The sequence below is a fragment of the Nonomuraea sp. NPDC049129 genome (assembly GCF_040648495.1).
Lineage (GTDB): Bacteria > Actinomycetota > Actinomycetes > Streptosporangiales > Streptosporangiaceae > Nonomuraea.
In genome coordinates this window covers 151,839-207,480 of record NZ_JBEZDU010000011.1, presented here as the reverse complement: position 1 = coordinate 207,480, position 55,642 = coordinate 151,839, and the positions used below count along the sequence as shown (strand labels likewise).

At 67.7% G+C, this 55,642-nt stretch carries 56 protein-coding genes and 2 pseudogenes (1 of these 58 running past the window's edge); 21 read left to right on the top strand and 37 right to left on the bottom strand.

Translation table 11 applies throughout. From position 1 onward, the window contains the following. Positions 1-789: the beginning of a DEAD/DEAH box helicase family protein gene (locus AB0B64_RS32565; protein WP_358181865.1), read on the bottom strand. Its footprint begins 3,924 nt before the window's first position; only the first 789 of its 4,713 coding nucleotides appear in the window; the start codon lies at positions 787-789; its stop codon lies beyond the left edge, outside the window. A gap of 90 nt (positions 790-879) precedes the next feature. Continuing rightward, positions 880-1,578, bottom strand: a complete 699-nt coding sequence (locus tag AB0B64_RS32560) for a hypothetical protein (RefSeq protein WP_358181862.1) — start codon at positions 1,576-1,578, stop codon at positions 880-882. A gap of 1,066 nt (positions 1,579-2,644) precedes the next feature. Here AB0B64_RS32560 and AB0B64_RS32555 point away from each other — a divergent pair. After that, positions 2,645-2,833 (top strand): hypothetical protein, encoded by a 189-nt coding sequence (locus tag AB0B64_RS32555; RefSeq protein ID WP_358181859.1) that lies wholly within the window; start codon positions 2,645-2,647, stop codon positions 2,831-2,833. 142 nt (positions 2,834-2,975) lie between these two features. Here AB0B64_RS32555 and AB0B64_RS32550 read toward each other — a convergent pair whose 3' ends face one another. Next, on the bottom strand, positions 2,976-4,076 hold the full coding sequence (locus tag AB0B64_RS32550) for a DNA cytosine methyltransferase (RefSeq protein ID WP_358181856.1): 1,101 nt from the start codon (positions 4,074-4,076) through the stop codon (positions 2,976-2,978). Positions 4,077-4,451: 375 nt separating this feature from the next. On the opposite strand from AB0B64_RS32550, the gene AB0B64_RS32545 reads away from it, so the two are divergent. After that, the gene (locus AB0B64_RS32545; protein ID WP_358182177.1) at positions 4,452-4,871 is read left to right on the top strand and encodes a very short patch repair endonuclease; all 420 of its coding nucleotides are present in this window, start codon (positions 4,452-4,454) and stop codon (positions 4,869-4,871) included. A gap of 215 nt (positions 4,872-5,086) precedes the next feature. Here the strand turns inward: AB0B64_RS32545 and AB0B64_RS32540 are convergent, their stop codons facing one another. Beyond that, positions 5,087-5,374 carry a DUF4287 domain-containing protein gene (locus AB0B64_RS32540; protein WP_358182174.1) on the bottom strand — a complete coding sequence of 96 codons (288 nt, stop codon included), beginning with the start codon at positions 5,372-5,374 and terminating at the stop codon, positions 5,087-5,089. A 163-nt stretch (positions 5,375-5,537) separates the two neighbouring features. Between AB0B64_RS32540 and AB0B64_RS32535 the strand changes: the two genes are divergently transcribed. Together AB0B64_RS32535 and AB0B64_RS32530 are read left to right on the top strand one after the other, a co-directional pair. Beyond that, positions 5,538-6,140 (top strand): winged helix-turn-helix transcriptional regulator, encoded by a 603-nt coding sequence (locus AB0B64_RS32535; RefSeq protein ID WP_357943166.1) that lies wholly within the window; start codon positions 5,538-5,540, stop codon positions 6,138-6,140. Positions 6,141-6,218: 78 nt separating this feature from the next. Further along, complete coding sequence (locus AB0B64_RS32530) at positions 6,219-6,470, top strand: hypothetical protein (RefSeq protein WP_358181853.1); 252 nt, start codon at positions 6,219-6,221, stop codon at positions 6,468-6,470. Positions 6,471-6,526: 56 nt separating this feature from the next. On the opposite strand, the gene AB0B64_RS32525 is transcribed toward AB0B64_RS32530, so the two are convergent. After that, positions 6,527-7,399 carry a DUF1963 domain-containing protein gene (locus AB0B64_RS32525; protein WP_357943170.1) on the bottom strand — a complete coding sequence of 291 codons (873 nt, stop codon included), beginning with the start codon at positions 7,397-7,399 and terminating at the stop codon, positions 6,527-6,529. Between the two features lie 156 nt (positions 7,400-7,555). On the opposite strand from AB0B64_RS32525, the pseudogene AB0B64_RS32520 reads away from it, so the two are divergent. Further along, positions 7,556-7,717 (top strand): annotated as a pseudogene (locus tag AB0B64_RS32520) (IS1380 family transposase); the annotation flags it as partial. A 155-nt stretch (positions 7,718-7,872) separates the two neighbouring features. Here AB0B64_RS32520 and AB0B64_RS32515 read toward each other — a convergent pair. The 7 genes from AB0B64_RS32515 to AB0B64_RS32485 form a co-directional block, all read right to left on the bottom strand. Next, on the bottom strand, positions 7,873-8,385 hold the full coding sequence (locus tag AB0B64_RS32515) for a signal peptidase II (RefSeq protein ID WP_358181850.1): 513 nt from the start codon (positions 8,383-8,385) through the stop codon (positions 7,873-7,875). A 111-nt stretch (positions 8,386-8,496) separates the two neighbouring features. Beyond that, positions 8,497-9,594: an IS630 family transposase gene (locus tag AB0B64_RS32510; RefSeq protein WP_357943172.1), complete on the bottom strand. Its 1,098-nt coding sequence runs from the start codon at positions 9,592-9,594 to the stop codon at positions 8,497-8,499. A 114-nt stretch (positions 9,595-9,708) separates the two neighbouring features. After that, positions 9,709-10,134, bottom strand: a complete 426-nt coding sequence (locus tag AB0B64_RS32505) for a DUF3592 domain-containing protein (RefSeq protein ID WP_357943174.1) — start codon at positions 10,132-10,134, stop codon at positions 9,709-9,711. A 199-nt stretch (positions 10,135-10,333) separates the two neighbouring features. Continuing rightward, positions 10,334-11,002, bottom strand: a complete 669-nt coding sequence (locus tag AB0B64_RS32500) for a DUF2993 domain-containing protein (RefSeq protein WP_358181847.1) — start codon at positions 11,000-11,002, stop codon at positions 10,334-10,336. Between the two features lie 54 nt (positions 11,003-11,056). Beyond that, entirely contained in the window at positions 11,057-11,923 is an 867-nt protein-coding gene (locus AB0B64_RS32495; protein ID WP_357943178.1) for a hypothetical protein, read from the bottom strand. Then, positions 11,920-12,261, bottom strand: a complete 342-nt coding sequence (locus AB0B64_RS32490) for a helix-turn-helix transcriptional regulator (protein WP_357943180.1) — start codon at positions 12,259-12,261, stop codon at positions 11,920-11,922. The genes AB0B64_RS32495 and AB0B64_RS32490 overlap by 4 nt, the downstream gene beginning before the upstream one ends. 39 nt (positions 12,262-12,300) lie before the next feature. After that, positions 12,301-12,678: a hypothetical protein gene (locus AB0B64_RS32485; RefSeq protein WP_357943182.1), complete on the bottom strand. Its 378-nt coding sequence runs from the start codon at positions 12,676-12,678 to the stop codon at positions 12,301-12,303. Between the two features lie 9 nt (positions 12,679-12,687). On the opposite strand from AB0B64_RS32485, the gene AB0B64_RS32480 reads away from it, so the two are divergent. After that, positions 12,688-12,882 carry a hypothetical protein gene (locus tag AB0B64_RS32480; RefSeq protein WP_358181844.1) on the top strand — a complete coding sequence of 65 codons (195 nt, stop codon included), beginning with the start codon at positions 12,688-12,690 and terminating at the stop codon, positions 12,880-12,882. Between the two features lie 234 nt (positions 12,883-13,116). On the opposite strand, the gene AB0B64_RS32475 is transcribed toward AB0B64_RS32480, so the two are convergent. Then, positions 13,117-13,755, bottom strand: coding sequence for a response regulator transcription factor (locus tag AB0B64_RS32475; RefSeq protein ID WP_358181841.1), 639 nt, complete (start codon positions 13,753-13,755; stop codon positions 13,117-13,119). Beyond that, positions 13,752-15,737 carry a histidine kinase gene (locus AB0B64_RS32470; RefSeq protein WP_358181838.1) on the bottom strand — a complete coding sequence of 662 codons (1,986 nt, stop codon included), beginning with the start codon at positions 15,735-15,737 and terminating at the stop codon, positions 13,752-13,754. The genes AB0B64_RS32475 and AB0B64_RS32470 overlap by 4 nt, the downstream gene beginning before the upstream one ends. A gap of 166 nt (positions 15,738-15,903) precedes the next feature. Between AB0B64_RS32470 and AB0B64_RS32465 the strand changes: the two genes are divergently transcribed. Then, positions 15,904-16,596, top strand: a complete 693-nt coding sequence (locus AB0B64_RS32465; protein ID WP_358181835.1) for a hypothetical protein — start codon at positions 15,904-15,906, stop codon at positions 16,594-16,596. A 371-nt stretch (positions 16,597-16,967) separates the two neighbouring features. Then, positions 16,968-17,390, top strand: a complete 423-nt coding sequence (locus AB0B64_RS32460; protein WP_358181832.1) for a hypothetical protein — start codon at positions 16,968-16,970, stop codon at positions 17,388-17,390. Positions 17,391-17,418: 28 nt separating this feature from the next. Here AB0B64_RS32460 and AB0B64_RS32455 read toward each other — a convergent pair whose 3' ends face one another. After that, positions 17,419-18,297 carry a hypothetical protein gene (locus AB0B64_RS32455; RefSeq protein ID WP_357943196.1) on the bottom strand — a complete coding sequence of 293 codons (879 nt, stop codon included), beginning with the start codon at positions 18,295-18,297 and terminating at the stop codon, positions 17,419-17,421. A gap of 268 nt (positions 18,298-18,565) precedes the next feature. On the opposite strand from AB0B64_RS32455, the gene AB0B64_RS32450 reads away from it, so the two are divergent. Further along, positions 18,566-19,483, top strand: coding sequence for a sulfotransferase domain-containing protein (locus AB0B64_RS32450; RefSeq protein WP_358181829.1), 918 nt, complete (start codon positions 18,566-18,568; stop codon positions 19,481-19,483). A gap of 184 nt (positions 19,484-19,667) precedes the next feature. Here AB0B64_RS32450 and AB0B64_RS32445 read toward each other — a convergent pair whose 3' ends face one another. From AB0B64_RS32445 to AB0B64_RS32435, 3 genes are all read right to left on the bottom strand, one after another. Beyond that, the gene (locus AB0B64_RS32445; protein WP_358181826.1) at positions 19,668-20,423 is read right to left on the bottom strand and encodes a tyrosine-type recombinase/integrase; all 756 of its coding nucleotides are present in this window, start codon (positions 20,421-20,423) and stop codon (positions 19,668-19,670) included. Between the two features lie 238 nt (positions 20,424-20,661). After that, positions 20,662-21,600, bottom strand: a complete 939-nt coding sequence (locus tag AB0B64_RS32440; RefSeq protein ID WP_358181823.1) for a pyridoxamine 5'-phosphate oxidase family protein — start codon at positions 21,598-21,600, stop codon at positions 20,662-20,664. A 383-nt stretch (positions 21,601-21,983) separates the two neighbouring features. Beyond that, positions 21,984-22,526, bottom strand: a complete 543-nt coding sequence (locus tag AB0B64_RS32435; protein ID WP_357943206.1) for a DinB family protein — start codon at positions 22,524-22,526, stop codon at positions 21,984-21,986. A 181-nt stretch (positions 22,527-22,707) separates the two neighbouring features. Here AB0B64_RS32435 and AB0B64_RS32430 point away from each other — a divergent pair, with 181 nt between their 5' ends. Then, the gene (locus tag AB0B64_RS32430) at positions 22,708-24,105 is read left to right on the top strand and encodes a serine/threonine-protein kinase (protein WP_358181820.1); all 1,398 of its coding nucleotides are present in this window, start codon (positions 22,708-22,710) and stop codon (positions 24,103-24,105) included. A 16-nt stretch (positions 24,106-24,121) separates the two neighbouring features. Here AB0B64_RS32430 and AB0B64_RS32425 read toward each other — a convergent pair whose 3' ends face one another. Next, entirely contained in the window at positions 24,122-24,826 is a 705-nt protein-coding gene (locus AB0B64_RS32425) for a TetR family transcriptional regulator (protein ID WP_357943210.1), read from the bottom strand. A 138-nt stretch (positions 24,827-24,964) separates the two neighbouring features. On the opposite strand from AB0B64_RS32425, the gene AB0B64_RS32420 reads away from it, so the two are divergent. Beyond that, on the top strand, positions 24,965-25,318 hold the full coding sequence (locus tag AB0B64_RS32420; protein WP_358181817.1) for an antibiotic biosynthesis monooxygenase family protein: 354 nt from the start codon (positions 24,965-24,967) through the stop codon (positions 25,316-25,318). A 97-nt stretch (positions 25,319-25,415) separates the two neighbouring features. Then, on the top strand, positions 25,416-25,877 hold the full coding sequence (locus tag AB0B64_RS32415) for a hypothetical protein (RefSeq protein WP_358181814.1): 462 nt from the start codon (positions 25,416-25,418) through the stop codon (positions 25,875-25,877). A 53-nt stretch (positions 25,878-25,930) separates the two neighbouring features. Here AB0B64_RS32415 and AB0B64_RS32410 read toward each other — a convergent pair whose 3' ends face one another. After that, positions 25,931-26,689, bottom strand: a complete 759-nt coding sequence (locus AB0B64_RS32410; RefSeq protein ID WP_358182171.1) for an AfsR/SARP family transcriptional regulator — start codon at positions 26,687-26,689, stop codon at positions 25,931-25,933. A gap of 205 nt (positions 26,690-26,894) precedes the next feature. Between AB0B64_RS32410 and AB0B64_RS32405 the strand changes: the two genes are divergently transcribed. Beyond that, positions 26,895-29,786, top strand: coding sequence for a tetratricopeptide repeat protein (locus tag AB0B64_RS32405; protein ID WP_358181811.1), 2,892 nt, complete (start codon positions 26,895-26,897; stop codon positions 29,784-29,786). Here AB0B64_RS32405 and AB0B64_RS32400 read toward each other — a convergent pair. Together AB0B64_RS32400 and AB0B64_RS32395 are read right to left on the bottom strand one after the other, a co-directional pair. Beyond that, positions 29,770-31,212, bottom strand: a complete 1,443-nt coding sequence (locus AB0B64_RS32400; protein WP_358181808.1) for an HEXXH motif-containing putative peptide modification protein — start codon at positions 31,210-31,212, stop codon at positions 29,770-29,772. The genes AB0B64_RS32405 and AB0B64_RS32400 overlap by 17 nt on opposite strands. 69 nt (positions 31,213-31,281) lie before the next feature. Continuing rightward, positions 31,282-31,407, bottom strand: a complete 126-nt coding sequence (locus AB0B64_RS32395; RefSeq protein WP_358181805.1) for a hypothetical protein — start codon at positions 31,405-31,407, stop codon at positions 31,282-31,284. 140 nt (positions 31,408-31,547) lie between these two features. On the opposite strand from AB0B64_RS32395, the gene AB0B64_RS32390 reads away from it, so the two are divergent. From AB0B64_RS32390 to AB0B64_RS32380, 3 genes are all read left to right on the top strand, one after another. Beyond that, the gene (locus tag AB0B64_RS32390; protein ID WP_225300338.1) at positions 31,548-31,937 is read left to right on the top strand and encodes a PPOX class F420-dependent oxidoreductase; all 390 of its coding nucleotides are present in this window, start codon (positions 31,548-31,550) and stop codon (positions 31,935-31,937) included. Then, the gene (locus AB0B64_RS32385) at positions 31,934-32,428 is read left to right on the top strand and encodes a hypothetical protein (protein WP_358181802.1); all 495 of its coding nucleotides are present in this window, start codon (positions 31,934-31,936) and stop codon (positions 32,426-32,428) included. Before AB0B64_RS32390 ends, AB0B64_RS32385 begins: the two co-directional genes overlap by 4 nt. 143 nt (positions 32,429-32,571) lie before the next feature. After that, on the top strand, positions 32,572-34,107 hold the full coding sequence (locus tag AB0B64_RS32380; RefSeq protein WP_358181799.1) for an alpha/beta fold hydrolase: 1,536 nt from the start codon (positions 32,572-32,574) through the stop codon (positions 34,105-34,107). 73 nt (positions 34,108-34,180) lie between these two features. Here AB0B64_RS32380 and AB0B64_RS32375 read toward each other — a convergent pair whose 3' ends face one another. Together AB0B64_RS32375 and AB0B64_RS32370 are read right to left on the bottom strand one after the other, a co-directional pair. Beyond that, complete coding sequence (locus AB0B64_RS32375; protein ID WP_358181796.1) at positions 34,181-34,708, bottom strand: hypothetical protein; 528 nt, start codon at positions 34,706-34,708, stop codon at positions 34,181-34,183. Between the two features lie 398 nt (positions 34,709-35,106). Further along, positions 35,107-36,021: an alpha/beta hydrolase gene (locus AB0B64_RS32370; protein WP_357943228.1), complete on the bottom strand. Its 915-nt coding sequence runs from the start codon at positions 36,019-36,021 to the stop codon at positions 35,107-35,109. Between the two features lie 73 nt (positions 36,022-36,094). On the opposite strand from AB0B64_RS32370, the gene AB0B64_RS32365 reads away from it, so the two are divergent. Next, on the top strand, positions 36,095-36,784 hold the full coding sequence (locus AB0B64_RS32365; protein WP_357943230.1) for a helix-turn-helix domain-containing protein: 690 nt from the start codon (positions 36,095-36,097) through the stop codon (positions 36,782-36,784). 111 nt (positions 36,785-36,895) lie between these two features. Here the strand turns inward: AB0B64_RS32365 and AB0B64_RS32360 are convergent, their stop codons facing one another. Then, a complete protein-coding gene (locus AB0B64_RS32360) occupies positions 36,896-37,456 on the bottom strand; it encodes a cysteine hydrolase (protein WP_357943232.1) in 561 nt (186 codons plus the stop codon). A 222-nt stretch (positions 37,457-37,678) separates the two neighbouring features. Between AB0B64_RS32360 and AB0B64_RS32355 the strand changes: the two genes are divergently transcribed. Next, entirely contained in the window at positions 37,679-39,145 is a 1,467-nt protein-coding gene (locus tag AB0B64_RS32355) for an alpha/beta fold hydrolase (protein WP_358181793.1), read from the top strand. A gap of 161 nt (positions 39,146-39,306) precedes the next feature. Here the strand turns inward: AB0B64_RS32355 and AB0B64_RS32350 are convergent, their stop codons facing one another. The 3 genes from AB0B64_RS32350 to AB0B64_RS32340 all read right to left on the bottom strand — a co-directional run bounded on the left by AB0B64_RS32350 (position 39,307) and on the right by AB0B64_RS32340 (position 42,563). Beyond that, the gene (locus tag AB0B64_RS32350) at positions 39,307-40,272 is read right to left on the bottom strand and encodes a nitronate monooxygenase (protein WP_357943236.1); all 966 of its coding nucleotides are present in this window, start codon (positions 40,270-40,272) and stop codon (positions 39,307-39,309) included. A 162-nt stretch (positions 40,273-40,434) separates the two neighbouring features. Then, positions 40,435-41,652, bottom strand: a complete 1,218-nt coding sequence (locus AB0B64_RS32345) for a hypothetical protein (protein WP_357943238.1) — start codon at positions 41,650-41,652, stop codon at positions 40,435-40,437. A 185-nt stretch (positions 41,653-41,837) separates the two neighbouring features. Then, complete coding sequence (locus AB0B64_RS32340; protein WP_358181790.1) at positions 41,838-42,563, bottom strand: ASCH domain-containing protein; 726 nt, start codon at positions 42,561-42,563, stop codon at positions 41,838-41,840. Between the two features lie 99 nt (positions 42,564-42,662). Between AB0B64_RS32340 and AB0B64_RS32335 the strand changes: the two are divergent. Next, positions 42,663-42,881, top strand: a pseudogene (locus AB0B64_RS32335) (IS21 family transposase); the annotation flags it as partial. Positions 42,882-42,959: 78 nt separating this feature from the next. On the opposite strand, the gene AB0B64_RS32330 reads toward AB0B64_RS32335, so the two are convergent. Together AB0B64_RS32330 and AB0B64_RS32325 are read right to left on the bottom strand one after the other, a co-directional pair. Further along, complete coding sequence (locus AB0B64_RS32330) at positions 42,960-44,399, bottom strand: MFS transporter (protein WP_358181787.1); 1,440 nt, start codon at positions 44,397-44,399, stop codon at positions 42,960-42,962. 34 nt (positions 44,400-44,433) lie between these two features. Continuing rightward, on the bottom strand, positions 44,434-44,568 hold the full coding sequence (locus AB0B64_RS32325; protein WP_357943244.1) for a hypothetical protein: 135 nt from the start codon (positions 44,566-44,568) through the stop codon (positions 44,434-44,436). Between the two features lie 399 nt (positions 44,569-44,967). Between AB0B64_RS32325 and AB0B64_RS32320 the strand changes: the two genes are divergently transcribed. Beyond that, positions 44,968-48,546, top strand: coding sequence for a protein kinase (locus AB0B64_RS32320; protein WP_358181784.1), 3,579 nt, complete (start codon positions 44,968-44,970; stop codon positions 48,544-48,546). Positions 48,547-48,606: 60 nt separating this feature from the next. On the opposite strand, the gene AB0B64_RS32315 is transcribed toward AB0B64_RS32320, so the two are convergent. From AB0B64_RS32315 to AB0B64_RS32305, 3 genes are all read right to left on the bottom strand, one after another. Next, positions 48,607-49,752, bottom strand: a complete 1,146-nt coding sequence (locus tag AB0B64_RS32315; RefSeq protein WP_357943248.1) for an RICIN domain-containing protein — start codon at positions 49,750-49,752, stop codon at positions 48,607-48,609. A gap of 217 nt (positions 49,753-49,969) precedes the next feature. Continuing rightward, on the bottom strand, positions 49,970-50,737 hold the full coding sequence (locus AB0B64_RS32310) for an SDR family oxidoreductase (protein ID WP_357943250.1): 768 nt from the start codon (positions 50,735-50,737) through the stop codon (positions 49,970-49,972). Positions 50,738-50,777: 40 nt separating this feature from the next. Then, positions 50,778-51,533, bottom strand: a complete 756-nt coding sequence (locus tag AB0B64_RS32305; RefSeq protein ID WP_358181781.1) for an SDR family oxidoreductase — start codon at positions 51,531-51,533, stop codon at positions 50,778-50,780. A 94-nt stretch (positions 51,534-51,627) separates the two neighbouring features. On the opposite strand from AB0B64_RS32305, the gene AB0B64_RS32300 reads away from it, so the two are divergent. After that, positions 51,628-52,269 carry a TetR family transcriptional regulator C-terminal domain-containing protein gene (locus AB0B64_RS32300; RefSeq protein WP_358181779.1) on the top strand — a complete coding sequence of 214 codons (642 nt, stop codon included), beginning with the start codon at positions 51,628-51,630 and terminating at the stop codon, positions 52,267-52,269. On the opposite strand, the gene AB0B64_RS32295 is transcribed toward AB0B64_RS32300, so the two are convergent. The 4 genes from AB0B64_RS32295 to AB0B64_RS32280 all read right to left on the bottom strand — a co-directional run bounded on the left by AB0B64_RS32295 (position 52,210) and on the right by AB0B64_RS32280 (position 55,633). Continuing rightward, positions 52,210-52,584: a hypothetical protein gene (locus tag AB0B64_RS32295; protein WP_357943256.1), complete on the bottom strand. Its 375-nt coding sequence runs from the start codon at positions 52,582-52,584 to the stop codon at positions 52,210-52,212. The two genes, AB0B64_RS32300 and AB0B64_RS32295, sit on opposite strands and share 60 nt — an antisense overlap. 427 nt (positions 52,585-53,011) lie before the next feature. Continuing rightward, positions 53,012-53,725: an RloB family protein gene (locus AB0B64_RS32290; protein WP_357943258.1), complete on the bottom strand. Its 714-nt coding sequence runs from the start codon at positions 53,723-53,725 to the stop codon at positions 53,012-53,014. Continuing rightward, positions 53,725-54,978, bottom strand: a complete 1,254-nt coding sequence (locus tag AB0B64_RS32285; protein WP_357943260.1) for an ATP-binding protein — start codon at positions 54,976-54,978, stop codon at positions 53,725-53,727. The genes AB0B64_RS32290 and AB0B64_RS32285 overlap by 1 nt, the downstream gene beginning before the upstream one ends. Positions 54,979-55,054: 76 nt before the next feature. Further along, on the bottom strand, positions 55,055-55,633 hold the full coding sequence (locus AB0B64_RS32280; RefSeq protein WP_357943262.1) for a helix-turn-helix domain-containing protein: 579 nt from the start codon (positions 55,631-55,633) through the stop codon (positions 55,055-55,057). Positions 55,634-55,642 lie beyond the last annotated feature (9 nt).

The following is a 55,642-nucleotide window of genomic DNA, read 5'->3' as shown; positions in this document are numbered from 1 at the left end:
AATGAGCCGGAGCGAGCGGCGAATACCTTCGCCCCCTACGATGATCTCCTTGTGGTAAGGCTCGCCTCTGCGATCTTCCAGGATCACGCGTCCGGCGTGCGGCGAGAACACCGCGAACACCTCCGGGAAGTCCCGCAGCTGCTCGGACAGGTGGTCGGCGACGCCGTCGTTGCGGAGAGGAAGCTTGATCACAGTGGCGGCCCAGGACATCAGTTCGTCCAGTATCACGTCCGACATACGCTCTTGGTCGGCGTCAAGTAGATGAGCGATGCGTAGAACCGGTGTGGGGCCGGACGCGGGAATGTGTTCCAGGATTCGGGCACGAGCGCGGCTCGCAGACCATCCGAAGGAGCCGCTGCGACTGAAAAACTGCGGCTGGTCCGAGACGCTCAAGACGGACTTGAACCCCACGCCGAATCGCCCGATCTCTGCACCACGCTTATGAGATAGGTGCGAGGCCAGAATGGTTCGAGCTCCCTCAGGGGTAACCGGATTGCCACGATTCGCGCAGTACAGCGTTTCCGCCGTCAGAACCACGTGAATCAATCCGTCCGGGGCGGACCGAAGCTCGTCGGCGCCGTTCTGGATCAGCTCGAAGAGCTGCCGGGTTCCATAACCACCCTCCCGAACGGACGTCTCGATGTTCGCGTGTTCCTCGACCAGATCGGTGTTGGCCACGTAGGACTTGAGGCACGCCTCAGATTGGTTCAGGACAACCTGGGCTACCGGGCTGTCCTTGCCCGCCCAATCGGAGGGGCCGGCATGCAGGGCATCGTTGGGACTGACCACGTGGATCTGCTCTCCTCGCAACAACAAGGGACGCTGTTGTAGAGACGTTTATGCCAGAGAGGTACGACAAACTGGGCGGAACTTCGCCAGTCATGCCTCTAGGTTTGCTAGGCGGTAGTGGCCAGGCGGGATCTCCTCGGGGCTGTCGTCATGTGACTGAATCAGCCAGCCTTGGTCGATCAGGTCACGGATCTCCTGTCGCCATGTTGGCGTCTTGGCGACGCGTTCAAGCTGTTGAGGACTCGCCGGCCACGGGCTGATGTGGAGGAGGTATTCGATCAGTCTTTCCACAGAGTTCGTACCGCCGACGGACACGATGGTCGCTTCGCTCGAAGCAACCGACTCCTCCAGATGTGGCGCGTTAAGACGGTACGGTGCCTCAGCGCCCGCGCCGAGGGTGTCGATGTCCCAGCCGACCGCGCGAAGCTCGCGGATGCGTCGGGCCCACGCCCGGATTGCCGCTACACCTTCCAGCTCTTGGGGCGAAACTTTCTCGCCCGAATGACTGCGAAAGTAGAGGAGGAGGGCTGTTCGGGCGCCGCCGATGACGTCTTGACGCACCTCGGCAAGGGCCTCCCGTGATTCGGCGAGGCACACACCGACTGCAGCGGCAGTGTCCAGCCAGTCAATGGGCCTCAAATTCTCGGGCTGTGTGATCTGCCGTTTTTCCTGGACGAGCGTCAGAGCATTCTTGAGCGACTGTTCGAGCTTCTCCAACTGTTCCCTGTGGAGGTGTCGAGCGCCGCCGCTGGAGGAAGGTTCCATCGAGCCCTGAATGCCTTTCATCATCGGGGGAAACACGCTGGCGTATGGCACGCTGACACAGAGCCGCAAATAAAAATGAGACTCTGTCCTGTTCCGAAGGAAAGCATCTAGTTGTGCGGCCCATGTCTTCAGGCTAGAGAGCTCATCCAGACGCAGGCGTCGACTCGAAGCGAGCCGCTGACGAGAGGGTAGGTGCATCGTGGTCTAGATGTCAAGAAGTGGCAAGAGTCACCTTTTGGGTGGCGACAGAAATCGGGGCGAACGCGTGCAAAAAGTGACAAACGGCGCTTTTGGCGTATTGCGCAGCATGTTGCGTTTTAGGTCGTATTTGTAAACTCTGGTTGCGCTAGAGGAGTTTGTGCTGGACTCTCTTCCTTGGAGTTCCGGTGGCCTGGAGGCCGGCGGTCCGGGTCCATGCTGATGCAATTAATGTGCGCGTATTGATGTCTGGTCGGGCGGAAGCCGAAGGTGTCAGAGACGGGCGATGGCGGAAAAGTGAACCGTTGAGGTACCGGCTCATGGAAAGGTGGCGGTGCGATGCAGTGAGGCGTCACGAGAGTGGAGAGTGGGGCGTCGCCTTGACGCTCTGCCCCCACGGATGGCCAAAGGGCTCTTATCCCTTGTCCGCGCCGTTTCGCAGTGCTTCCTGGGTGTTTTACTTGGTCGGCGATCAAGGGGGGTGACGGCGAGTCTGTGCGGTTAGCGATGTGACGCTGTTGAAGTGGAATCGGTCAACTTTATCGAGCGTCTTCCAGGGTTGCGATCTTGGAGGTCCTTGCCATGCATTATCGAGCAAGACGATGGAAGCTGTGCTCCGTCGTCATCTGGTAGAGGCATGGTCGCGGGACTTGGGTTGCGCTACGGACGAGGCTCGCAGTACATGGCACTTTCTGGTGTCCATGCACTATGCGATGCGGCGGATTGAATTGATTCCCTGCACATGCGCAAGGATCGCCAATGCTTAACTCTGGCGGTCCAAGGTAGGCCTTGGTCGAGGGTTCGGTCTTCCTTGTTTCGAAGCCACTTTTCCGATCGATAAAGAATGGTGCCGTCCGAAATGTCGGCATCAAAGCCGAGAACGAGGTTCCCCATGGATGACAACGCCCCCAATGGTTCTACCGGAAACGACAAGCTGCCCTTACGGTGGGTGGTGATCCTGACCATCAGCACCGGCGTGGGCATCGGCGTTGGTCTCGTCGGTGGGCTCGTCGCCGGCGTGGGCCTGGGCTTTGTGTGCGCGGGATTTCTGCACGCGGTGCTGCCCGGCGACAAGCGCTGACGTTATCTTTGACGGTCCGCCGTGCCAGGAGTTCTCGATGGACCCGTTTGCTGGCACGGCAACCGTGGGTTCTGCGCTTGCCGGAAAGGCAGCCGTAACTCAAGCCGTTGGTTTCAAGTCTCCGGAGAGCGCCGGAGTGATATCAGACGTACTCCACGTCTGTCTCGACGGCGCGTTCAAGGGATGCAAACTCTGGATCTCTTACGGATCTCCACGTCGTGAGACTCTCCAACAACATATCCTCGGGAGGCTTCCAGCCGAATGCAGCGCAAAGGATGTGCATGGCCAGCCGCGGGGGGACAGCATTTCCGATCTGCTGACCCACATCTCGTCCCGACCAGGGATAGTCGGCAGGGAAGGTCTGAAGGCGGCCCGCTTCTGCGAGAGAGAAGCGTTCCAACTCGACGCCGTCCAGAGAAAAGACACGGTTGCGGCGGATCTTTCCGGTTACCGTGGCCGATGGTTCCTGAGAGGAGCGACGGCCGCGAGCCTTGGGGTCCCCCCCGGTACCGTAGTTCGAGATCACGAGGAACGGCGACCGTCGATCAAGCACATCCGCCATGGTCGCCCATTCCAGGAGCCCCTGGTCGCCAGCTTCGCGCGGGACACCCTTCCGGTAGGGCCGGTGCGTAGGTTTAGGCAGGGCTACCTTTTCATCGCCCTTGCGAGCGATCAGTACTGCTCTCTTGCGGGTCTGCGGAACGCCGTATTCCTCCGTACGGAGGATGCCGTAGTCCACTTCATAGCCTTCATCGTCCAAGGCCGCTGCGTAAGCCTCCCATACTGGAAGTACTGCGGGGACCTGCTCAAGCACGATCGCTCGATAAGCAGTGTTCTTCTCGTCGTCGATTGCTTCAAGGGCCCAGCGGAGAGGTTCCAGCACCAAGCCGGTTCGCTCGTCCTCCAGCTTCGCAAGATCCCGTTCGATCTCTTCTCGGTCCTCTCGGGCGACCATACGCTTGACGAAGCGCAGTACTTCGTCGAGCGCCCTGCGGCCAGCTCCTGCGCCGGCGACAGTGAAGGTTTGACACGGTGGTCCGCCCGCCAGTACATCTGCTTCAGGGAAGTCAGAAGGGCCGTAGCGGCGTACGTCGCCCTCCACCGTGGCAAGACCTGCGGCCCGGCGCGTCATACAAGCTGAGGCGTCCCATTCCACACCCACCGTCGCGACACCGAGCTTCTCCGCTGCCACGTCGAGTCCGCCAGGTCCGGCGAACAAGTCAACAATCTTGACAGGGTGCACTTGATCTCCAGGGGTGTGTCGTTCGGGACGATGTTGCCACACTTCCGGGATTAGTTGTCCCAGAGGGAGCAAGCGAGCCGACGCGCACACAGCGTACTGGGGCCACCGACGGTATCAGTGGTCACGGACGGTGCGGGTTTACATGGTCATGGTTGGTGGTTTCGAAACCTAAACCGACAGTACGGAGACCCGTCATGTGGGTGTGCGGCCTCTCGCCGGCAGACAGCGTCAGGCCTCGTTGACGCAAGTCGACCTGCACCTGGACGTGTCTCGTCCTCGGGGCGTAACACAGAGGGCCGGTGGTGGATCGGCCGTCCCGGACAATCGTTGGTGTCAAGGGTTGAGGACTGGATATACCGTTCTCCTGTGACCGTTATGCCTTCTCCCAGTTCGGCCGGTGTGTCGGCGCGGATGAGCAAGCAACGTCGCAGGGACACCACGCCTGAGATCTCCGTTCGAAAACTCCTGCATGCCCGTGGTCTGCGGTACCGGGTGGCGTGGCCGATTCCCGGTATGAAGCGTCGGTCTGTCGACATTGCCTTCACGCGAGCGAAGGTCGCGGTGTTCATAGACGGCTGTTTTTGGCACTGCTGCCCCGAGCACGCCACACACCCTGCCGCGAACGACACATGGTGGTCGGAGAAGCTGGCGAAGAACATGGCGCGGGACATCGCCACGAACGAGCATCTGCATCAGGCGGGATGGCGGGTCATCCGTATCTGGGAGCATGAGGACCCGTCCGAGGCAGTCGATCGCATCATCGCCGAGGTCACACACCCGCTGACGGAGAACTGACGCCTCCGAGGTTCGACCGTAACGGCCGAGCTGACACGTGGTCGGATATTCCTTGCGTCAGGTCTGGGATCCTCCTGGTGACCCGAATTCATCTGCCCTCAGCCGTGTGACCGTCTCGTTCGTCAACGCACGACACAGATCTCGGATCTGCTGGTCGGAGAGGGCCCGTACGTCCAGGAACGCCAGGTTGCGATTATCGCGCCCGCAAGGGCTCATCACGGCCGGTTGTTCTTGCCGTCCAGCCACAAGGTGTCGTTCTCATCGCGGTGGGAACCCGCACTGCCGACGTGTTTGGCGTCGATCTTCGAGCCCTTCTTGATCACGTGCACCAACGCCATCGCGTGTCCACGTCCAAGGTCGAAGTCCCGCTTCAGCCAGTCGATGATCGCTCCGGCTTTCGTGGACGGGTCGTCAAAGCCGCGCTCTTTCGCCAAGGCGATGAACTCGCGCGGTGTCAGTCCGGTCTTGTCCTCGATGTTGTCGAGGTACGCCTGGAACGACATGCGTTTCTCCGTTCTGCGGGGATCGGCCGGGTGGCCGCCGACTCTGCGGTCGGCGAGCAGCAAGCTTGTCTTTTGCAAGTATGGTTTGTCAACTGAAGTTTGAGCTAAGATCTGCACCATGGCGTCCCGAGAGTACGGACAGTTCTGTGGCCTGGCCCGCGCGATGGAGATGATCGGCGAACGGTGGAGCATGCTGATCATCCGCAACCTGTTCGCTGGACCCCAGCGCTTCACAGACCTGCGAAAAGGCTTGCCCGCCATCCCGACCAACATCCTGTCGGCCCGCCTCAAGCAGCTCGAAGGGGCAGGCCTGGCCACCCGCCGCGCGCTGCCGCATCCTGACCGCGCAGTCGTCTACGAGCTCACCAGCTACGGACGCGATCTGGAACCGGCGCTCATCGCGCTGGGCCGGTGGGGCGCACGGACGATGACCGAACCCCGCCCCGGCGAAGTCGTCACCGCCGAATCAATCGCCATGTCCTTCCGCACCGCCTACCGGCCGGAAGCAGCCCAGGAAGTCACCGTCGGTTACGAGGTCCGCATGGGCGACTTCACGCTCGGCTTGCAGATCACCGATGGGGTGCTGATGGTCGGCCTCGGCCCGCACCCCGCACCCGACCTCGTCATCGAACGGCTGACCGGCCACCCGATCCGCGAACTCATGAGTGGCAGCAAGACCCCAGACGAAGTACTCCACGACGGCAGCATGCGCATGGAAGGTGATCCCGCGCTTCTCAGCCGGTTCGCCGAGATGTTCCGTTTCTGATCAACAGACAAGGCACCAAATGACACCGGCGAGACCGGATTCGCCGTCATCGCGTTCACGAACGCGGCCAGCTTCGCCATGGCGGCCGGTTGCCTGGCCCTGCCGAGGCAGCAGACGGCGGCCGCGCCGGGCATCCGGCAGCCGGGCGGGTACCGGCAGGTGTTCGCGGACCGGCCGTTCATCGGGCTGGTGGCGGCGGAGCAGGCCTTCACCCTGATCCATCTGGTCCTGCCGGTAGCCATGCCGATTTACGCGGTCCGGTTCTTCACCCGGCACCTCGGCCGAACGGTCACGGAGGGCGACACGCTTGCCCGGCGGGCCAGCGCTTGATCAACCCGATCCTCGGGAGGAAACCGCCCCCCGCGAAAGGACCCGAGATCGCGGTGCTACCAGTCGTCGGGGTTGGCTCGCACCTGGCTCATGTCGCCTGCCCGGAGTGCTTTGGCCGGGGCGACAAACCGCAAAATGCCCCCGTCGCCCCACTCCCACATGTCGGTGCCGGCCAGAGTGAGCAGGTGAGCATAAGGCTCCTCCTGCGACAACTCCTGCAACAGGTCAACGCCGTAGCTGCGGATCGGCGGCCAGCCGAACGCCTGATTGCGTATGCCACCCCACTCGATGCCTTGCTCGTCCTCGCAGTACCTCGGCCAGGCGTCCTCGCCGAACTTGTCGACCACCAGCCAGCCGGGATCCACGCGGTAAAGCGATGACCGCTCGATCTCGTCTCCGTAATCGAGGGTGCTGAGCACCGGATCGCAGTCGTAGGACGAAGCCGAGGGCAAAGTGACGGCAGGGTTGGCGTGCATTCGAACGCGGTCGAACCTCGGGGCCGGATCCGGTGCCGGGACTTCGACCGCGTGTTGCGGGTCAGCAGGTACGACCCGGCATACCCGCGGATCGTCATGGCTTCCGGCATCTTTCGGAACCTTCTTGGATCCGGTCCATGGATCCAAGAAGAAGAAATTGAGCAGCGCGGACCCGGTCGACGGGATCTGATCACCGAGCCACGGGCCGAGCGCGCCGACATCGAGCACGGCATACAGGCTGAGCGGCACTCCCGCGTACTCAGGCCACCGTGTGCCCGGCTCCAGCAGCGCCGGGCCGCCCCAGCGGCACAGCCCGGTCGCCTCGGCGTCATCATCCGCAGGCTTTAGATCGAACCCGGGCCGCGCCAACGCCGCCAGTTGGCCCCCCACGTGTTCCCCCAGATGTTCAACGCACAGCTCACGCACGCCGGACAGCGCCTCTTCGTACCTCACCCGACCATGAAAGCAGCACAATGCCCCTGAAGATCACCAGTTCCGAACGTTTCAGATCAGGGGAAGGCCAAGCCGTCGGCATGCTGGATCTAGTGGCTCGTCTCGCTTCGTTGACCGAGTAATCGACGTGCCGCCCGGCGGCCAGCAGACTATCTCGCCGAGCCGAAGAAGCTCCGCTACCGGCTGCTGCCTGCAGCCGCTCGCATCACCCGGGGCGGTCGCCGCTTCCATCTGCGCATCTCCGCAACCTGGCCCTGGCGAAACGAGCTGACCAGCGCATTCGTAGGCCTCACGGCCCTGCCCCGGCCAGCCACCTGAAGCATGACAGCGCCCCTGCCCGCCCACCACCCGAAGAACCCTGGAGAACCCGACCCGCGCGTCGGGCCACGGCCATGCCTGCCGACGAAAAGCAACCGAACCACCACTGCACACCAGCTCAGACCGGCTCAGCCACTCGAAGCGAAACAGGGAGGCTAGGCGGATTGTTCGCCCGGCACCTTAGCGAGTTGCACACCACGCAGGCTGAGCAGCACCAACCCAGCGCACCCGCAGACGAGCGCGATGTCGGCGACGTTACCCACGAACGGGCCGTAGTCGATGAAGTCCACAACATGCCCGCGGCCCAGGCCGGGCTCGCGGAAGAGTCGGTCGCCCAGGTGGGATACCGCACCGCCGAGCAGCACGCCCAGCACGAGCGCCCAGCCCGCCGAGGCCAGTCGGCGTGCGGTGTAGAGAATGCCGACCACTGCCGCTGCCGTTGCCAGGGTGAACACCCATGTCGCCTCGATGCCTATGGAGAACGCGGCGCCAGGGTTGTGCAGCAGCCGGAAGTAGATCAGAGGCGGGATCACGGCGACGCGCTCGCTGTCGGACAGCGCGGAGACCGCCCACAGTTTGGTGAGCTGGTCCGCGAGCAGGACTACCGCCGCCAGTATGAGCATCACGCCGTACAGTCGGCTTGAACCCCGCGCCAACCGCATCATCATGGCCTCCGTGCGTAGCGATATCCGAACCAAGATTCCCTGAGACTATCGGCCCCTTCGCCGTGGCAAGGTGCACGTTGCCGCCGTGGGGCAATCGGCTGAGCTCGTGGCTTGTCAGGCAGCCTTGGCCGGGTATTCGGTCCACTGACGGATCGATGACTCGGGCGCGAAGCGGGTCTTCGGCTCGGCCCGGCTGTTCCGCCAGCGGATGTAGGCGGCGATGGCGGCGTTCTGCTCGTCGTGGGTGCGATGATCGGTGCCGTTCAGCGCGAAGTAGCGCAGGGCTGCGAACTCGGATTCGATCCAGTTCAGCCAGGATCCGTAGGTCGGCAGGAAGACCAGCTCGACGTCATTGTCGGCGGCCCAGGCGCGTACCTCGGCGTGCCGGTGCGGGGAGAAGTTGTCGAGCACGATGTAGAGCTTCTCCCCAGGCCAGCGCTCTCGCAGGGCCTTGAGCAGGCCGAGGAACTCGCGCCACCGTTTGCGCTTGCGGATCCGGTAGTAGATCTTGCCGGTGGCCAGGTCGAGGGCGGCGAGCATGTGCATCACCCCGCCGTAACGGTTGTAGGTCGCCCGCAGGCGGCGGGGCCTGCCGGCCGGGCGCCAGGCCTTGCCTTTGCGCGGCTGGAGGTTCAGCGGGCCGAACTCATCGACGGACATCACCCGGCAGTCGGTGGGCGGGGTGTCGTATAAGGCCAGGATCCGGTTCATCTTGGCGATGAAGTCCGGGTCGGTGGAGGCTTTCCAGGTGGTCGTGGTCTGCCAGGAGACCTTGCCCTCGCGCAGGATCCGCCGGAGCGTTTCACGGCTGATGCGGGGGACCACGAGCCGTTCGGTCAGGTGGTCGGCGAGCTTGGCCAGGCTCCAGGTGGCGAAGCCGGTGATGCCCCAGTCGGCGGGGGACGTCCGGGCGATCAGACGGATGTGCTCACGCACCCGCTCACTGATCCCCTTCGGGCGTCCCCCGCTCCATTTTGGGTCCAGGGCGTCGAACCCCCGCTCGTTGAACGCGTGGATCACGTCGCGGACGTAGTCCTCGCTGACCTGCATCAGCGAGGTGATGTCCTTGGCCGTCTGGCCCTGGGCGGACATCAGCACCACGATCGCCCGCCGCAGCCGCACCGGATCCTTCGACGTCCGGCTGACCCGCTGCAGCCTGCGGCCCTCCTCCATGCTGACCGGCCGGCCGAACACACTCGGTCGACGCCCCACGACCACCTCCAAGATCGATCACTGGAGACAGTCTGCTGGCCGCCGGGCGGCACGTCGATTACTCGGTCAACGATGCGAGACGAGCCACTAGCACCGGGCCTTTCGGTCGCCCTCTCAGAAGCCAGAGAAACGAGAGAAAGCAGAGAAGAAGGCCAGGCCGATGACGACCGCGATAAGCCCGATGACGATTCCGCTGTAGCCGCCGCCGCCGACGTCGTCCGCGGGCATGGCGCTGGTCGGGTCCTGCGGGTCGTAGAGCACCTCGGTCTCGTTGCCGATGCCAAGGTCGGAGGTGGTCACTGCCTCGGTGGTGATTTCCCGCCCCTCCACGGTCGTGAAGGTCAGAACTGGCCGCTGCATCGCCCTCAAATGCTCCCCCCGACCCACGAACGTGGTCCGGACGTCGCTGACCACGCCTGGCACCCGCTGCGCCTGCCGGACGAACTGCTTGCCGTCGATGATTCCCTTGATCGACCTTAGAATGATCAATGCCCCAAACGCCACGAACAGCAGCGGGAAGTACGGGAACAGATCTTCCAACGTGGATCTCCTTGGGTCGCCTGCCTCGTAGAACGTCCTAGAGGACCGAAGGTTCCCGTCGTCAGCCGATGAGGAACTCGGCGTCGGCGTAGCGGCGGCTCTAGGTGGTGCGGTCACCCGCACTGACAAGGTCGGCACCCAGCACGGTCACCTGCTGTGCCCGCCCTCTTCACGGACGACAGGGCGAAATGGTGTCATCTCATCCACGAATCGGCACGTCAAACGCCTCGGCGGAAAACTCCAGTCCTTCCGGCACACTTTTGACCCTGGTTAGCTTCACGTCGAAGGGCAGATCCCCCTTGAACGGGATCGGGTAGGAGATCAGCTGTGCGATCTGGTCAGGCACGGGCACGCCCTGGATCTTGTCGGCCTGGAGCCTGATCCTCCCGTCGGCGACCTCGACGCGCATCTCGGCGTTGAACTTCACCTTGTCCGCCCCGATCGTTATCTCCCCCGAGGCCGTGAGCCGTCCACCGTTGCCGCCGATCTTCACGCCACTCGGCGCGTATTCGTCGATCGTCGCCCTGGTGAGGGTGCCGCTGATGCTCACGCGACCTGCCTGGACACGGGCTTGGTTCTGCAGGACATCAGCGAGGGACGCCGTTACGTCGTACGCGGCGCCCCGCAGGTTCCTGACCGGCACGCCGCCGTAGCTGAAAGTGCCGAGATCGAACCGCACCTCTGGATAGCGCCCCGACACGGCCTGCGTGAGAAACGGGATGCCCTCGATTGACACAGCCGGTGTGCCGGAAAGGCCGGGAGCGGCGGCGATTCTGTTCGCAAGGTCGCGCTCGACGTTCGCTACGGCGACTCGGTCGATGATGAGGAGGACGACGAGCGCGATCAGGAAAACAATCACCTTGCGCATGGGGGACTCGGCATGCGCTGGCGGCCGCGGAAGGTCTTGGCTGCCGTTCCAGCATCACTCATCCGTCGATGACCCGCTTAACGCCGGCGTCCTAGAACGGAAGGCGGCGACCAGAAACCCGGCCGACCCCAGCCCCAACAGCGCGACCCCCCACAACCCAACCATCATGAGCTGGGGGAACATCGCCAGCATGACCGGCGAGAGCATCACCACGCTCCTACGCCCTACCGGAGACTGTGCGGCCACTCCGCAGACCACCGCACACAGCCCGAGCAGGAGCAGTTCGGGCGGCACTCCGACCTCCCGCAGGGCAGCCTCCAGCTGCCACGTCCCGACGACCACCGTCAGAGCCGCCCCGGACCACGCTAGGATCCGCCCGCGCCCCACCAGCGACAGCCCTTGACGCGGCTGCGCCACCCCCGTCAGCACCGCCGCCACAAGCGCGAAAGAGCCAACGATGCCGCCGAGTGCCACCCCCATATCCAAGGAGAAGCCTGTGGCCGACAACATCGCCGCGGCGGCCATGCCCGCGCTGAACAGGAGTGCCCAGATCCACGCGACCGCCGCAGCAGGCCAGCGGCGATTGGTCCAGGCCAGGAAGACGGTCAGGATGCCTATCAGAAGCAGCTCACCGCTGATGCGCAACTGCATCTGGTAGATGAGCAACACTATGGGACCGACCACCGCGACGACACGCATCGCATCCCGCCACTGCGCCATGGACTCCGGCCCGAACGCCCAGCGCGCGCGGATCGCGGCGGCCCCCTTGACGAGGTCGAGGGTGTCACGCGGCTCCGGACGACTCTGCCCTGGCCGCGCCGACTCCATCAGCACACTGAGCATCTCCTCCTCGTGCCGCTCGCGGTGCTCGCGCGGGTACCAGCGGAGAAGGCTGCGGTAACGCCGTTCGAGGTCGCTCACGCGACACCTCCGGCGGGGCGCGTGTGCAGCCGAGCGGCGGCGGTCCTGGCGTTGCGCCGCAGCCGTTCGACCTCGGCGGCCAGACGGGCGCTGCCCTCGTCGGTGAGCCGGTAGTAGCGCCGCAACCGCCCGCCGACGATCTCCTCCCGGTCCTCCGCGATCAGGCCTTCGGACTGGAGCCGGTCCAGGGCGGCGTACAGAGTGCCGGCCCGCAACCGGACCTCACTCTCGGAGATGCGCTCCACATCGCTGATGATGCCGTAGCCGTGCTGGGGCTCGGTGGCCAGCGCGGTGAGTATGAGGAACGAAGGCTCCTGCAAAGGGCGTAACTTGGACACAGGATCTTTATATACCGATAGTCGGTATATTGGAAGGGCCTAGAAGTCGACTCCGTCGTCGACCACGCGGGGCTGCGCACTGCCGCCGATGACCTGCACGCGCCATGCGGAGAGGCCGGTGCGCGAGTCGGGTGCGAGGGCCGGGGTCTGGAGGGTGCGGTCCCGGGATGGTCGGCCCTGATAAAGAGCACTCTTCGGTCTGGCGATGGGCGGACGCAGGAGGCTGGGGCCGACGAAAGGCGCGGATTTGCCGGGCGGGGCAGGATGTGTGCTGTGAAAGTCGAGCGAGCCGGTGCGGGTCGGTTTCGCGATCCCGGTGTCCGTCTGTGGCATTTCGCCAGGGAGATTCTGGTTCGGTGTCCGCGGTGTGATGAGCGTGCGTTGGTGGCTGTACATCCTGATCATCGCGATGGCCACGCGTACGCGATGGGCTGGTTGACGGCGCCACATCGGCTGACCTGTCTCGGGCGTGGTCATGTCGCCGAATGGGTGCCGGGGCGGGTGTTGTGGGCGTACAACGTGCCGCATTTGGAGCTGCTGGAGGAGTATGTGGCGGCGGCGCAGCGGGAGCGGCCCAGGCCTGCGGGGTCGCAGACGTTGCTGGAGCGGTTGCCCGTGTGAATGAAGGCGGCTGGTAACCGGGCCGAGGTGCTCGCCGCGATCCGAGCGCTGCGTGACGGGGCGTAGGCGCGCTCTCGTCCAAGTCGGGGGAGCAAGGATCGGCCCTGCCGCTGGCTATAGCAGGCGGTATCTGCTCAACCCACAGGCTGGTTGCAGAGTGTTGACCAACGACACTGGTATGCGCTGCGCGCCCTTCATATGAAGCTGAAAAGCACGTTCGGGAGAAGACGTCCGTCAGGGGCGGCCGAGGCCGGCGTCGCGGGCGCGGATGATGGCTTCGGCGCGGTCGGCCACCTGGAGCTTGGTGAAGATGCTGGAGATGTGGTTGGCGACCGTTTTTGGAGCGATGACCAGGTGGCGGGCGATCTCGCCATTGGGACGGCCGGCGGCGATGAGATCGAGGATCTCCCGCTCGCGGCCGGTGAGCTCGGGAAAGGGGTCCTGGACGGCCGGCGGGGCGGCGAAGAAGCCCAGTACCCGGCGGGCCACGCCGGGGCCGAAGATGGCCTGGCCGGCGGCGACGGCGTGGATGGCGCGGGCGATCTCGTCCTGCTGGGCGCCCTTGAGCAGATAGCCGCGGGCACCGGCACGCATCGCGGAGAACACCGAGTCGTCGTCCTCGTACATGGTGAGCATGAGCACCGCGACCTCGGGCGCCGCGCGGGCGATCTGGCGGGTGGCCTCGATGCCGTCCAGACGTGGCATCTGGATGTCCATGACCAGGACGTCGGGCTTGTGCGTCACCGCCTCGCGTACGGCGGCGTGGCCGTCGGCCGCCTCCGCCACGACGGTCAGGCCGCTGATGGAGTCCAGTAACGCGCGCAGGCCGCTGCGCACCACCGGGTGGTCGTCGGCCAGCACAATTCTGATCATGTTGCCGCCAAGGGTAGTGTGGCCGTCACCCGGCCGCCGGTGGGCTCGGGGCCCGCGATGCAGGTGCCGCCCAGTTCGGCGGCGCGCTCGCGCATCGATCGCATGCCGACTCCCGGCCGCCACGCGCCGGATCCACCTCCGTCGTCGGCCACCTCAACGTGCAGGTGGTGGGCGGCCGGCTGTCCGTCAGCGTGGATCCGTATACGCACTCGGCCGGCGCTGGAGTGCCGGACCGCGTTGGTGAGGGCCTCCACCGCGATCCGGTACGCCGCCGCCTCCACAGCCGCGGGCAGGGCGGGAAGGCCGACGGCCTCGACGAGTACCGTCAAGCCGGGGCGTTCGAGCTGGGCGGCGCGTTGCCGGATCGCGCCGGCCAGGCCGAGGTCGTCCAGGGCCGGCGGCCGGAGGTCGTAGACGAGCCGCCGGATGTCGTCAATGGCCTGAGCGGTTTCGGTGCGAAGTTCGGTTAGGAGCGCACGGGCGCTGCCGGGGTCGGTGGCCAGGAGGTTGCCTGCGGCGTCGGCCTTGAACGTCACGCCGGTCAGCACCGGGCCCAGGCCGTCGTGCAGATCGCGGCGCAGGCGCCGCCGTTCCTCCTCGCGGGCCACCACCAGGGCCTCGCGGGAACGCTGCAGCTGCTCGGAGAGGGCGACCGCGTGCACCGCCACCGACAGCGGCGCCGCCAGCAGCTCCAGGACCGCCCGGTCCGGGCCGCCGAGGCGTTTCTCACCGGCACGCAGGCCGATGACCACCTCACCCACCCGTACCCCGCCGTAGGTGAGCGGGATCGTGTGCAGCAGTTCAGGCGGTGCGCCGCAGGCCGCCACCTCGGTGTCATCGGTGCGGAGGGCGGCGAACGGCAGGCGCAGCGCCTCCCGTACGGCCTCCAGCACTCCGGGAAGACCGGTGTCCAGCCGCGCCCCGACCCGTGACACCGCCCGTACGGGATCGGCGCGGTCCCCATAAACGATCCGGTCCACGATGCGCTGGAGGCGTACGCGCACCGGGTTGAACCCCACGGCGATCAGCACGGTGACCGCCGCCGAGCTGCCCAGCCCGGCCTCACGCCGCATCACGTTGTCGAGCAGAGCCACCAGGCCGACGTATGAGGCGACGACGACGGCCGTGAGCAGCGCGTACAGCACCGTTCTCGAGAGCACCAGCCGGATGTCGAGCAGCTGGTGGCGCAGGATCGCCACGGTCATCGCGGCGGGAATGAGCGGGATCGCGAGCAGGACGTAGACCGGCGCGTTCTGCAGAACCCCCCACGGCACCAGCACGATCAGGACGAGCAGTACCGCCTGCATCAGCCACAGCAGCTGACGGCGCCGCCGCTCGTCTCCGCGCCGGTAGCGCACCACCAGCGCCACCAGGCCTACCGCTATGGCGGCCAGGCCGCGCACCTCGACCGCCGTCCACAGCGGGTCAAGGTCGGCGTGGATGATCAGGTAACCGGGAATTCCGGCGACGACGGGATCCGGGCTGGTGCCCATCTCCAGTACGAACAGCGGTGAGGTCACCACGGTGGCCCACATCAGCCGCCGAAAGACGGGACGACCATCGGGGAAGAGCTGCAGGATCAGCGGCAGGCACAACCCGATCGACCACGGCCACGCCCACGACGCGACGGTGACGAGCGTGCGAATCAGCCCGCCGGGCCAGCCGTCGCGCACACCGGCCTCGGCCAAAGGGACGATCGCGGCCGTCGTCGCATGCCCGATCCCGGCGGCCAGCAACAGCCAGCCGACCGGGTTGCGAGGCCGGTGCCAGGCCACCAGGACACCGCCGATCGGAAACGACAGGCCCATCGCCGCGTTGGTCACGACGAAGTGGTCCCACGCCTCGATCCAGGTCATCCCGGCCACCGCACTGCCGATCACGGCGACGGCGACCTCGGCAAGGGCGATGCCGAAGAGCCCGGCGGCCAGTACGGCCGGCCACCGTGTCTGCGCCGGCGAGGTGGCGGAATCACCCGGTGTCATGAGCACATGATGAGGTGCACAGGCCTGTCTGTCGTGGGTGTGTGCTCCTGGTACGGCCGGGAAATCCTCCGGGCCTCTCGGCGGCCCTGGCCCATGCGCCTGGGAACGGCGAAGGCGGACGCTTCTGGCATCTGTCCTCCACCCCTACGATCTCGGAGGCTTTTGCATGACCACCGCCATGCCCACGACCACGCGCGAGGCCGTCCCGCCGCTGCGTGCCGCGCTCGCGCTGCTCATCCCGGTCGGCCCGCTGGCCGTCGCGATCCTGCGGGCCATCCTGCCGTACTCTACGACCGACGACTCAGCCGGGCTCGTCGGCAAGGTCGCCGCCCACCAGGACGCCCAGAGCGTGGTGCTGTGGCTCGCCTTCGCCGCCACCCTGACGCTGGTGCCGGGGACGATCGCGATCGGCCTGCTCGCGGTCCGGCGCGCCCCCCGGCTGGGGACGGCCGGGATGGTGCTGTCCGTCGCCGGCTTCTCCTCGCTGTACGCCGTTGGGGTCAGCGACCACGTCGCGCTGTCAGCGGTCCGCGATGGTCTCGACCTCGGTTCGACCGCCCGGCTCCTCGACGACGTGCAAGCTCTGCCCGCCGTCTCAGCGGCCACCATGGTGTTCGTTCTCGGCCACATCCTCGGCGTGGTGCTGCTCGGGGCCGCGCTGTGGCGAGGCGGAATTGTTCCCGCCTGGGCCGGGATGGCGTTGATCGTCTCCCAGCCCTTGCACGTTGTGTTCGCCGCCGTCGTGCCGAACGCCGCGCTCGACGGGCTGGCCTGGGGGCTGACCGCGATGGGCTTCGCGGCCGCGGCGTTCGCCTTCGCTACAGGCCGCTGCCAGCCCTGGACAGGGCCGCGACCGTAAGGAATTTGCGTCGACCGGCGGCGGCGATTCTCAGTCCTCGTCGAACACGCGGGGCGCACTGCCGCCGATGACCTGCACGCGTCATGCGGGGACACCGGTTCGCGAGTCGGACGGCAGACACTGCTCGAGTAGACGCGCGGTCGTTGCGAGCAGGTGTTCCTCGATGGCCATGTTCGGTACTTTCTGGTCGGTCCATGGCATTTCGCAGGAGGGCGATCACCCTAGCGATCAAGCAGCGGGGCAGGATGTGTGCTGTGGAAGTCGAGGGAGCCGGTGCGGGTCGGTTTCGGGATCCCGGTGTCCGTCTGTGGCATTTCGCCAAGGAGATTCTGGTTCGGTGTCCGGGGTGTGACGGGCGTGCGTTGGTGGCCGTGCATCCTGATCATCGCGATGGCCACGCGTACGCGGTGGGCTGGTTGACGGCGCCGCATCGGCTGACCTGTCTTGGCTGTGGGCACGTTGCCGAGTGGGCGCCGCGGCGGTGGAGTAGTGGTGCTGGGGATGCGTACTTCAGCGGTCGTGGCACGCTCGTGGTGCCGATGTTCGGCGGGCCGGATGACCCGTACTTCGGGCTGCCGTTGTGGTTGCGGCGGGCGTGTTGCGGGCGGGTGTTGTGGGCGTACAACGTGCCGCATTTGGAGCTGCTGGAGGAGTACGTGGCTGCGACGCAGCGGGAGCGGCCCAGGCCGGCGGGGTCGCAGACGTTGCTGGAGCGACTGCCCGCGTGGATGAAGGCGGCCGGTAACCGGGCCGAGGTGCTCGCCGCGATCCGAGCGCTGCGTGACGGGGCGTAGCCGCAGGGCCGCTCGGTGTCTCTCGCCGCTACCGGGTGTCGGTGAGGCGGAAGACGCCCAGCATGTCGGAGTAGCGCGGATCGCTGCCCGAAGGGTAGAAGGACGCCTCGGCGCCCACCCAGCCGTGGAAGCCGCCGTCGTCGTCGACGATCTGTAGCAGCGGCTTGACGTGGGAGTTGCCGGTGTAGCAGAACTCGCCGCGCTCCCTGGCCAGGCACGTGCACCAGTGCCAGAGCGTGTCGCGCCGGTCGTTGCTGGAGACCTTGACCAGGTAGTACTGGATCGAGCTGTCATTGGTGGCCGTGCCGCCGCCGTAGTTGGGGCAGCCGCCGCTCGCCTGGCACGCGGTCGCCGACGACGGCTGGGCGTACGTCAGGCACCAGGTCGTCGTCGTGCACGTGCGATAGGCCGTGTTGTTGAACACCTGCCCGGTCGAGGTGGTCACGTTCTCCTTCGTCCAGGACGCGAGATCCTGCTTGAGCGTCCCGGGGAAGGCTTGCACGGTGCTCATCGCCCGGCGCGTGGACAGCGCCGCGTTGCTGCCGTAGCCGTAGGCGTGGGTGGCGAGGGTGTTGTACTTGCTTTCCAGCGTGCCGTCGCTGTTGGGTCGCAGGTACCACTGTTCGGACCAGGTCTGGGCGATGTTCCACGTGATGTTCAGGACGTCGTCGGCGACGCTGAAGGTCCCGGTGCGCGATTCGGGCGGGGAGTCCATGAACCCGCCCGCCGTCAGTACCTCGCAGTGGCGGGCGCGGGAGTGGCCGACCGCGCCGCTGACGGTCGAGCAGCTATCGAGGTCGGGTGTGGTGCCTGTGCCCTCGCGGGCGGCGGGCGTGGTCTGCCACCACAGGTACGTGCGCGCCGTGACGGTGCCGTCGGTCGCGAACTGGTACGTGCCCAGACGCACCCATACCGAGCTGCCCGGTGGCGGCAACGCGATTACCTAGCGTGATTGGCGTCCAAGGTAGACGCGCGCGTAGCCGCCGTTCGGCGCTCATCCTCTGGCCTTCATGATGCCCTCGCGGAGTGTTCGAGATCGGACATTATGGGCGGGTGCTGCGCTATGTACTGTTGCGCGACGCCCTTCGGAACCTCAGTCCTGAGCCCTCGGCAGGATGTCGTGCGGTGAATCATCTGGGCCTCACGGGATCGGATCCGCTGCAAGGATGACGGCCGTGCGCCGCTACGAGACGAGTATGTACGACAGCAACCGCTGGGACGGCTTCGAGCTCCGCCCCGGCGACATCATCATCAGCACCCCGCCAAAATGCGGGACGACGTGGACGCAGATGATCTGCGCCCTGCTCATACTGCAGGAACCGGAGCTCCCGCTCCCGTTGGACACGCTCTCGCCGTGGATCGACATGGTGACTCGCGCCCGCACAGACGTGTTCGCGGACCTGGAAGCCCAGACGCACCGCCGGTTCATCAAGACCCACACGCCGCTCGACGGGATACCCAACGATCCGACGGTCACGTACGTCTGCGTCGGGCGGGACCCGCGCGACGTGGGGCTGTCGATCGACCACCATATCGACAACACCGACATCGGCGCGTTCCTCCGCCAACGCAAACGGGCGGCCGCGATCGACGGTATCGAGCTCGGACCATTGCGGCCACCGCGGCCGCGCCCCGACGGCGAGCGGGACCGCTTCTGGCAGTGGGTCGACGACGAGACGCCATCGACGCAGGTCGGGTCGTCGCTGCGGCGCACTGTAGAGCACCTGCAGACGTTCCGGGACGCCGCCGACGATCTCGACGTCGTGTACTTGCACTACGACGACCTAAAGGCCGACCTGGAGGGGCAGATGCGGCAGATGGCCGCGCGCCTCGGCATCGACGTCGACGAGCACCGATGGCCCCGCCTGGTCCAGGCGGCGACGTTCGAGTCGATGCGCAGCAGGGCCGACACGACCGTCCCCGCCGGCGGTCCGGAGCACTGGATCGATCCCGCCGCGTTCTTCAGCCGCGGCACGAGCGGCCAGTGGCGCGACCTCCTCGACGACGCCGACCTCGCCCGGTACGCCGCGCGCGTGCGGGCGCTCGCGTCCGATGATCTCGTCGAGTGGGTGCATCGCGAGCCGATCGACTGAGATCCCCGTCCGGCGGTATACCCGCACTACCCAAAGCTGATCGTCAGCGCCGCCCGCCGCCCATAACTGCCGATCCGCGCTCGGGGCCAACATCAGGGGTCTGCGCCTCAACCGACGCCGGATTCGGCGATCGGGGCAGTGTGGCAGCGCGTCGGCTAGCGAATCTGGTCACACTCTGTGATAGTCATAGCGCCTTCTTCCTTGCCGCCGGCGGCCAGATCCGGATGGCCGCCGACACTGCGCCGCCGCCCCGCCCCTCCTCGGTGCGAATGACCTCGGGCCGGTGAGTGCGGTCAGCTCTCACGAACAACGGACCCGACTCCAGGCCCAAGATCGCGGTCGAAACTGGCGAGCAAACGCGGTCCGTTGTCGCGAACATAATCAGCCAGACGATGACGTCGACGGCGCCGCCCTTGCGCCGCACCCGGGCGCGGCGGTTGCGCAGGTCGAGGTCGGTGACGTCGAGGGCCAGGACCTCCTCGGCGCGGGCGGCCGTCTCATACAGCATCCGGAACAGGGTGCGCTCGCGCAGGGCCAGGTTCTGCCGGGTCAGCACGGCTTCGATCTGGGCGCGGTCGAGGGCCTTGGTGCGGTCCGGGGTGCGGGCGCGGCGGATGCGGCGCAGTGGGTCGCCGGTCAGCCAGTCCTGGTCGTGCCACCAGTCGCGCGCGGAGCCGAGCGCGTCGCGGCGGGCGTTGAAGGTGGCCGCGGCCGCCGTCCCCCAGCGGGCGGTGAACCAGGCGGCGAAGCGGTCGGCGCCGGCCTCGCCCTCCAGGTCCGTCAGCGGCGCGTCAGCGCCGTGCTCGGCGGCCAGGGCGCGCAGGGCGATCGCGTACGCCTTGGCGGTGTTGCGGTTGGCGATAGTGGCCAGGAACGCCTCGATGGCCGCGCCGAGCTCCGGCGTCTCCGGTCGCGGACTCAGCCGGCGGACCGTCCCCATCGCACCCCTCCGAACCGCTGTCGCAGATAAGCACCCCGAGTCGCCCGCTCCGGCGCGCGAGTGTGCCGGGCGGCGCCCGAGGTCGGCCGCGCCTCTGCCAGCGGCCGGAAGCGCGCTATCGCAGATAAGGGCTCACTATCTGCGATAACCCGTCATGTCCCGTGATCATGGCCCTATGGCTGTATGCGGGCGGCCTAGCAGCAAGCACCTGTTGCGCTACTCCGCCCCCAAGCTCGCGTTATGCGTCGTTTTCGGGTGTGGCGAGTGTCTGGAACTGGTCCCACTGAACCCGGGGCCGGGCCAAGCCACGGCGCTTCAGGTACCCGGCCGTGGAGCGGCGGGCGGCGCGCAGGGTGCGGAGCGCGTCGCTGATGCGGCCGGATCCGGCCGGTTCGACCACTTTCCGCGGGACCATCGTCCAGCGGTCGCCGTCGGCGCGAAGTTCGCCGCGGATCAGTGCGTTGTGCATGGCGTTGAGCTGGTCGTCGTGCCGGTGTACGAGCAGGCTGGCCTCGCCTGGCACGATGCCGTCGGTGGCCTCCATCGCGATGGCGAAGCCGTCGGTGGTGGCCCGTGGCCGGGTGCGTACCAGCAGTGGGGCTCCGGAGGCGTCCCGGGCGCCGAGGACCGCGCTCGGGAAGCGGGCGATCAGGTCAGCGCCGGGCAGGTCGGTGGCGGCTGGTGTCGCGGGCGCGGGCTGTTCGGCGGCGGTCAACTTGGCGAGTGGTGGCCGTACCTCGACTTGGGTGGGTGTCACGGTGATGAAGAGCCGCAGGTAGTACCAGTCCATGAGCCACCGGCCGGGGGCGCGGAGGTAGTTTCGGCTGTGCGGCTGCCGTTCGAAGAGCATGCGCCAGTAATCCGCCGCCTCGTCCGGCCCGGTCCTGATCTCATCGGGACAGGTCGCGGTCCCGCTGACGAAGACCTGTGGCGTGTCGATGCGGCCGCTGCCGGTGGGGTCGGAGAAGAGCAGTGCGACGCGTCCGTCCCGGCGGACGTTGAGCGCCTTCTGCGCGAAGGCCAGGCTGGTGGTGACGAGCAGCGTGCCATCTGGCTGGCGCCAGGCCGCAGTGGGCCAGGTCAGCGGAGTGCCGTCAGCCCCGAGAGTGACGAACTCGCAGGTCCGGTAGGCATCGATGATGGCGCCGATCTCGAGGTCGATCGGTGTCGTGGTCATAGATCAGCTCCTGATGGGAGGTGGTGGCGTAAGCGCATGGGCATGATCACTTCGTCATACGGCAAGGGACAATGGGGAAAGGGTTTCATCGATGGCGTGGTGCTGAAGTTCCGCGCGGAGTCGCCGGTCGGTACGGCGTGGACAAGCCGTGGCATGAGGGCGGCCTCCCGGCGGAACACCCGATGGACGATGACCATCTCGTGGGTGTAGGGGCGGTCGACCGCGACCGACGGCATGGTGGTGCTCCCGGTGTTATCGGCGCTGGGGCAACTGGTCTCTCCGTGGTTGGGGGCGTGAGCTGTTCCCTGGCCGCAAGACAGGCCAAGGAGAAAGAGCAAATACGCGAGCGGCAGCATCTGGAAAAGCAGCAGGCGGCGACGCTGTCAGAGCCCTACTGCTCCATCGATCTGTTCCCGAAGCAAGTCCGCGTGGCCATTGTGCCGCGCGTACTCCTCCACCATGTGCATCAGCACCCAGCGCAGTGACACGGGTCCTTCTCCGGGTTCATCCCCGGCGAGTTCGAGGTCCGGGGCCGCGTCGACGAAACGGTCCGCGAACGCGATCTCCGCCTGCCACGCTTGCCACGCCTCGGCAACCATCTGCGCGTCCGCGTTCGCCACAGTGAATGCACCGTGGGGGGCGAACAGGGGTGGGAGCTCCTGTCCAGCCATCACCCGGCGGAACCAGAAGCGCTCGGACTCGGCCGCGTGCCGCACGAGGCCCAGGAGCGACAGCGCGGATCGGCCTACCGCCCGCTCCGCGAGCCGCTTCGGCTCCAGGCCGGCGCACTTGTGTGCCAGGGTTTCCCGATGCCAGCGCAGGAATGCCACCAACGTCGTACGCTCATCCGCTTGCGATGGCCGTTTGGCGCGCGAATTGCCGTCACTCTGGACGAACGGAGGGCTCGACATCCCGTCATCATTCACCACCGCAGGCTCACGTGCTGCCTACCCGGCGGTCCAGGCTAGGAGAACGGGGCGAGCACGAGCCCTCTTTCCAGCGCACTTCCGACCCCTGCCTGGCACAGCCCCTTTTCCTGCTGAGTAGCCTCCTCCGACACTTAGAACCACCTTCGGTCTGACGAAGCCTGTAATAAGGTCCTGGATCATGCCCGAGCCTCTTTATCCGGATGACCCACCCGCAATCGGCCCATATCGGCTGATTGGTCGCCTGGGAGCCGGCGGACAGGGTGTCGTTTATCTGGGCCAGGCCGGGGACGGGCGGTACGTGGCGGTCAAGGTGCTGCATGAAGCGGTCTCCGACCAGGTGCTCGAGCGGTTCGCCAAGGAGGTGGCCGCCGCCCGGCGGGTCGAGCCGTTCTGCGTCGCCCAAGTGCTCGACGCTTCCTTTGAGGGCCGGCGGCCGTACATCGTCACCGAGTTCGTCGAAGGGCTCTCGCTGCAGCAGGCCGGCGTACACCACGGCCCCGCGCTCCACCGGATGGCGGTGTCCACCGCGACGGCGCTCGCCGCCGTCCACCGGGCCGGAATCGTGCACCGCGACTTCAAACCGGCCAACGTGCTGCTCGCCAAGGACGGGCCCCGCGTCATCGATTTCGGCATCGCCCGCGACACCGAGGCATCCCTCACCGTCACCAGCAGCATCGTCGGCACGCCCTCCTACATGGCGCCGGAACAACTCGGCGGCCACTACACCGGACCCGCCACCGACGTGTTCGCCTGGGGTTCGGTGATGGTCTACGCCGCCACCGGCCGCCCGCCCTTCGGCGTCGACCACCTGCCCGCCGTCATCTCCCGCATCCTGTACGCCGCCCCCGACCTCGGTGACATGGCCGAACCCCTGCGCTCCATCGTCACCAGCTGCCTGGCGAAGGAACCGTCCCGCCGCCCCACTATGCAGGACGTGCTGCTCCAGTTGCTGGGGCAGCAGCGCGTACGGCCGATCGCCCTCTCCGAACTGGTCGCGGACACCAGGCCCACGGTCCGTTCCACGCCCCTGCGCACCGGCCTGCTCGTCGGCGGCACCGCCGTCGTCGTCACCTCCGTCACCGTCACCGTGACACTGCTGCTCGGTCTTCCGGGGGGAGGCCCGAACCAAGCCGCGGACGGCGCCACGAGCTCACCGGTCGCCGAAGCCTCCGAGTCCCAGGGGAAACACAGACAGGCACAGGACCCCTCGACGAGTTCTCCCACGAAGTCTGCGCCTACAAGGTCCCCCACCGAGTCGCCGCCGCCGGCCATTTCGACGCCGGAGGCCATCGTGTTCGGCAGCCTGGTCGCGCAGGGCAGCAAGAACGGAACCTGCTACGAGAGCGGCGTCCGCGTCCGGTTTCGAGGGAGGATCCTCGACGACGCCGAACCGATAGGGCACCGCTGGGTGCTCGACGGCCGTGAGAGCGGCGTGACCACCAGCTTCAGTCCCAAGGGGCCGTTCGAGGCCATCACCCGGGAAGGTTTCTCCGAGCCCGGCACCCACACGGCGACCTTCTGGCTTCTCAGGCCGGGCACGCGTCGCTCCAGGACCATATCGATCAAGGTCTGCTGACGGGCGAACGGCAGGTTCATGGGGGACTTGTCGCGTTGCCCAACCCTGCCAGCCCCGTGTTGATGAGCCGGGCCGCGCTGTGCACGTCGGCGGTAACGGCGTGGCGGACCTGTTCGGGCGTGTGTTCGCCGTTGAGGCTCCGGCGCAACGCCATGAATTGGACACGCCAGAGCCCGAGCAGAGCGGTGGCCGCGATCTGGCACAGCGGATCGTCGCTGCCGTGCCCGGTTCGGGCGGCCAGCGCCTCCGCCGCGACCGTGACAAGTTGCTCGGTCATTTCCCGGTGGTACGCGCGCAGTGAAGGCGTGGAAAGGATCAGCGCGTTGAAGTCCTGGATCCTCGTGCTGGCCTGAGCCAGGTCTGGTTGCCCGCCCAGCCAGGACACCAGGGCGTCCAGTTCGCCGGCCAGGATGTCCAGCACCGCGTCGGTGGGGGTTCGGTCGGCTCGTGCCAGCCCGGTGCGCAGCGCGGCCATCGTCGCTTCGGGGAGGTCGAGGATCAGCGCCTCCTTGCTGGGGAAGTAGTTGAAGACGGTCTTCTCGGACACCCCGCACGCCGCGGCGATCTCGGCGACGCGCACCGCGTCGAATCCGCGCTCCAGGAACATCGCGGTGGCGGTGTCGGTCAGCTGCTGGCGCATGAGGCGCTTCTTGCGCTCCCGCAGCCCCTCCACCACGCCGGACCTGTCGGGCGCCTGCCAGTCCACGGTGGGTGCGCTCATGCCCGAACTTTAGTTACTGCGACTGCAATCTTCCAGTCGCCGAAAGTAGCGTCGGCTATGCTCTTGCGGGGATAAGTTCAGTCGCCGTAATCTTTCAGTGCCAGTAGATATTGCGACTGAAGACTTCGGAGTTGTCTCGTGAGTGAACCCCTCGTCCTGATCAACCTCTTCTCGATGCCCGCCGAGATGGTCGACGACTTCGTCGGCGGGTGGGAGGCCAGCATCGCCGCGGCGAAGAACGCCCCAGGCTTCCGCGGCACCCGCCTGCACCGGTCCCTCGACCCCGACGCCCCATATCCCGTGGTCAACATCGCCCGGTGGGACAGCGTCGAGGACTGGCAGGCCGCATTCGACAAATACTTCTCCGGCCCCGGCCGACGCGACGACGCCGGCCAGACGGACGGCTGGGGCGCGGTGTCCGCGCACCCGGCGCTGTATTCGGTCGCGCATGTGACGCCGGATCCGATGGCCTCTTCGGACGCGCACTCGTGACGGCGTCGGACGAACTGTTCGCGGAGACTGTGGCGGGGTGGGAACGACTGGCCCCGGACAGCTGCCGCGTCGAACCGCTCACCTCTGACGATGCGGCATGAGCGGTGGCGTGGTGCAGTACGTCGGCCTGTTCCTGCTCGGCGTTCTCGCGGGCGAGGAGCTGATCGTCCGTTACGGCGTCCATCCCGTACTGTCCAGTCTGGACGACCGTGCGCATCTACTCGCGCGGCAAGCCCTCATACGCCGCTTGCGGGTGGTGGTGCCGATAGTGATGCTCCCGGCAGCGGCGCTCGCCCTGGTCGGGCTGGCCACCGTCACCGGTCCCGGTCTGGCGCTGCGGTGGGCGACCCTGATCGCGATGGTGGTGTTCCTGCTGTTGTCGTTCCTGGGTACGGTGCCGATCAACATCAAGGTCAATGACTGGCGGGTGGATGCTCCACCGGCCGACTGGAAGGCCGTGATCCACCGCTGGGCGCGGATCGACGTGCTTCGATCGACCGCGGCGAGCGCCGCGTTCCTGTTCGCGGTACTCGCCGTCGCGTACGGTACGGCGAGCTGACCGGCCGGGGTGCCGATCGCGGGCCATGTCTGGCCGTATCCGGTGAACGCCGCCTAGGCCGCGGGATCGAGGGCGGGGTCGGTCGTGAGGATCCGCTGGTGGAGTTCCCGGATGGTCGGCCCCGGCTCCAGCCCTTGCTCGGAGATCAGCGCCGCGCGCAACCCGGTGTACACAGACAGGGCTTCGGCCTGCCGTCCCGCCCGGTACAGGGCGAGCATGAGCAGCGCGTGCAGCGGTTCGTGCAGCGGGTGGGTGGCGGTGAGTTCGCGTAGTTCGGGGATCACCGTCGCCTGATGTCCGAGTTCGACGTCGGCCCTCAGCCTGGCCTCGACGGCCAGTAGTCGCTCCTCCTCCAGCCGGTCGGCGTGCGCCTGGATCATCGGGCTGGCGGGTACGTCGGCCAGCGCGGGCCCGCGCCAGAGATCCAGCGCCGCGCCCAGCAGCCCGCGGGCCGGCTCCAGCTGACGTGCTCGAACGGCCTGCTGCGCTTCGGCGAGCAGCCTCTGGAAGCGGGCCGCGTCGGTCTCCAGCGCGTCACCGCCCAGCTCGTAGAACCCCCCTCGGGTGCGTACGTCCTCGCCCAGCACCCGGCGCAACCGCCAGATGTATCCCTGCAGCGTCTTACGGGCGAACTTGGGTTCGGAGCCCTGCCAGAGTTCCTCGATGATCCGGTCCGCCGAGACCGGGCGGCCCGCGTTGATCGCCAGGATGGCGAGGACGGCGCGATGCTTGGGCGCGGTGATGGGGACCACTCCGTCGCCGCGTACGACCTGGAGCGGGCCGAGCAGACTGAGCCGGGCTCCGTGGAACATCAAGGGCACGACCACCTCCTGAACCGGACAGGCCGGATCCGTACTACCGGACGGGATGAATCGCGATCTAGACTGCCACGCCGGGCTTGCGCGGGACTTGCGCGGAGAAGCGGTACTTGTGCGGTGAAGCGGGACCTGCGCGGTGAAGCGGGACCTGCGCGGTGAAGCGGGACCTGTGCACAAAGCGCGCGGTGAAGGGGGCGGCGTGGATTTCCGGATCCTCGGGACCCTGGAGCTCTGGAACGGCGGATCGCCAGTGCCGCTGACCGCGCCCAAGCAGCGGGCGCTGCTCGCGATCCTGCTGATCAAGGCGGGACGGCCCGTCCCCGTCGAGCGCCTGGTCGACGAGCTGTGGGGCGCGACACCACCGCGGAGCGTGGAGAGCACGCTGCACTCCCTGATCTCCCGTCTGCGCGGAAGAGGCGTCGCCACGCTCGTCAGGGAGCCGGGCGGCTACCGGCTGGGGCTGGAGGGCGCGACCCTGGACGCCCGGGTCTTCGAGCGGCTTGCCGTACAGGCAAGGGAGTTGGCGGAGGCGGGGCGGCTGGAGCACGCCGCGCGGCGTTTCCGGGAGGCGCTGGATCTGTGGCGGGCGCCGGCGCTGGCGGACGCGCCCGAGTCGCCGATGATCGAGGCGGAGCGGGCTCGGCTCGACGGGCTGCGGCTGGCGGTCTTCGAGGAGTACGCCGACACGCTGGCCGGGCTCGGCCGGCACGCCCAGGTCGCCGGTGAGCTGCGTGCGCTGCTGGCGGAACACCCGCTGCGCGAATCCCTGTGGGCCAGAATGATCGCCGCCCTCGACCGCTCAGGGCAGCCCAGAGAGGCGCTCGCCGCGTACGGCGAAGCGCGCCGGGTGCTCGCCGAGGAGCTCGGCCTGGACCCCGGATCGGAGCTGCGCCGGCTGCAGGCCGGAATCCTGCGACGGGAGAACAAGCGGGAGAACAAGCGGGAGGACGGGCGCGAGGACGGGCGGGCGGCTCGCGGGCCGATCTCCCCGCAGCTCCCGCCCGACCTGGCCCAGTTCACCGGGCGTGGCACCGCTCTTCGTGAGCTGACCGCGCTGATGCGGACCGCGCCGGGGACGGTGGCCGTCATCAGCGGCATGCCCGGCGTCGGGAAGTCGGCCTTCGCGGTCCACTGGGCCCACCGGATGGCCGAGCGCTTTCCCGACGGCCAGATCTTCATCGATCTGCGCGGGCACCGGCCGCAGGAGGCGATCACCCCACGAAAGGCGCTGGACCGGTTCGTCCGCGCCCTTGGCATGCCTCCGGAGCAGGTCCCGGCGGGGGAGGACGAGCTCGCCACCGCCTACCGAACGCTGCTGGCCGGACGGCGGGTGCTGGTGGTGCTCGACAACGCGGCCGACCCCGAACAGGTCGAACCGCTGCTGCCCGGCACCGACGGCTGCCTGGCGCTGGTCACCAGCAGGAACCGGCTTTCCGGCCTGGCCTTGCGCCACGTGACGCGTACCATCGACCTCGACATCCTGGCCGAGCCCGAGGCCGTCGCCCTGCTGGCCGCCGTCATCGGCCCACGCGCCGACGCCGAGCCGGCCGCGGTCGCCGAACTCGCGGATCAGTGCGGGCAGCTGCCTCTGGCCCTGCGGATCGCCGCCGCCCACCTGGCCGGGCACCCCAACCGCCGGGTCGCCACCTACCTGGCGGACCTCACCGAGCGCGGACGGCTCAACGCACTGCGCCTCGGCGACGTCCCGGCCACCGCCGTACGCGCCACCTTCGACCTGTCCTACCAGGCGCTGGCCGAGGCCGACCAGATCGCCTTCCGCCGCCTGGGCCTGGTACCCGGTTCCGGCTTCACCGCCCAGGCGCTGGCCGCGATGCTCGACGTCTCCGCCGCCCAGGCCCGTACGCACCTGGACGCGCTACGGGCGGCCAGCCTGATCCACCCCCACCGCAGCCGACCGCGCCAAGAGCGCTACCAGCTGCACGATCTCCTTCTCGACTACGCCCGTGATCGAGCCCAAGCCGAGGACGCCCCGCCGATCCGCGAGGAGTCCGTGCGCCGGTTGCTGGAGTGGTACCTCACTATCGACGACCCGCTCGTGCTGCAGGACGAGCACGAGAACATGATGGCGGGCACCCGTCACGCCGCGGAGCATCGCATGGACGCCGCCTGGCGGCTGCCCGCGGCGCTCGCCCAGCCGCTGCGACTGCGCCACTGCCTGACCGACACCGCCGAGCTGCACACCCTGGCCGCCACCGCCGCCGAGCGGACCGGCAGGCAGCCGGAGGCCGCCGTCGCCCACCACAACCTCGGCGCCGTCCTGGAGCACCTGGGCCGCTACCCCGAAGCCCTGGCCGAGCACCGCAGGACACTGGAGATCTATCGGCAACTGAAAGACCAGCGCGGGATGGGCACCGCCCTGCGCAGTATCGGCACCGTCTCCTGGCTGCTGGGCCGGTACGGCGAAGCCCTCACCGATCTCCAGGAGGCACGGCGACTCCTGGAGGGCGCGGGCGCCGATGCCGCCGTGGGCCAGACGCTCAACATGCTCGGCATCGTGCTACGGAACCTGGGCCGCCTGGAGGAGGCCGTCACCCACTATGAGCGCGCGCTGGCCATCCACCAGCGCACGCACGACCTCGAAGGCGAGGCGAACACCCTCAACAATCTCGGCGTGGCACGCGAGGCCCAAGACCGCCACGCCGAGGCGCTGGAGCTGTACCGGAAGGCGCTCGCGCTGCGCCGGGCGGCGGGCAGTCGCAAGGGAGAGGCACGCGCGCTGAACAACATCGGCCTGGCGGAGGCCAAGCTCGGCCGGCTCGAACCCGCGCGCGAACATCTCCTGGCCGCGCTGGCCAGCCACCGCGAGAGCGGCGACCTCAAGGGCGAGGGGCAGGTGACCAACGACCTGGCCGGCCTCTACCACCGTCTCGGGCGGGAGGAGGAGGCGCGCACGCATTTCGCCGCGGCGCTGCGCATCCGCTCCGGCATCGGCGACCGCAGGGGCCTCGCCGAAACCCACAGGGATCTCGGTGAGGCCCTTGCCGACCAGGGCGACGCCACCGCCCACCACCATCTGGCCGCCGCGGACCAGCTCTTCCAGGAGCTGGGCGTGATCACACCGGGACGATGAGACCGACCGAGAGCAGATCGGCCACACCGAGCCCCAGCTGGTCGTCCGTGCCGGGTCCGGCTGCTTGGCGATACCGGTCGCGCAGCGACGACAGGTCCCGGCCGTCGCACAGGGCGTAGATCAGCCATGCGTGTTCGTTCAGCCATTGGAAGCTCGGCGCGCCGGGTGTGACGGCCACCAGCTCACGCTGCTCGGGGATCGGGCACACCTGAACCGGCTGCGCCTGGCGGTAGCCCCGTACCTCCAGCTCCACCTCCGTGCGTGGGCGGGGCTCGACGGGTAGCCGGTCGGGCTGGATTCCCGGCGCGAGGGGGGCCACGGCGCCGATCAGCCAGTCGACGAACCGCCTGCCGCTCGCCGTCAGCATCCCGCCGTACGTTTGCGACGCCTGCTGGGCGAGATAGGTCACCCGTTCAACTGTGGTGGTGTACTCACCGCTCCCGGCCGCCTGGCTACCGGGCGTGGCCTGATCGACGAAGTCGGTCGTAGGCGGCTCTCCGTACTTGGCGCGCAGGTCCGGGCCGGCGCCGGCCGCGGCCGCGCGGAACAGCAGCAGGTGAGCATAGACGTGCATGGCGAACAGCACCCGCGTCAGCGTCCACGACTTCACGCGCCAAGGGATCGGGATCAGCTGGTCCGGATCGGCGGCCATGGACCCGGTGCGCAGTATGTCGAACAACTTCAGGTGCAGGCCCTCGTGGAACAGCGTCTCCGCTGCCATCCAAGGATCGGCCAGCCGCTCGGGGGCCAGGAGCACCGCCGAAGGAAGCGGATCGCCGCCGGAGATCGAGTTGAGGACCCCGTCGGGCAGCTCGTCACGGGCCAACCCGGTCAGGGAGATGTGCGGCAGCACGCCGGCGCCCGCATTGGGCAGCAGCTCGGCGAGCAGTTCGGCGCCCCGGCTGAGTCTGGCCAGCATGTCGGCGTCGGGACGCACCCGAACGCCGGAGCCGTTCTTCGAGAGCGTCCCGGCCAGCAGTTCTTCCAGGCGAGCGGCCAGCACCCTTTCCGGCTCGGAGCGCGGTTCGAGATCGGTCCACACCCATGAGACGGCATTGCCGGGCCATGGACGAAGTTTCGGGTGAGACAGGCGCTCGCACGGCCCCAGGCCGTCGAGCATGTCCGCCGTGCCGCCTTCCAGGTAACCGACCAGAGTGCCGTTCTCACCGGCCTGGCGCTCCAGGGCGGCCAGGTCGTTCTCGAACGCGTTGCGCAGCACCGGGTCATACATCACCGGGCGCAGCTTGGCGTCCTCAGCCTGGCACAGTCGCTCCAGCCGGTCGGCGGCGTGTGGGTGGTGCCGGGCCAGCACGCCGAGACCGAGGCGGTAGCGAGCCAGGTTCCTGACCTCGATCGCCTCGGCGCTGCCGAACCGGGGATCCGAGCCGAGTGTCAGGTCGATGCCGGCCGTGAGATCGGTGTCCAAGGCGTCGCCTCCATTCACTGGTGGGGGACCGGCGGCCGGATGCCCCGCCGCCGGTCGGCTAGCTCTCCGTTACTGGGCGCGGGGCGACGAGAACGGCGGGTACCACGCGCGCTCGTGCACGGCATCGGTCGCCACGCTGGGGACGGTGTTCTCTGCCAGCGGGAACTGCGGCAATTCCACGGTCTGAGTCGGCATGCTGTTTCCCTTCGTGCGTTGGATCACTTGGCGCTCTTGAACCTACGAAGCGCGGGTGTGGGCCCGGTGTGGCGGGCGGCGGCGGCCATGCGGGCTGTTCGGATTGATTGACGTCAATGTCAAGGTTGCATACTTGCCGCATGATCTTCACGCAGGCAGAACTCGACTATCTGGCCGGACAGCACCTCGGCCGCCTGGCCACCGTCTCTCCCGCCGGTCACGTTCAGAACAATCCCGTGGGGTTCTTCCTGGACGCCGCCTCGGGCACGATCACCATCGGCGGGCACGCGCTGGGGGCGTCGAAGAAGTTCAGGAACGTCCAGCAGGGCAGCACCGTGTCCTTCGTCGTGGATGACCTGGCCTCGGTTGACCCGTGGGTAGTGCGCGGCATTGAGATCCGGGGCTCGGCGGTGGCCCTGACCGATCACGAGCCGCCGGTGCCGTACTTCTCACGGGAGATCATCACGATCACCCCCCATCAGATCATCTCTTGGGGGCTTGACGGGGCCAGGTCGAGCCGCAAGGTGTGAAGACCGTCAGGTACGAAGGCTGTACGACCCTCACCGGCAGCGTCAGCTTCCCCGTCCAAGTGTTCGATCTGGATGCCGAGACGCGGCTCGACCCCGCCGACTCCCTGGTGGAGCAGCTCATCCAGGGCATGGACGTCCATCTCGACTACTTCGTGGCGAACCGCCACGCCGTCCTCGCCGCGAACCGGGTCCTCGCGGGCGACCCGGTGATCCAGACGATCATGACGAACGAGCTGGACGCGCTCCGTGCGCGGCTGCTGGCCGTACTCCCGCTCGCGGACGAGAGCGCCCGCGAGGCTGTGTCCGGTGTCCTGAAGAGCTGGCTGGTTTTCGTCCAGGTCCTGTGCGTCGACTGGCTCACTCACGCGACCTGTACTCGCACCCAGCTGCGTGATGTCTGCGTCGGCGCGGTTCTCGGCGCCCTCCGGCCGCTGCTCGCCGAGGACCCCGCCCCCGACTGGCCGCGACAAGGGCCCGCCGCGAGTGCCTAGGGCTGGGTGCGTCAATTCGGGTGGGTCGACTTTGTGCCAATTTACGAGTGCAAGTCCCATCAAAGTCCCGTGCGGGCCATGATCGAGGCTGGCCGCACGCTCGTTAAACGGGGGGCGTGCAGGCCGTCCACGATTGGAGCAACGTGCGAAGAAAGACGACTCTGCTCGCTACGGCGCTTTTAGCACTGGCGGCGCTTCTGCCTGTTCCTGCGGCCAGCGCGGCGACCGAGCCGGAAGCCGTAGGACAGAGCAGCATCACCTGGGCACCCTGTGAGGAGGAACCCAGTGCCGAGTGCGGCAAGCTGACCGTCCCCATCGACTGGTCCAAGCCGAACGGCGAGACCATCGACCTGGCCATCGCCCGGCGCAAGGCCACCGACCCGACGGCTCGGGTCGGCTCGCTGGTGATCAATCCCGGCGGGCCGGGCGGGTCGGGCGTGGAGGCCGTGTACGGTGCTCCCGACTCCTACACCGAGGAGCTGCAGAAGCGCTTCGACATCGTCGGCTTCGACCCCCGGGGCGTCGGCCGCAGTCACCCGGTGATCTGCTCGGCCTCGGTGTACAACCAGATGCCGCACACCGTCATGTCGAGCCAGGACGACTTCAACGCCTGGGACGCCTTCACCAAGAAGCTGCACCAGGACTGCCGGGCACGCACCGGCCCCCTGTACGACCACGTCGACTCGCGCAACGTCGCGCGCGACATGGACGCCCTGCGCGCCGCCCTCGGAGAGGAGAAGCTGACCTACTACGGCATCTCGTATGGGACGCTGATCGGTCAGATGTACGCCGAGATGTTCCCGAACCGGATCCGGGCCCTCGCGCTCGACAGCAACATGGACCACAGTCTCGGCGTCGCGGGCTTCCTCAGCACCGAGGCGATCGCCATCGAGGACGCCTTCGACCAGTTCGTGGGCTGGTGCGAGGCCGACACCAGCTGCGTTCTGCACGGGCGTGACGTCCGTCAGATGTGGCGGGACCTGCGGGCCAAGGCCCGGCGCGGCGAGCTGTACTACCCGACCGCCCCGGACCGCCCGATGACCGAGCTGCAGGTCATCTACAACGCGGCGCTCGGCACCGAGGGGCCTGACTGGCGCCTGCTAAGTGAGGTCATCAACTGGCTGAGCGGCGGCCCCGAGCCGTCGTGGGTGCCGCCGCTGCCGGGCCGGGGGCCCGTGGAGGGCGACACCGCCGAGCTGCCCACCCGGATCCTCTGCCAGGACTACAACCTCCGGGTGCGGAACTACGCCGAGTACGCCTTCTACATGGGCGTTTCCAAGCGGTTGGCGCCCGACGTGCGGTACCACCCGTACCCGATCGACGACCTGCCCATCTGCCTCAACTCCACGCCGACCAACCCGCCGCACCGGCTGAAGTACACGGGCGACGCGCCGATCCTGCTGGGGAACTCGCTGCATGATCCCGCGACGCCGTACATGTGGTCCGCCAACGCGGCGCGGCAACTCGGCCCGAAGGCCGTGCTGCTCACCTATGAAGGCTGGGGTCATCGCATCTATGGCAAGGACAAGTGTCAGACGGACATCATCGACCAGTACCTGATCGCTCTGACCGTGCCTCCGCCCGGCACCCGCTGCGCCGTGGGCACGCCTGAGGAGAGCATGCGCAAGCAGCAGCAGTTGCCGCAGAAGACGTGGCCAACGGACAAACAGCACTGGTAGGTAAACACAGAGCCGCCGGACCACGGCAGACGCCGCGGTCCGGCGGCCTTCTCATGCGGGGGGTGGGACCTCGTCACCTTCCCTGGCGGGCGGCCTTGCCACCGGCACCGAAGAACAAGACGGTCGCGGCCAGACCCAGCACGGCGACGAGCACGTCGGCGACCAGCGTGAGGGTGGGCAGGGTGATGAACAGGCCCACCAGCTTGAACAGGACGGAGACGATGACGATGATGGTGGCGAAGATCCGGACGGCGCCGCCGCCGCGCAGCGCCAGCCAGGCGAGCAGGACGAGCACGAGCGACCAGAAGATCGTGCTGTAGGCGAGCCCGGAGTAGATCATCTGGAGCGACTCGAACCGGTCGCTGTGGATGTCGACCTCGTCGAGGCTCACGGGGGCAGAGCCTCCGTCCGAATTCGCGGCGATCTGTTCTTTGATCGCCTCTGCGCCGGAGACGAGGAGTCCGATGGCGCTGATCACGTTGAGCGCCGCGGCGCCGATGGCCGCGTACACCGCTCGGGTTAAGTTCGCCGGCCTCTCGGGGGCCTTGGCGGCGCGCCGGTCTTCGAAGTTGGCGGGTGCCTGGCGTTCGTACATGGCCATGCGGACCTCTTTCAGGAACGTTGTGCGTCTCGACGATGCGGTGATTGCCGACCTGTGTCAGGCACTCCGCGATCGTCAATGCCGCGCGCATTTCGAACGGCCCTGAGAGGTATAGCAGATTCGCCCGGTATCTGAGAGTGACGGCGAATCATGGAACCGCTCGCGATAGCAATCCGCTCCGTTCGATCGGCGGCGGAAAGCGGCTTTTCAGGTGGCTATCGCATCGCTCACCTGCGACGGAAGGCAGGAGGAAGAAAAACGGAAGAGCGGTACTTTAATGTCCTGCGACGTCAGCCGGGCGCACATCGCCGACCGCGATAATCACGTACTGTCAAACAGAACGTGAGGGGTCGAATTTGTGCGGCATCTCCGCTGAGCCGAGCTCGCGGAAGAATGGGTTAATTTGCGCTGCCTGAGGCCAGGCGGCGAACCTCTGTGGCGACCTCGTCCCAGACGGGTTCGGGGAGTTCGTGGCCGACGCCCGGCAGGGGGACAAACCGCGCGCCGGGGATGCGGGCCGCGATGCGACGTCCGGCGTTCGGCTTGATGAGCGGATCGGCGGTGCCGTGCAGGACGAGCGTCGGTGCCGTGATGGAGCTGATCGGTGGGCCGTGCCACTGCGCGCCGATCTGGCGGCTCTGGGATCGCCGGTCATGGACGCCGGTGTCGGCGAGTTGTTCGATCAGCTCGCGGGTGGCCTGTTCATCGAGGGGGTAGGCGGGCGAGGCGAGGATGCGGGCCACCGCGACGCCCGCCTCGATGCCGCCCTCCGGTGTCTTGGGGAACTTCAGGCGGCCGAACCTGGCCAGCGTCCCGGGCCGGATGTAGCGCAGGGTCCCCAGGCCCGCGGTGTCCCCGGGGACAGCGGAGACCGTCGTCAGGGTCCTGACGCGGCCCGGATGCCGTATCGCGATGCGCTGTGCGACGGCGCCGCCGAGCGACTGTCCGAACAGATGCGCAGACTCCCACCCGAGAGCGTCCAGGACGGTGGCGGCGTCGTCGGTCATGTCCTCGGCGGTGTACGCCTCGCCGCGCTTGCGGAACAGCGCGGTGATGGGGCTGCCCGTGGCTGCCGACTCCAGGCGCGTGGACTCTCCCGCGTCGCGCTGGTCGTAGCGGCCCACGGTGAAGCCGTGCGCCGCCAGCGCCCGGCACAGGCCGTCGGGCCACCAGCGGCGAGCGACGCCGAGCCCCGCGACCAGCAGGAGCGGCTCTCCCTCGCGGCCGTGAGCCAGCCGGTCGTAGGCCAGCCGGACCGTCCCGTTCTCGGCCCAGCGGACCGGGGTCCACAGGTCGGTCGGTGCTGCGCTCATCGCCCCTCCAAAAAACTGCAATCAGTGATCGCAGTATTAGCATAGGCGAAGAATCACAAGAGACAGGACAGGTATGGCCGACGAAACGACAGTGGTGTGGGAGCGTCCCGAACGCGGCGCGCGCGGTCCCGCGCCCGAGCGCAGCCGCGCTCAGATCACCACGGTCGCGGTCGAACTGGCCGATGCGGGTGGGCTGGCCGCTCTGTCGGTCCGGGCGGTCGCCAAACAGCTGGGGACCGGCTCCGCGTCCCTGTACCGCTACGTCTCAAGCCGCGACGACCTTCTTGATCTGATGGCCGACGCCGTCACCGCCGAGGTCGACCTCGGCGCGCCACTCAGTGGCGATCCAGTCGACGACATGGTCGCGCTCGCTGCCCAGATCAAGGCCCTGCACCTGCGCCACCCTTGGCTGAACGACATCCCGCCCGAGCCACTGCGGCTGGGCCCGAACGGGCTCGGCTACCTGGACCGGGCGTTGCAGGCCTTTGCTCCCGCGCCGGTGACCGACCGGGCCAAGCTGGAAGCCGTCGCTGTCATGAACGCGCTGGCGACCCTGTTCGCGCGAGCCGAACTGCAGGCCCGGCGCGCGCCGACAGGAAGGCAGGCCGCCCAGGCCGCCTACCTCGCCAGGGCCGCCGCTGAAGGTAGGCACAGATGGGTGATGGCGGCTGTCGCCGACGGCACCACCAGCGTCCCCTTCCATGATCCCGAGGCCCTGTTCGCACGGATCGCACGACAGGCTCTCACCAGCCTCATCGGCTGACCACCCGTCCACGTGGCTTATCGGGAGAAAGCGATGGCCGTTCAGTTCAATGCGCGGCCGAACCCGGGGTGCTTCCCTTCCCCCGTACGGCCCCTCCCTACTGACGCCTGGTCACAGGCGGGCGGTCCACTCGTGGCTCGTGAGGACGTCAGCACCCCTGGCCGGGAAGACGCGGTTGATCAGGAAGTCGTGCACGTCCGGTTCCCCGTCGGCGCAGGCGTCGCTGAGCACGGTCAGGCGGTAGTCGCGGTCGGCGGCGTCGAAGAGCGTAGCGGCGACCATCGCCCCGGTCGCGACGCCGGTCAGCACGATCGAGTCGATGCCCTGGGCGCGCAGGAGCAGGTCGAGGTCGGTCGCCGCGAACGCGCTGGCGCGGCGCTTGAGGACGACGGCCTCGCCCGGCAACGGCTCGATGCGCGGGTGCACGAGCGTCTCGGGGGACTCTTCGTGGAACAGCGTCCCCGCCCCGTGCAGGGCGCTGATCAGCGGGTTTCCCGCTGCCACATCAAGTCCTGAGGCCCGGAGCCCGAAACGTATGAAGATCACGGGGATTCCGGCGGCTCTGGCCGCGGGGAGAACCCTTTCCATGACGGGAAGCACGTCGGCGGCGAAGGGGTAATTGTCCACGATGCCCGCCTGCAGGTCGCCGACGATGAGCGCGGTGGTGGTCATTCGGTTTCCTTGTCTGTACGGCCGTATCCATGGCGTTGTTGCCGAATCCAGGGGACGTCGACCTCGACTCCGACGTGCTCCGTGACGGTCCGGAGGTGAAGGAGAAGAGAAACGGAAGCCTTGGCTGCGAGGCTCGATCAAATCCCCAATGATTGGAGCACTGTGCGAAGGCACATCGCACTCCTGATTTCCTTACTTGCGCTCACCGTCTCAGTCGCGCCCATGGCGTCGGCCGAGGCCGGCACGAGCACGAGCACGACCCCGATCTCGTGGCAGCCGTGTACGGAGGATCCAGCGGTCGATTGCGGAACGCTGAGCGTACCCCTTGACTGGGCCAACCCCGGTGGCGAGCAGATCCAGCTGGCGCTGGCGCGGCGCAAGGCCACCAACCCCTCGGCCAGGATCGGCTCGCTGGTCGTCAATCCGGGCGGACCCGGCGGCTCGGGCAAGCAAATAGTGCTGCGTGACCGGCTCCCCTTCTCCTCCGAGATCACCAGCCGGTTCGACATCGTGGGCTTCGACCCGCGCGGGGTGGCCGGCAGCCATCCCATCCTGTGTTCGCAGGAACTGGCATCGCAGGCGCCTGATCCGTTCCTGAAGAGCCAGACCGACTTCGAGCGGCTGCTGGCCTTCAACGAACGGTACAAGCAGGACTGCCGAGCCCGCACCGGCCCGCTGTTCGACCATGTGGACACCGTCAGCGTCGCGCGTGACCTGGACACCATGCGGGAGGCTCTCGGCGACGACAAACTCTCCTTCTACGCCATCTCGTACGGCACGCTGATCGGCCAGATCTATGCCGAGCGTTTCCCCGGCCGGGTCCGCGCCCTGGCGCTCGACAGCAACATGGACCACAGTCTGGGTACCAGGGGTTTCCTGGACACCCAGGCATGGACGACCCAGGATTCCTTCAACGAGTTCGTGAAATGGTGCGACAAGACCGCGTCGTGCGCCCTGCACGGCAAGAACATCCGCACCTTCTGGGCCAACCTGCTGACGCGCGCCGATCGCGGCGAACTGCACTACCCGGGCCAGCCGGACACGCCCCTCACCAAGCTGCTGCTCATCTATGAGGCGACGGGCGGGTTCTTCGGTCCCGACTGGGCCGGCCTGGCCGAATTCCTGGTGGCGGCCGACAGCGGCGAGGGCCAGGTGAAATCGCTGCTCACACCTCTGCCCGACCAGGAGGTGGTCAACGACGCGACGCAGGTCTTCTGCCAGGATTACCTGCTGCCGGTTCGCGACTATCGCGAGTACGCGGCGCACCTGGCGAGTTCCCGCCGCATCGCTCCCGACATGCAGGCCGGTCCTGAGGCGCTGGCCACGATGGCCGCGTGCCTGGGACAGCGGACCCCGATCCCCAATCCGCAACACCGCCTGCGCGTCTCCAGCCCCACGATCCTGGTGGCCAACGCCCTGCATGACCCCGCCACCGGCTACAACTGGGCGGTCAGCACGGCTCAGCAGCTTGGCCGCGCGGGAAGGCTGTTCACCTACGAAGGCTGGGGCCACCGCATCTACGACCATGGAGAGTGCGCCGTCAACGGCATCGACCGCTACCTGGTCTCCCTCGAACTGCCGGCCGCGGGCGCCAGATGCCCCGCCATCCCGCCCACCTCATCCAAGGTTTCCGGGTACAAGCCACTCCCCGGCCCCGTTCCCGGCCTTCCCGGCTGGGTGAAGTCGTGACCTCATAGCTCAAGCAGCGGCAACTGCCGCAGAAGACGTGGCCAACGGACAAACAGCACTGGTAGGTAACCAGAGCCGCCGGACCACGGCACCCGCCACGGTCCAGTAGGTAAGCAGAGTTGCCGGGCCACGGCACACGCCGTGGTCCGGCTCCGTTTCGGTCAGCGGCTTCCCGCTCGGGCCAGTGCGTCCTCAGCCTGCGCGGCGATGGCTCCGACAAGGTCGGCTGCGGAGGGCAGGTCGTTGATGAGATCGATGGCCTCCCCGGCCCACATCGGCAGTGCGGGGATCTCGCCTCGTGCCACGCCATCCTGGTACGCCTGCTTGGCCTGGACATTTGTGGAGAGTTCGGCTTCTCGGCCCCGCCACTGATCCAGGAAGGGGTGGCCGAGGGTGCGCGCGGTGTATTTCGACGGCCACTGGGAGCCTCGGGCGATGTCAAGTACGCTGCTGCGCTCGGTGTCCTCCCCGCGTCCCTCGACGATCGCCTTGGCGGTCGAGGGGGCCACCAGAGCCTCGGTCGTGGCCTGGAAGCGGGTGCCGATGAGCGCCCCGGCGGCCCCCAGGGCCAGCACGGCGGCCAGGCCGCGGCCATCGGCGATTCCGCCGGCCGCCAGCACCGGCACCGGTGCCGCCAGGTCCACCACAACCGGCACGAACGGCAACGTGGAGCGCCCGTGCCGAGCGCCATGCCCACCGCTTTCGACCCCCTGCGCCACGATGACATCGGCGCCCAAGTCCACCGCCCGCCTGGCCTCCTCCAGATCGGTGACCTGAATGATCAGTGCCGTGCCTGCCCGGCGAATGCGTTCGGCGAACGGGCTCGGGTCTCCGAAGGACAGCATCACCGCCCGGGGGGCGTACTCCAGGGCACGCTCGACCGCCCCAACATCGATCTGCCAGGTCAGGAAACCGATGCCCCATGGCCTTCCGCCGGAGCCCTCGGCAACGATCGGCACCTCGCGGGCCAGCCAGTCCGGATCGCCGTTGCCGCTGCCCAGCAGTCCGAGCCCGCCACCGCGAGAGACGGCCGCCGTCAGCGCACCACCGGCCGACCCGCCCATCGGCGCCAGGGCAAGGGGGTGCTGCACGCCGAACAACTTCGTGAATGCTGTCGAAAGCGCCATAACTACAATGATCACCCCTTACTGGCTGTACGCGGCGACCGTCCTGCGCATCCCGCGCAGGACGAGGAGACGATCGCCGCGGTGCCAGCGCCGGCGAAGAATTGATTCACCTGACCAAGTACATGCTCAGCCAGGAGAAAGGGCTTATGTGGGCTGCATCGCTCATGGTGACGTCGGCTCCGGGAGCCGACCGAGGATCCAGGTGCAGAGTTCTTCGGTGATCTGGGTGTGCGCCTCGTTGTCGGACGCGCACAGGAACTCGTCCAGCTCGCTTTGCGACGGGCGCAGGCTGCCGATGTCGGCGTACACATCGTCCTGGTTCTCGAGGTCGCGGATCGCCACAGCGCTGACCGCGGGGACAAAACAGATGGAGCGGTAGTACACCTCGGCCTGACCGTGCTTGTTCAGGGCGTCGGCCAGAATGCCGAAGGACTCCAGCGTCCCGCCCGGTGCGCCGTCCAACTCGGGCAGTCCGCTGGTACGGATGTCCTTGTGGGCGCCGAGGATGCTTCTGAGCACGGCCACCTGCTGGTCATCCCCGGCGGACTGGGTGTAGAGCACGGTGCCGTTGAACACCAGGCCGGTGCACTTGAGCGCTTCGACGCCGGCCGGAACCCCATTGCCGGTGCCGTTTCCCACACCGTTGGCGACCCCTATCTTTCTCGGGACGCTGGGCCACGAGCCGACCGCGCGGAGCTGGTCGAGGAAATCGGTACGCAGCGTGTCCTGCTGGGGATCGCTGCCGACCTCGGAGATGTGACGGAACAGCAACTGGCGCGCGGCCGGGCTGTTGATCTGGCGGGAGAAGACGGGGTTGGCCGGCCTGAGGAAGTGCGCGAACGCCTGCAGGGAGATCGGGATCCACGCGCCCCGATGCGGACTGTCGTAGGAGACGTAGAGAGCCGTCTGATGGTCGAGGCCGTCATGCTCCATCTTGGCCAGGGCGTAGCGGGTGACCAGGCCGCCCATGCTGAATCCGCCGACGGTGAGCGGCGTGTTCCCGTACCGTTCGGCGAGCGTCTGGGTGATGGCGGCGATGGCGGTCTGCGCGTTGTCCAGGATCGACGCGCTGCGCTCGGCGAAGCCGAGGATGACGAGGTCGCGGCCACGGCGGCGCAGCTCGCTGATGAGGGGGTAGTCACCCCGCTCCAGGAAATGCCAGGACTCGTGCAGGTTGGACGGACCTGTGTTGAAGCCGTCGGCGAGGATGACCGGATTGACCAGGGTCTGGTGGCCTTCTCCGTAGTACACCCAAGCGGTGCCGCCGGGAAGCTCCCACATCCTGTCCGGTGTGGGTGCCGGTGCGGAGACCTCCAGTGGCGCGATCAGCCTGATCGGCCCGATGGCCTGCTCTGCCTTTACTGCCTGCTCTTCGCTCATCCGTTTCCCTCTCCGGTGCGCACAGGTGATCCGGCTGCCTTGCCGGACTACTGCGATGATTACGGACCGCAATAGGGCGAACGCTGATCGACATGACGGAGAAGGGTAAGGATTGACCATCCGGCATAGATCAATTACATGGTTCGCGTTCCTGGATGTCGGCCCACATACGGGTGCGACTGCGGTCAAGAGCCCGACCGGGCGGTGAACGTCACAATTTCGACTTCGGCATCGGAGGGTAGGCCGGGATAGTGGCCCTGGAGGCCCGTCTTGAGCTGGTCGATGCTCGTGCCACCATCGAGCCGAGCCTGTGCGGCGGTGAGGCGATCGAGCCGGTGACGTTCGACGCCGGTGACGGTGCCGTTCAACGTGCGGTGGGCTTCGTCGTCCTCGAAGAGGAAGATTGCGGGACCCAGCGCGATCGGATCGTCGTAGCGGACGGTGGAGGTCTTCCGTGCGGTGGCGATGGCCTCGTAGTAGCGCTTGTTGAACCGAACAATTCGACGCGCATCCGCATCGGGGAAGAAGTAAGTGTCCGGCAGAAGCTTCCGAATCGGGCGCAGTGTCGGCCCGTCGGCGGTCGGTACGGCGACGAAGACGTCGGGATGGAGGTCGAGAAGCGCTTGGCGGCAGCGGCCGCACGGCGGGATGAGGCCGCGACCCTGATCTCCCGCGGCGGCGATTGTGGCGAGCGGACCGGCTCCCGCTGCTGCGGCGGCACCGAGTACGACGAGCTCGGCGCACGGTCCGCCGGTGAAGTGGTAGACGTTGACCGCCTCATGGATCCTGCCAGCCGTGTCCATCGCCGCTGCGGCTACGGTGTGGTTCGGGTCGCTCCCGAGGGCAGCAGCGAGCTGTTCCGCAGCCTCGATGACGCGGCGCTCGGAGTCGAAGAGCTTCATGGAGACCATGGCGCCGACTCTAGATCGGCCCAGCCGGACTCCTCGACACAATTGTTCTCATGGGCCTCACCCTCAGCGTGGTTGGTGGCTTGACATCGAGACCCGCATATTAGAGGCGTGCCCACAGGCAAGGTGCGCTACGACAACCTCAAGCCCGCGGTGGCCCGGGTGCTGGGCTTCTCCCGCCGCCGGGTGGAGTCGGAGCGGTGGGTGGCCTTCCGCAGCTGGGCCGGTATCGACGCCTGCTACTGCCGGCCGGGACTGGTCGGCGCGCACGAGAAGGGCGGAGTGGAGGGCCAGATCGGTTGGTTCCGCCGAAACCATCTCGTGCGAGGACGAACGATCTTGACGCGGGACGAGCCGCGGCGATCATCGCAGCTTCGAGGAAGAGCACAAGACAACCAGTCACCCCGGAACGCCGTCGCTGACCTCGTCGTGCGCCGCGGGCGCCGCGCCCTTCCGCTGGCCGGCGGGCCTGGCGTTGCGCAGGCCGAAGGCGGAGACCGCCGCCCCCAGCAGCACCATGACCACCGGGACGACGAGCGCGGTGCGGTAGGCGTCCAGCACCGCGCCCGGTGAGCCATCGGCGCCGACCGCGGCGATTCCGTACACCGCGGTCACCGCGGAGATCCCGACCGCCGAGCCGAACTGGGTGAAGGTGTACAGCAGGCCGCCGGCCAGGCCCTGCTCCTCCTCCGCCACGCTGTTGGTTGCCGCGATGGTGAGCGGACCGTAGGCGAGGGCGAAGGCGGTGCCCGCGATGATCAGGGTCGGGAACATCGCCGCGTATGACCAGTCCATCTCGACCGTCAGGAAGAGCCCGTAGGCCACGATCGCCAGCAGGAAGCCACCGAAGATCACCCGGGTGTGGCCGTAGCGGTTCACCAGGCGGGGGGTGAGGATGGGAGCCAGCACGGCGTCGCAGCCCATGACGATCAGCGCAATCGCGGTCTGCAGGGAGGACCAGCCGCGCAGCTCCTGCAGGTAGAGCGTGACGATGAACTGGAAGCCGAAGAACGCGCCCAGAAAGAGCAGCGCGGCGAGGTTGGCCCGGACCATGGCGGCCTTGCGGAAGATCCCCAGCCGAACGAGCGGCGCTTTGGCGCGCCGTTCGATCACGATGAACGCCCCCACCAGCGCCAGCCCTGCGGCGAACGCGCCGAGGGTCAGCCCGAGCCCTTCGCCGCGGTGCTCGAGTCGGACGATGCCGAAGGCAAGCAGCAGCATCGCGGCGGCGGCGCTGGCCGCGCCGGCCAGGTCGTAGCCGCGATGCGTGGGCTGAGGGCGGGCCTCGGCGGGCAGCAGCCTGAGCGCCGCGAGCAGGATGGCGCCGGCCAAGACCACCGGGGCGAAGAACACCCAGCGCCAGCCGAGTTCGGTCAGCAGCCCGCCGATGACGAGGCCCAGTGAGAAGCCGCCGGCGCCGACGCCGGCGAAGACCAGCAGGGCCTTGTTGCGCTGCGGCCCCTCCGGATACGAGGTCGTGATGATCGACATGGCGGCGGGGGTCATGAAGGCCGCCGCCACGCCGGTGACGAACCGGGCCACGACCAGCATCCACCCGTCGGTCGCGAAGCCGCCCAGCATGGAGAAGACCAGGAAGACGCCCAGCCAGGTGAGGAACATCCGTCGCCTGCCCAGCAGATCGGCGGCGCGGCCGCCGAGCAGGGTGAAACCGGCGTAGCCGAGCACGTAGCCGCTCATCACCCACGCCGCGGTGCCGGTGGTCAGGCCGAGGTCGGCGCGGATGGTGGGGATGGCAACGGCCAGCATGGCGACGTCGCTGCCCTCGAGGAAGATGGTGCCGCACAGGACGAGCAGCAGGACCCAGGCTCGTCCGCTCATGCGGGCCGCGGGAACGGTGGACATGGATGCGCTCTCACCCGTTGAGTCGGTTGGTCACATCCGGTTCATCAGCAACGGACGCTGTCCGTCGCGCAAGCTGCACGAGCCCGGCCACATCGCCCATGCCCGCACGTCGAACCATCCATCGCAAAGCCTCCACGATCGCCATGGCCGCGACCGTACCAAGCAGCCAGCGACCCAGACCACACCTTTTATCTGTACCCGTTATCTGTACCCGCAGGTTCGCGCGGATGGCCGGCACAGAGAGATGAAGAACAAGCTTGACGCGCTGGCCCCCTTCCGGCGCCAGCCATCCCCACGCCCCTATCGGTAATCACAGAAACACGTTAGGTGAGTAGCCGGGTCTCTGAGTGCTGCTAATTCTCGCCGACATTCCAGACCCGATCAGCCCCGAGCGCTGTCCAAACTCACCGACAAAACGCTGCTGCTACTCATCAGCAAAATCAGGGCGGGGAAAGTCATCGGGCCGACCTCGCGAGGATGGCAACTCCAGGAAGGGGGACGGCATCTAAACGACGTAGTCGATCAGTGATGACGGGGTGGTGAGATGGTGTCGGCGTCGGCCCTGCTTCCTGGTGACCCTCTTCGGCTGGGGGATTTCTGGCTGGCCGGGCGGCTCGGGGCCGGCGGGCAGGGGGTGGTGTACGAGGCGTACGACTCCCAGGGCGCCCGGGTGGCGATCAAGGTGCTGCACGGGAACGCCGCCGGTGACCGGGGTCTGCGGGCCCGGTTCGGCAAGGAGGCCGCCGCCGCTCAGCGGGTGGCCTCGTTCTGTACCGCTCGGGTGCTGGCGGTTGATCTGGACGCGCCTAAGCCGTACCTGGTCAGCGAGTACGTCGAGGGGCCCAGCCTGCGCCAGGCGGTCGACGGCGGGCGGCGTTTCAGCGGCGACGAGCTGCACCGCCTGGCGACCGCGGTGGCCACGGCGCTGACCGCCATCCACGACGCCGGGGTCATTCACCGCGATCTCAAACCCGACAACGTGCTGCTGGGGCCCGACGGGCCGCGCGTCATCGACTTCGGCGTGGCGCGGACCCCGGAGATGTCGCTCACCGCGACCGGCCAGGTCACCGGCACCCCGACGTACATGGCTCCGGAGGTGTTCACCGGGCAGCGCGCCGACACTCCCGCCGACGTGTTCGCCTGGGGCGCCATCATGGTCTACGCGGCGACCGGTGACGATCCTTTCCGGGCGGAGAGTCTGGGCGCGGTCATGCACCGCGTCCTGTCGGCCGAGCCGGATCTGACGGTGCTGCCGCGGTCGGTGCGGCCCCTGGTCTCGGCGGCCCTCGCCAAAGACCCCCTCGCCAGGCCGGCCGCGAGCGAGCTGCTGCTCGGCCTGGTCAGCGGCGGCCTAGTCAGTGGCGGCCTGGTCAGTGGCGGTCAGGGCAGTCGGGCCGACCTGCTCACCGTCGGCAGCGTCGAGGCCGGGTTGCTCGACCGTGGAGCCCCGGCCGACCCCACTCTCGGCACCCTGGCCGACGACGCCTACGAATTCCTCGAACCCGCCGAACGTGATCTCGTCCCCGATCTGTTCCTGCGCCTGGTGAACGTCACCGACACCGGCGAGGTGACCGTACGGGCGGCGTCGCGGGAGGAGTTATCGGAGGCCAGGACGCCGCGGGAGCGGGCCGCGCTGGAGCGGATCCTTGAGGTCTTCGCGTACCTGGTGACCACGCGGGGCGATGACATCACCCTGGCCCGGCCGGCGCTGGTACGGGCCTGGCCGCGGCTGCGCACCTGGGTCGGCGACGAGCGCGACGGACTGCCCACACACGACATGATCCACACCGGCGCGCGCCACTGGAACGCCCATGGACGTCGTGACGGCGACGTCTTCCAGGGCAGCCGCCTGGAGACGGCACTGCGCTGGGCCGCCACCGGCCGCCGCCACCTCACCCTGAGCAAGCTCGAACGCGACTTCCTCGACGCCTGCAACGCCGCCACCCGCCACCGGGTCCGGCGCCGCCGCCTCCTCACGGTCGCCCTGGCCATCCTGCTCGTCCTCGCTCTGGCGGGCGGCGGCCTCGCCCTGCGGCAGAGCCGCCTGGTCTCGGAGCAGAGCAGGATCGTCGCGGCACAGCGGGACGAGGCCGTCGCGAGCAAGGTCGCGGCGCAGGCCGACACCATGCGCGCGACCGACCCGGTTCGGGCGATGCTGCTCAGCGTCGCCGCCTGGCGGCTGGCCCCCGTCCCCGCGACGCGGGCGACGCTGGAGAACGCCTGGGCACAGCGTGAGCGCGCGGCGTTCACCGACCCTGACACGGGCGCCGAGACCGTACGGCAGATGACCGCGGACGGGCGTACGTTCGTCCGCGTGTCTCCGCAGGGCGTGCGGATGTACGACGTGCGTACGGGGAAGAGGGTCGGCGGCTGGAACGACCTGAAGATAGGCGCGGACCGATTCCTCGGAGCCGACCTCAGCCCCAGCGGACGGCTGCTGGCCGTGGCCGCGGGCCATGCCGTCACCATCTGGGACACGAGCACCGGCAGGCAGACGGGAGCCAGGCGCAAGATCGATGTGCCGGGATTCTTCGGCGGCCTTCAGTTCCTCACCGGAGACCGGTACGTGAACGTCGTGGGGTCCCAAGGCGGCGACCTGTGGGACATACGGACCGGCGCGACCGTCTCCACCAGGGCCGGCATGGTGCAGCCGGCCGTCACTCCCGCCAACGACCTGGTCGTGAACGTCGACCTCGAAGGGCGTTTCCAGTTATTGAAGCTGCCGGGCGGTAAGCCGGTGGCGAGGTGGCACGACGGTGAGACCTGCGTCAAAGACGGGCTGGTGGCGGCCATCAGCCCCGACGGTCATATGGTCGCGTGCGGCACCGGCTCGGACATCTCGTTCGTGGACCTGCGCACCGGGCGTACGCTCCCTTACCGGGCGTCCATCGACGGCGGGAGGATCTGGTTCAGCCCCGACGGCCGCTACCTCGTGACCGGCGGCAACGACCGCTTCGAGCTCGTCCGCGTCTCCGACGGGAACACCCTGCTCGACTACCGGGCCGCGCCGCAGAACGTGGCCTTCGACGGTACGACCCTGCGCTACCTCGCCGACGAGAGCGTGGTCAGCCTCGACATCTCCGATCTGCTCCAGCCCGTGCGGCTGCCCGGCCACGCCCCCGCGATCGCCGTGTTCAGCCCCGACGGCCGGTTCCTGGCCACGCAGCAGAAGGCCGAGTCGCGGCAGCTGGTGCTTTGGGATGTGGCACGGCGCCGCCCGCTGGGCTCCCCGCTGAAGGTCACCATCGCAGACGGCGACCTGGCCCTCGCCTTCAGTGCTGACGGGCGGCTGCTGGCGTCCATCGGCGGACTGGGACAGCGGCTGGAGATGTGGGACACCTCGCAGCCGTCACGCGTGTCCGCGGCCCGGCTGCCGGGCCACTGGACGGCGTCCACCGTGGCGGTGAACGGGGACGGGACGCTCGTCGCGGTCGGCGCCAGCGACGGCAACGACGACCTTGAGGGTACGGGGCACAGTCGCGTGTTCATCTGGAACGTGCCGCGGCACACGTGGATGCGGTCCGTCGAGACCGGGAACCTGTGGGAGGTCGTGTTCCGGCCGGGTAGCCCGATGATGGTGCCGGTGACCAGCTTGGGGAACCACATGATCGACCTCTCCACCGGCCGGCCGGTGGGTTCCGGGTTCGGTTCGGGAGGTCTGAACGGCGGAGCACGGACGATGGCCTTCAGCCCTGACGGAACAGTCCTCGCCACCGGCGACGAGTCGGGCAGGCTCGCGTTCTGGGACGTGGCCACGGGCGACAAGCGCGGTCCGACATTCCGGGCGAACCCCAACGACGGCGCCGGGATCACCCAGATCGTCTTCTCGCCGAAGGGGGACGTGGCGGCGTCCATCGGCGGGGGAGCGGTCCAGCTGTGGGACGTCGCCACGCCGCGCAAGCTCGGGCCGTCAATGACGGCAGACGTGGACTCCTTGTTGGCCGCGTTCGGATCAGGTGGCGCGGTCCTGCACACCCTTGATGAGACGGGTGTGCTGCGCGACATGTCCGTCGGGCCCGAGGCGACGGCCGCCACGATCTGCGCCCGCGCCGGGCGGGGGCTGACGCGGGCCGACTGGCAGCGATATCTGCCCGGCGTGCCGTACCGGGAGGTCTGCCCGTGATCGTTGGGCCGGCCCGTTCCCGGTCGAGCGGGGACGGGCCGGTCGTACGTCTGGCCGAGGTCAGCTCAGGAAGCTGCCGTACGGACCGGACAAGATCTGGTTCTTCTGGCTCTGGTTGAAATGCGTGTTCGGGTAGTCGTAGAACGACGCGGACATCGGTGTCCCGTCGGTGGACGACGAGTCGGGCAGGCCGAAGGCATGACCGAGTTCGTGAACCATTCCGCCGTACCAGCGGTTCATCGGGCCATTGACGCCCGCGGCGCCATCGGCGTCGTGCTGGTTCAGGATCACCCAGCCACCTCCGCCGCCGCCGCCCGCGCCGTTGCCTTCCGCGCTGATCTCACCCACGTTGATCCAGCGCGGGTCGGGTGCCCTCAGGTTCAGCTTCCTGAGGAGTTCTTGCTGCATGTTGAAGACGGTCCACCAGTACGGGTCGCTCCCGTTGGGGGTGGTCTCGTACCAGTTCTTCACGTGGTCGCCGTTGACGACCTCCACCACGGGGTTGTTGAGGGTGAAGGTCTTGCCCAGCTCCTGCTTGTAGTAGCGCTGCGCCTCCCGCAGGACATTGGCGATGCCGTCCGGCCACCGCTGGTCGTAGGCCACATCGGATGGCTTCAGCCAGTACACCCGGATGGTCTTCTCCGGGGGTGTGGTGGGGTTGCCGCCACCGCTGGTGTAGTTCGGCAGCCGCCATGTCCGTGAGGACACCGCGTCGCAGGACAGTTGTACGAGCCCGGTGTTGGCGGCCGACGAGCCGCCCGCGGGGACGACGCACTTGCTGGAGTGCACGGCCTGGAGCCTGAAGGTCTTGTCGGTGCCGCTGACCGTCACCGGGACCAGGCGGAACTTTTGGTTGTTGGCGTTGGAGCAGTTCCACTGGATGACCGTGGCGTTGTCGGCGGTGGACGCGCCGTAGACGTCCACGCATCTGCCGCTGGTCGAGGTGCCGACGGTGTACTGGTCGGTGGTGCCGCTCACCGGGGTGAAGGTGAAGTTCTGGCTGCCGCCACCGTTACAGGATGCCTGCGTGAGCTGGACGCCGTTGGTGGTGGAGCTGTTGGGGAGGGTCAGGCAGTTGGCGCCGTTCTGGTTGACGGCTGTCGAGGTGAATGTCGTGGCGGCGTTGGCCGGTGAGGCGCCGACCATCGTGATCACAAAGACCAGGGCGGTGGTCAGCGAGGTAAGGGCGGCGGCTAATCGTTTCATCGATGCGCGTCCTCCGAGTCCTGGGAGCGAGGGCAGGCCTGTGGATACGATGACGTGCGAAAAGGTTTTCGGCAAGATCTTGTGAACGTTACATGGAGTGCGGCGAGGACAGCAGGTCATGGGGGTGGCGGTACTACGTACGATCAGTGCGACTTGCGAAATGCTTTTCGGGAAATACCGCGAGATCGGCCTGGCCGGGGCGGGCGCTGCTGCTGGTTCAGCGGTCATTGGCGCTCTGTGCGGCCGCGAGGCTCGCGAACATGCCGCCGTCGACGACGATCTCCGCTCCCGTGATGTAGCCGGCGCCCGATGAGGCGAGGAAGGCGACCGTACGGGCGATGTCGTCGTCGGATCCGATGCGGCCCAGAGGTACACGGGACGCCATATCCGCCCGGAAGTCGGCGAGCGCGGTGGCGGGGAGGCCCTGCTTGTTCAGGGCGGGCGTGTCGATGGGGCCGGGGCTCACGGTGTTGACCCGGATGCCGCGGGGTGCGAGCTCGATGGCGAGCGCCCGTGCCATCGAGAGCAGCGCCCCCTTGGTGGCGGCGTACACCGACCAGTTGGAAAATGCGCGTGTGGCGAGCCGCGAGCTGCTGAAGATCACTGAGCTGCCCTCGGCGAGCATGGGCAGGACGCGCTGGAGTGTGAACAGCTGTCCCTTGACGTTGATCCTGAAGTGCTCGTCGTAGAACGCCTCGTCGACGGCCTCCAGCGGGGCGAACCGCGCCACCGCCGCGTTGAGGAACACCAGGTCCAGCCGCCCGAATCGCTCGCGTACCTCGGTGGCGAGGGCATCGGCATCGGTCAGGACGCCCGCGTCGGCGCGAAAGACCGTGATGTCGTCGGGCAACGTACGCCTGGCTGCGGCGAGGGTGTCGGGGTTCTGTCCAGTGACGAGTACGGCGAACCCTTCGGCGTGCAGGATCCGGGCTGTGGCCAGACCGATTCCGGTAGTGCCTCCGGTGATGAGTGCGACCTGGGTCATGTCGTTTCTCCTTGGCCTGTCAGTGGTTTCCTGGGGAGGGTCAGGCGCTTACGGCCAGGCCGCCGTCGACGGCGAGGTTCACCCCTGTGATGAAGGCGGCCGCGGGGGAGGCGAGGAAGGCGACCGTGCGGGCCACCTCCTCGTCGGATCCCATCCGGCCCAGCGGGATCCGGGAGGAGAGGGCGGTCCGGAAGCCGTCGCGCACGTGCGACGGCAGGCCGAGTTTGGTCAAGGCCGGCGTGTCGACAGGTCCCGGACTCACGGAGTTGACGCGGATCCCGCGTGGGGCGAGCTCGACGGCCAGCGTACGAACCAGGGACATCACCGCGCCCTTGGTGGCGCTGTAGACCGACCAGTCGGCCTGGCCCAGCTCCGCCCCCAGGGCGCTGTTGAAGATCACTGAGCTGCCTTCGGCCAGCATGGGCAGGACGCGCTGGAGCGTGAACAGCTGTCCCTTGACGTTGATGTCGAAGTGCTCGTCGTAGAAAGCCTCGTCCACGGCCTCCAACGGCGCGAACCGGCCGACTCCGGCATTGAGGAACACCACGTCCAGGCCCCCGAACCGCTCCTTGACCTCGGTGGCGACAGCCTGAGCATCGGCGGGGACACGGGCGTCGGCGCGGAGGACCGTGACGTCGTCGGGCAACGTGCGTCTGGCCGCGGCGAAGGTGTCGGGGTTCTGTCCGGTGACGAGTACGGCGAACCCTTCGGCATGCAGTACCCGGGCCGTGGCCAGGCCTATTCCGGTAGTGCCGCCGGTGATCAGCGCGGCGGGACGAGAAGCGGATGTGGACACGTCAGTGCTCCTTGGCTTCTGTGGGGAACTGGACGGATTGGTCCAATGTAGCTTCGGTGGACTGATCCGTCCAGTACGGACTAAGCTCCAGATCATGGCTCACCAACCGACCACCGACCGCGGGCGGCGCAGCCGAGCCCGAATCGTCGAAGCGGCCTCCGCTCTGATGAGCGACCACGGCGTCAGCGGCACGGGCGTCGACCGGATCCTCGCCCGGGCCGGGGCGAGCAAGAGCCAGCTCTACCACTTCTTCGACGACAAGGATGACCTGGTCCGCGCCGTGATAGCCGCCCGCTTCGAAGCCGTGCTGGACGAGCAGATGTCCCTGCTGACCGAGCTGGACAGTTGGGCTGGGATTCGCCGCTGGCTCGACACGTTCGTCGACACGAATGAAGCGTTCGGCCTGCCCGGCTGCCCCATCGGCACCATGGCCAACGAGCTCGCCGGCCGCGACGAAGCCGCACGAGCCGACCTGGCGACCTGCTTCACCAGATGGGAGCAATACCTGAGCGAAGGCCTGGAACGCATGCGGGCCACCGGTCGGCTCGCTCCGGACGCGAAACCGAAGGAGCTCGCCATCGTGGTGTTCGCCGGCATTCAGGGCGGACTGCTGCTCGCCAAGACCCAGAAGGACGTGGCACCACTGCGGATCGCGTTGGACGCCGCTTACGCCCACCTACGCTCGTTCAAGATCTCGCCCGAGGCGCGTGGTGGCAGCTGCGCGGAGGCTCAGTAGGTGTGGTCGGACCAGTGTGGGTCGTCCCAGCGGGCCATGGCCATCGACCAGAGCGGAGGCGAGCGAGGGCAGGATGCGGCGCAGCACCGCCGCGTGGTCGTCCCAGTCGGTCGCCTCATAGCTACGCCGTAGCAGATCGGGGTCCAGCGCCACGTCCGGCGTCTTCAGACGGGCGAGATCTTGGGCGCTGCCCCAGTGGCACGTGCAGTTGATCTCGTCGGGGTCGGCGGTCATCCCGCGAAAGGTGGTGGCCAGGCCGTCCAGGGCGGCATTCAGGCGAAGCCGTACGGGGGTGGTGGCGTCGGGATTGGTCATGGGCGTCCGCCTCGGGGGACTCCGGTAGCTTGAGCCAGCCGAAGATCGCTACGTTACCGGTCCCGGGCTGGATCTGGAAGTTGTGCTCCGTTTCATGACGGTTGGAAGCAGCTCCGCTCGGTTTGCCCAATGGCTGGAAGAGGTGCGTGCGGCCCAACAGGGTCGCACGCACTTGGCCGGTCTCGATCCGCCTAGAGCATGAGCCCGTACTCGATGGCCGTGGCGGCGGAGGCCGCGGCCTGTACGGCTGCGACGGTGACCAGCGCTACTGCGAGCATGATCACGAATTTGATGGCAGTACGCATGCGAGTTCCCTTCAGGCGGTTTCCCTCTCTTCGACCTCTTCGACGCGGGGCGGAGCCTGGATGGCCCGGTCAGGCCGTTCGCAATCGGGAAATTGGACCCGTCGTACCAAGAGCAAAGATCGTTAGGAGACGATCCCGAGGACCTCAAGGATGCGGTAGACGTCGGTAGAGGGATCGCGTAGGAGGATGTCGCAGTTGGGAGCGTGGCCAGGTGCACCGGGCTCTGGCGCGGGAGCGCAGCGCCCGCTCGGGCAGTCGGCCACGAGATGCTGGGCCAGTTTGACCGCCGTTGCCTGGCGGCCTTCCTTGATCAGCTCCTCGAAGTGGTGCGGCTCGACCAGCTTCTCGAAGTCTGCGAATTCCCTGGTCCCCCGAAGCTTCGCAGGGATCGTCGTACGGTCTCCGCTGAGCCGGCCGGGTGTGCCCGACGCGAAGTGGAGCCAGAGCCAGAGCTCGAAGTGTGGGTGGGAGAAAGCGATATTGATCCCGTTCTGGCGGGCCAGGCGAAACGCCTCGTAGATGTCCTCGTTCTCATCACGGTCGAAGATCGCCCAGAACACCGTGTTCTTGATCCCCTTCGTGGACTTCTTGAGCCGGATCGCCTCTCGTACCGCTGGGACAGGCTTGTAGCCGTTGAACTGTTGCCCCTCGGTGACCTTGCGCGGGGTGAGCTGGATCTGGAAGTTGTGCTCCGCTCCATAACGGTGGTTGAGATGGTGGAAGTAGCTCCGCTCGGTCTGGCCCTCGCAGACTAGGAAAAGGACGTTGTTCTTTCTGCGGCTGCCCAGGCCAGGACGCGGAAGCGTGGTTCCACCGGGTGCCCCGCGTTTGGCCATCAGGTCGGCACCTCCGTTGTCGGCTCCGCGAGTGGGCCGGCGAGCGTCTCTGCGATCTCGCCGACGGTCAGCCTCGGTACGCCGCCGTACGTACCGGCCAGGTAGTTGCGGTCGAGGGCTTCGGACTTGCGGGGGCGGGCGTCGGTCAGCGGATAGATCTCGGAGGCGCCATCCCGGTTCTTGACGGTGATGCGCACCTGGTCCCGCTCCAGCGGCTGGAAGAGGTGCGTGCGGCCCAGCAGGGTCGCGTCGTGGACCGTGCACACCAATTGCGCGTTGTTGGGGTTGGCCGCGGGATCCTGGAAGAGCCGGAGGACTTCGGCGGCGAAGAGAGGATGCAGGCTGGTGTCGAGTTCGTCGACAAGGAGGGCCGCCCCGTGGTCCAGGGTGGTGAGGAGGGGGCCCAGGAAGGCGAACCAGGATCGGGTGCCCATCGATTCCTGGCGTTCGTAGCTCAGTGCGACAGGGCTGTGGGGCCCTTGGTGCACGAGTCGGAGCTCGCCGGTCAGGCTGTCGATCTCGGTTCCCACGACCCCCAGGTCCGCGACCTTGAGAAGCGCGATGATGCGATCCCGCTGCCGTGGGTCGTCGAGCATCTTGCGCGTGAAGCTCTGCCGATCTTCGAAGTCGCGGCCTGGGCTGATCCACCAGAGGTTGTGCCGGAACCAGTCGTGGACCGGCTTGAGATAGGGCTGGTTGAAGGCTGCGGCGACGGTCAGGAACAGCGCGTCGGGCCGAGTCTGGGAGACAAGGCTTTCCTTCGGCCCCTTCAGCCCTTCGCCGGGAAAGGTGAAGGGCTCGTCGGTGTCGGCGTCGCGTTCGAACCAGACCTGCCGACGGGCCTGTCCGCCGGGGTATGTGTGCAGCCATTCGGTCTCGACTCGTTGGTCGGAGACCTCGAAGCCATAGATGTACCGGTCGCCGCCGAGGACGATGTCGACCTCGAAGAGGGAAGCGTCCGTACGGGCGGCCGGGTCGAGTTCGTACGGCTCGCGCGGGATGCCGTCAAGGGTGGACCAGCCGTGGACGGAGTTGAGGACCGCCTGCCGCATCCAGCGGATGGCATGCAGGACGTTCGACTTGCCGGACGCGTTCGAGCCGTAGATCGCGGTCGCCGGTAGATAGGCCAAGTCGGGGTCTTCGGCGAGACCGGCCGGGCGGCTTGCCCCCTGGTTGAACTTGCTCGCCGCCAGCCAGACCTCGAACTCGTCACGGAACGATCTATGGTTGGCGCCTCTGAATCTAAGCAGCACTGAACACCCTCTAATCCATGCTCAGGATCGATTCTAGGCCAATGCATGCAGATTATCTACGCAGCACGCCTGCCGATCAGCCCAGTGATGCGCTCGCCGCCCGCAGCTCGTCCAGGGCCGCCAGCGTGTACCCGGCGAGCTCGTCCTTGGCGTCGCGGTCGCCCTCCGACCATTGGGCGTACCCCCGTTTGAAGGCGAGGACGCCGAGCTCGCCCGCGAGAGCCGCGGCCGGATCGGGTACGCCGCGGGCGACCAGAGCGGTGGTCATCGCGGTCGCGAGGCTGACGCTTTTGAGGGCGTCACGCTCTTGAAGTTCGGCGCTGGCGGCGACGGCCGCCTTCAGGCGAGGGGCGAGCTCGCGATTCATGGGGCCCATCGCGCTCGACGCGCGCTCGAGACCGGCCGCGACCGCCTCGAGCGGGCTGGCGTCACCGGGCGCCTCGGCGATCCCCTCGGCCAGCAGCCGGCTCAGCGTCTCCTGTCCGGCCACCAGCAGCTCGCGCTTATCGGGGAAGTGCCGGAAGAAGGTGCTTTTGGTGACCCCGGCGCGCTCGGCGATCTGCGCGACCGTCGTGGCGTCGTACCCCTGCTCGGCGAACAGGTCGACGGCAGCCACGACGAGGCGTTCGCGCGCCCCTGGTTCCCAGCGACCCATGGGTCCATC

Coding starts and splice junctions, on each gene's coding strand:
- AB0B64_RS32560 (WP_358181862.1), bottom strand. CDS start 1,578: ATGATGAAAGGCATTCAGGGCTCGATGGAACCTTCCTCCAGCGGCGGC.
- AB0B64_RS32555 (WP_358181859.1), top strand. CDS start 2,645: ATGGATGACAACGCCCCCAATGGTTCTACCGGAAACGACAAGCTGCCC.
- AB0B64_RS32545 (WP_358182177.1), top strand. CDS start 4,452: ATGCCTTCTCCCAGTTCGGCCGGTGTGTCGGCGCGGATGAGCAAGCAA.
- AB0B64_RS32540 (WP_358182174.1), bottom strand. CDS start 5,374: ATGTCGTTCCAGGCGTACCTCGACAACATCGAGGACAAGACCGGACTG.
- AB0B64_RS32535 (WP_357943166.1), top strand. CDS start 5,538: ATGGAGATGATCGGCGAACGGTGGAGCATGCTGATCATCCGCAACCTG.
- AB0B64_RS32530 (WP_358181853.1), top strand. CDS start 6,219: ATGGCGGCCGGTTGCCTGGCCCTGCCGAGGCAGCAGACGGCGGCCGCG.
- AB0B64_RS32515 (WP_358181850.1), bottom strand. CDS start 8,385: ATGATGATGCGGTTGGCGCGGGGTTCAAGCCGACTGTACGGCGTGATG.
- AB0B64_RS32500 (WP_358181847.1), bottom strand. CDS start 11,002: ATGCGCAAGGTGATTGTTTTCCTGATCGCGCTCGTCGTCCTCCTCATC.
- AB0B64_RS32480 (WP_358181844.1), top strand. CDS start 12,688: ATGGGCTGGTTGACGGCGCCACATCGGCTGACCTGTCTCGGGCGTGGT.
- AB0B64_RS32475 (WP_358181841.1), bottom strand. CDS start 13,755: ATGATCAGAATTGTGCTGGCCGACGACCACCCGGTGGTGCGCAGCGGC.
- AB0B64_RS32470 (WP_358181838.1), bottom strand. CDS start 15,737: ATGACACCGGGTGATTCCGCCACCTCGCCGGCGCAGACACGGTGGCCG.
- AB0B64_RS32465 (WP_358181835.1), top strand. CDS start 15,904: ATGACCACCGCCATGCCCACGACCACGCGCGAGGCCGTCCCGCCGCTG.
- AB0B64_RS32445 (WP_358181826.1), bottom strand. CDS start 20,423: ATGGGGACGGTCCGCCGGCTGAGTCCGCGACCGGAGACGCCGGAGCTC.
- AB0B64_RS32440 (WP_358181823.1), bottom strand. CDS start 21,600: ATGACCACGACACCGATCGACCTCGAGATCGGCGCCATCATCGATGCC.
- AB0B64_RS32430 (WP_358181820.1), top strand. CDS start 22,708: ATGCCCGAGCCTCTTTATCCGGATGACCCACCCGCAATCGGCCCATAT.
- AB0B64_RS32425 (WP_357943210.1), bottom strand. CDS start 24,826: ATGAGCGCACCCACCGTGGACTGGCAGGCGCCCGACAGGTCCGGCGTG.
- AB0B64_RS32415 (WP_358181814.1), top strand. CDS start 25,416: ATGAGCGGTGGCGTGGTGCAGTACGTCGGCCTGTTCCTGCTCGGCGTT.
- AB0B64_RS32410 (WP_358182171.1), bottom strand. CDS start 26,689: ATGTTCCACGGAGCCCGGCTCAGTCTGCTCGGCCCGCTCCAGGTCGTA.
- AB0B64_RS32395 (WP_358181805.1), bottom strand. CDS start 31,407: ATGCCGACTCAGACCGTGGAATTGCCGCAGTTCCCGCTGGCAGAGAAC.
- AB0B64_RS32390 (WP_225300338.1), top strand. CDS start 31,548: ATGATCTTCACGCAGGCAGAACTCGACTATCTGGCCGGACAGCACCTC.
- AB0B64_RS32375 (WP_358181796.1), bottom strand. CDS start 34,708: ATGGCCATGTACGAACGCCAGGCACCCGCCAACTTCGAAGACCGGCGC.
- AB0B64_RS32370 (WP_357943228.1), bottom strand. CDS start 36,021: ATGAGCGCAGCACCGACCGACCTGTGGACCCCGGTCCGCTGGGCCGAG.
- AB0B64_RS32365 (WP_357943230.1), top strand. CDS start 36,095: ATGGCCGACGAAACGACAGTGGTGTGGGAGCGTCCCGAACGCGGCGCG.
- AB0B64_RS32360 (WP_357943232.1), bottom strand. CDS start 37,456: ATGACCACCACCGCGCTCATCGTCGGCGACCTGCAGGCGGGCATCGTG.
- AB0B64_RS32355 (WP_358181793.1), top strand. CDS start 37,679: ATGGCGTCGGCCGAGGCCGGCACGAGCACGAGCACGACCCCGATCTCG.
- AB0B64_RS32350 (WP_357943236.1), bottom strand. CDS start 40,272: ATGGCGCTTTCGACAGCATTCACGAAGTTGTTCGGCGTGCAGCACCCC.
- AB0B64_RS32345 (WP_357943238.1), bottom strand. CDS start 41,652: ATGAGCGAAGAGCAGGCAGTAAAGGCAGAGCAGGCCATCGGGCCGATC.
- AB0B64_RS32340 (WP_358181790.1), bottom strand. CDS start 42,563: ATGGTCTCCATGAAGCTCTTCGACTCCGAGCGCCGCGTCATCGAGGCT.
- AB0B64_RS32330 (WP_358181787.1), bottom strand. CDS start 44,399: ATGAGCGGACGAGCCTGGGTCCTGCTGCTCGTCCTGTGCGGCACCATC.
- AB0B64_RS32325 (WP_357943244.1), bottom strand. CDS start 44,568: ATGGCGATCGTGGAGGCTTTGCGATGGATGGTTCGACGTGCGGGCATG.
- AB0B64_RS32320 (WP_358181784.1), top strand. CDS start 44,968: ATGGTGTCGGCGTCGGCCCTGCTTCCTGGTGACCCTCTTCGGCTGGGG.
- AB0B64_RS32315 (WP_357943248.1), bottom strand. CDS start 49,752: ATGAAACGATTAGCCGCCGCCCTTACCTCGCTGACCACCGCCCTGGTC.
- AB0B64_RS32310 (WP_357943250.1), bottom strand. CDS start 50,737: ATGACCCAGGTCGCACTCATCACCGGAGGCACTACCGGAATCGGTCTG.
- AB0B64_RS32300 (WP_358181779.1), top strand. CDS start 51,628: ATGGCTCACCAACCGACCACCGACCGCGGGCGGCGCAGCCGAGCCCGA.
- AB0B64_RS32295 (WP_357943256.1), bottom strand. CDS start 52,584: ATGACCAATCCCGACGCCACCACCCCCGTACGGCTTCGCCTGAATGCC.
- AB0B64_RS32290 (WP_357943258.1), bottom strand. CDS start 53,725: ATGGCCAAACGCGGGGCACCCGGTGGAACCACGCTTCCGCGTCCTGGC.
- AB0B64_RS32280 (WP_357943262.1), bottom strand. CDS start 55,633: ATGGGTCGCTGGGAACCAGGGGCGCGCGAACGCCTCGTCGTGGCTGCC.